Source organism: Georhizobium profundi (assembly GCF_003952725.1).
Lineage (GTDB): Bacteria > Pseudomonadota > Alphaproteobacteria > Rhizobiales > Rhizobiaceae > Georhizobium > Georhizobium profundi.
Window position 1 is genome coordinate 2,303,157 of record NZ_CP032509.1, and the last position, 55,973, is coordinate 2,359,129.

At 63.8% G+C, this 55,973-nt stretch carries 54 protein-coding genes (2 of these 54 cut by a window edge); 27 read left to right on the top strand and 27 right to left on the bottom strand.

Features of this window, described 5'->3' with window-relative positions:
- Positions 1–32, top strand: partial view of an ABC-type transport auxiliary lipoprotein family protein gene (locus D5400_RS10900; RefSeq protein WP_425364876.1) — the 3' portion only. 562 nt of this gene lie to the left of the window's left edge; only the last 32 of its 594 coding nucleotides appear in the window; its start codon lies beyond the left edge, outside the window; the stop codon is at positions 30–32.
- A gap of 380 nt (positions 33–412) precedes the next feature.
- On the opposite strand, the gene D5400_RS10905 is transcribed toward D5400_RS10900, so the two are convergent.
- Complete coding sequence (locus tag D5400_RS10905) at positions 413–6,700, bottom strand: apolipoprotein A-IV repeat region-like domain-containing protein (RefSeq protein ID WP_126010044.1); 6,288 nt, start codon at positions 6,698–6,700, stop codon at positions 413–415.
- 418 nt (positions 6,701–7,118) lie between these two features.
- On the opposite strand from D5400_RS10905, the gene D5400_RS10910 reads away from it, so the two are divergent.
- The 3 genes from D5400_RS10910 (at position 7,119) to D5400_RS10920 (ending at position 9,251) form a co-directional block, all read left to right on the top strand.
- Positions 7,119–7,484 (top strand): Hpt domain-containing protein, encoded by a 366-nt coding sequence (locus D5400_RS10910; protein WP_126010045.1) that lies wholly within the window; start codon positions 7,119–7,121, stop codon positions 7,482–7,484.
- Between the two features lie 201 nt (positions 7,485–7,685).
- Complete coding sequence (locus tag D5400_RS10915) at positions 7,686–8,006, top strand: 2Fe-2S iron-sulfur cluster-binding protein (RefSeq protein ID WP_126010046.1); 321 nt, start codon at positions 7,686–7,688, stop codon at positions 8,004–8,006.
- A gap of 219 nt (positions 8,007–8,225) precedes the next feature.
- The gene (locus tag D5400_RS10920) at positions 8,226–9,251 is read left to right on the top strand and encodes an NAD(P)/FAD-dependent oxidoreductase (protein ID WP_126010047.1); all 1,026 of its coding nucleotides are present in this window, start codon (positions 8,226–8,228) and stop codon (positions 9,249–9,251) included.
- 460 nt (positions 9,252–9,711) lie between these two features.
- On the opposite strand, the gene D5400_RS10925 is transcribed toward D5400_RS10920, so the two are convergent.
- Positions 9,712–10,383 (bottom strand): DUF922 domain-containing Zn-dependent protease, encoded by a 672-nt coding sequence (locus D5400_RS10925; protein WP_126010048.1) that lies wholly within the window; start codon positions 10,381–10,383, stop codon positions 9,712–9,714.
- A gap of 166 nt (positions 10,384–10,549) precedes the next feature.
- Here D5400_RS10925 and folP point away from each other — a divergent pair, with 166 nt between their 5' ends.
- The 3 genes from folP to folK are packed head-to-tail and all read left to right on the top strand — an operon-like array spanning position 10,550 to position 12,322.
- Positions 10,550–11,440, top strand: coding sequence for a dihydropteroate synthase (folP, locus tag D5400_RS10930; RefSeq protein ID WP_126010049.1), 891 nt, complete (start codon positions 10,550–10,552; stop codon positions 11,438–11,440).
- Positions 11,440–11,808, top strand: a complete 369-nt coding sequence (gene folB, locus D5400_RS10935; protein WP_126010050.1) for a dihydroneopterin aldolase — start codon at positions 11,440–11,442, stop codon at positions 11,806–11,808. Before folP ends, folB begins: the two co-directional genes overlap by 1 nt.
- Entirely contained in the window at positions 11,792–12,322 is a 531-nt protein-coding gene (gene folK / locus D5400_RS10940; RefSeq protein WP_126010051.1) for a 2-amino-4-hydroxy-6-hydroxymethyldihydropteridine diphosphokinase, read from the top strand. The genes folB and folK overlap by 17 nt, the downstream gene beginning before the upstream one ends.
- On the opposite strand, the gene D5400_RS10945 is transcribed toward folK, so the two are convergent.
- The 4 genes from D5400_RS10945 to D5400_RS10960 form a co-directional block, all read right to left on the bottom strand.
- Positions 12,316–12,843 carry a hypothetical protein gene (locus tag D5400_RS10945; RefSeq protein WP_126010052.1) on the bottom strand — a complete coding sequence of 176 codons (528 nt, stop codon included), beginning with the start codon at positions 12,841–12,843 and terminating at the stop codon, positions 12,316–12,318. The genes folK and D5400_RS10945 overlap by 7 nt on opposite strands.
- A 57-nt stretch (positions 12,844–12,900) precedes the next feature.
- Positions 12,901–14,043, bottom strand: coding sequence for a YcjF family protein (locus D5400_RS10950; protein WP_126010053.1), 1,143 nt, complete (start codon positions 14,041–14,043; stop codon positions 12,901–12,903).
- Positions 14,040–15,518, bottom strand: a complete 1,479-nt coding sequence (locus D5400_RS10955; RefSeq protein ID WP_126010054.1) for a YcjX family GTP-binding protein — start codon at positions 15,516–15,518, stop codon at positions 14,040–14,042. Before D5400_RS10955 ends, D5400_RS10950 begins: the two co-directional genes overlap by 4 nt.
- A gap of 90 nt (positions 15,519–15,608) precedes the next feature.
- Complete coding sequence (locus D5400_RS10960) at positions 15,609–16,112, bottom strand: SixA phosphatase family protein (RefSeq protein WP_164527862.1); 504 nt, start codon at positions 16,110–16,112, stop codon at positions 15,609–15,611.
- 253 nt (positions 16,113–16,365) lie between these two features.
- Between D5400_RS10960 and dksA the strand changes: the two genes are divergently transcribed.
- Both dksA and D5400_RS10970 read left to right on the top strand, forming a co-directional pair.
- Entirely contained in the window at positions 16,366–16,785 is a 420-nt protein-coding gene (dksA, locus tag D5400_RS10965) for an RNA polymerase-binding protein DksA (protein WP_126010056.1), read from the top strand.
- Positions 16,786–16,920: 135 nt separating this feature from the next.
- Entirely contained in the window at positions 16,921–17,736 is an 816-nt protein-coding gene (locus tag D5400_RS10970) for an alpha/beta fold hydrolase (RefSeq protein ID WP_126010057.1), read from the top strand.
- A 22-nt stretch (positions 17,737–17,758) separates the two neighbouring features.
- On the opposite strand, the gene D5400_RS10975 is transcribed toward D5400_RS10970, so the two are convergent.
- Positions 17,759–18,538, bottom strand: coding sequence for a flagellar biosynthetic protein FliO (locus tag D5400_RS10975; protein WP_126010058.1), 780 nt, complete (start codon positions 18,536–18,538; stop codon positions 17,759–17,761).
- Between the two features lie 315 nt (positions 18,539–18,853).
- Here D5400_RS10975 and cckA point away from each other — a divergent pair, with 315 nt between their 5' ends.
- The 4 genes from cckA (at position 18,854) to D5400_RS10995 (ending at position 23,548) form a co-directional block, all read left to right on the top strand.
- Entirely contained in the window at positions 18,854–21,445 is a 2,592-nt protein-coding gene (cckA, locus tag D5400_RS10980; RefSeq protein ID WP_126010059.1) for a cell cycle histidine kinase CckA, read from the top strand.
- Between the two features lie 220 nt (positions 21,446–21,665).
- Entirely contained in the window at positions 21,666–22,154 is a 489-nt protein-coding gene (locus D5400_RS10985; protein WP_126010060.1) for a PAS domain-containing protein, read from the top strand.
- Between the two features lie 108 nt (positions 22,155–22,262).
- Positions 22,263–22,928, top strand: coding sequence for a YiaD family glycine zipper/OmpA-like lipoprotein (locus D5400_RS10990; RefSeq protein ID WP_404861665.1), 666 nt, complete (start codon positions 22,263–22,265; stop codon positions 22,926–22,928).
- A gap of 146 nt (positions 22,929–23,074) precedes the next feature.
- Positions 23,075–23,548 (top strand): hypothetical protein, encoded by a 474-nt coding sequence (locus D5400_RS10995; RefSeq protein ID WP_126010061.1) that lies wholly within the window; start codon positions 23,075–23,077, stop codon positions 23,546–23,548.
- An 82-nt stretch (positions 23,549–23,630) separates the two neighbouring features.
- On the opposite strand, the gene D5400_RS11000 is transcribed toward D5400_RS10995, so the two are convergent.
- Both D5400_RS11000 and D5400_RS11005 read right to left on the bottom strand, forming a co-directional pair.
- A complete protein-coding gene (locus tag D5400_RS11000) occupies positions 23,631–24,554 on the bottom strand; it encodes a pseudouridine-5'-phosphate glycosidase (RefSeq protein WP_126010062.1) in 924 nt (307 codons plus the stop codon).
- A gap of 32 nt (positions 24,555–24,586) precedes the next feature.
- Positions 24,587–25,537, bottom strand: a complete 951-nt coding sequence (locus D5400_RS11005; RefSeq protein WP_126010063.1) for a carbohydrate kinase family protein — start codon at positions 25,535–25,537, stop codon at positions 24,587–24,589.
- 211 nt (positions 25,538–25,748) lie between these two features.
- Between D5400_RS11005 and recA the strand changes: the two genes are divergently transcribed.
- A complete protein-coding gene (recA, locus tag D5400_RS11010; RefSeq protein WP_126010064.1) occupies positions 25,749–26,834 on the top strand; it encodes a recombinase RecA in 1,086 nt (361 codons plus the stop codon).
- A 196-nt stretch (positions 26,835–27,030) separates the two neighbouring features.
- Entirely contained in the window at positions 27,031–29,694 is a 2,664-nt protein-coding gene (alaS, locus tag D5400_RS11015) for an alanine--tRNA ligase (RefSeq protein WP_126010065.1), read from the top strand.
- A gap of 104 nt (positions 29,695–29,798) precedes the next feature.
- Here the strand turns inward: alaS and D5400_RS11020 are convergent, their stop codons facing one another.
- Positions 29,799–30,839, bottom strand: a complete 1,041-nt coding sequence (locus D5400_RS11020; RefSeq protein WP_126010066.1) for an AI-2E family transporter — start codon at positions 30,837–30,839, stop codon at positions 29,799–29,801.
- An 81-nt stretch (positions 30,840–30,920) separates the two neighbouring features.
- Positions 30,921–31,904, bottom strand: coding sequence for a glutaminase A (gene glsA, locus D5400_RS11025; RefSeq protein ID WP_126010067.1), 984 nt, complete (start codon positions 31,902–31,904; stop codon positions 30,921–30,923).
- Positions 31,905–32,137: 233 nt separating this feature from the next.
- On the opposite strand from glsA, the gene D5400_RS11030 reads away from it, so the two are divergent.
- Entirely contained in the window at positions 32,138–32,467 is a 330-nt protein-coding gene (locus D5400_RS11030) for a hypothetical protein (protein ID WP_126010068.1), read from the top strand.
- A 7-nt stretch (positions 32,468–32,474) separates the two neighbouring features.
- Here the strand turns inward: D5400_RS11030 and D5400_RS11035 are convergent, their stop codons facing one another.
- Together D5400_RS11035 and D5400_RS11040 are read right to left on the bottom strand one after the other, a co-directional pair.
- A complete protein-coding gene (locus D5400_RS11035; RefSeq protein WP_126010069.1) occupies positions 32,475–34,526 on the bottom strand; it encodes a winged helix-turn-helix domain-containing protein in 2,052 nt (683 codons plus the stop codon).
- Between the two features lie 104 nt (positions 34,527–34,630).
- Entirely contained in the window at positions 34,631–35,845 is a 1,215-nt protein-coding gene (locus D5400_RS11040; RefSeq protein ID WP_126010070.1) for an NADP-dependent isocitrate dehydrogenase, read from the bottom strand.
- A 222-nt stretch (positions 35,846–36,067) separates the two neighbouring features.
- On the opposite strand from D5400_RS11040, the gene D5400_RS11045 reads away from it, so the two are divergent.
- The 6 genes from D5400_RS11045 (at position 36,068) to ttcA (ending at position 40,561) form a co-directional block, all read left to right on the top strand.
- Entirely contained in the window at positions 36,068–36,898 is an 831-nt protein-coding gene (locus D5400_RS11045) for an RNA methyltransferase (RefSeq protein ID WP_126010071.1), read from the top strand.
- Positions 36,891–37,760 carry a glutamate racemase gene (gene murI, locus D5400_RS11050; RefSeq protein WP_404861675.1) on the top strand — a complete coding sequence of 290 codons (870 nt, stop codon included), beginning with the start codon at positions 36,891–36,893 and terminating at the stop codon, positions 37,758–37,760. The genes D5400_RS11045 and murI overlap by 8 nt, the downstream gene beginning before the upstream one ends.
- A gap of 55 nt (positions 37,761–37,815) precedes the next feature.
- A complete protein-coding gene (locus tag D5400_RS11055) occupies positions 37,816–37,977 on the top strand; it encodes a YqaE/Pmp3 family membrane protein (protein ID WP_126010072.1) in 162 nt (53 codons plus the stop codon).
- A gap of 231 nt (positions 37,978–38,208) precedes the next feature.
- Positions 38,209–38,826: a 30S ribosomal protein S4 gene (gene rpsD, locus D5400_RS11060; RefSeq protein ID WP_126010073.1), complete on the top strand. Its 618-nt coding sequence runs from the start codon at positions 38,209–38,211 to the stop codon at positions 38,824–38,826.
- 194 nt (positions 38,827–39,020) lie between these two features.
- Complete coding sequence (locus D5400_RS11065; protein ID WP_126010074.1) at positions 39,021–39,713, top strand: hypothetical protein; 693 nt, start codon at positions 39,021–39,023, stop codon at positions 39,711–39,713.
- Positions 39,714–39,751: 38 nt separating this feature from the next.
- The gene (gene ttcA, locus D5400_RS11070) at positions 39,752–40,561 is read left to right on the top strand and encodes a tRNA 2-thiocytidine(32) synthetase TtcA (protein WP_126013116.1); all 810 of its coding nucleotides are present in this window, start codon (positions 39,752–39,754) and stop codon (positions 40,559–40,561) included.
- Here ttcA and D5400_RS11075 read toward each other — a convergent pair.
- The 7 genes from D5400_RS11075 to purQ form a co-directional block, all read right to left on the bottom strand.
- Positions 40,545–41,828 carry a multidrug effflux MFS transporter gene (locus D5400_RS11075; RefSeq protein ID WP_126010075.1) on the bottom strand — a complete coding sequence of 428 codons (1,284 nt, stop codon included), beginning with the start codon at positions 41,826–41,828 and terminating at the stop codon, positions 40,545–40,547. The two genes, ttcA and D5400_RS11075, sit on opposite strands and share 17 nt — an antisense overlap.
- 13 nt (positions 41,829–41,841) lie before the next feature.
- Positions 41,842–43,029, bottom strand: a complete 1,188-nt coding sequence (locus D5400_RS11080; RefSeq protein WP_126013119.1) for a multidrug effflux MFS transporter — start codon at positions 43,027–43,029, stop codon at positions 41,842–41,844.
- Between the two features lie 319 nt (positions 43,030–43,348).
- Positions 43,349–43,684 (bottom strand): Grx4 family monothiol glutaredoxin, encoded by a 336-nt coding sequence (gene grxD / locus D5400_RS11085; protein WP_126010076.1) that lies wholly within the window; start codon positions 43,682–43,684, stop codon positions 43,349–43,351.
- Positions 43,685–43,816: 132 nt separating this feature from the next.
- On the bottom strand, positions 43,817–44,050 hold the full coding sequence (locus tag D5400_RS11090) for a BolA/IbaG family iron-sulfur metabolism protein (protein ID WP_126010077.1): 234 nt from the start codon (positions 44,048–44,050) through the stop codon (positions 43,817–43,819).
- Between the two features lie 45 nt (positions 44,051–44,095).
- Positions 44,096–46,336 carry a phosphoribosylformylglycinamidine synthase subunit PurL gene (purL, locus tag D5400_RS11095; protein ID WP_126010078.1) on the bottom strand — a complete coding sequence of 747 codons (2,241 nt, stop codon included), beginning with the start codon at positions 46,334–46,336 and terminating at the stop codon, positions 44,096–44,098.
- A 51-nt stretch (positions 46,337–46,387) separates the two neighbouring features.
- Positions 46,388–46,804: a hypothetical protein gene (locus D5400_RS11100; protein WP_126010079.1), complete on the bottom strand. Its 417-nt coding sequence runs from the start codon at positions 46,802–46,804 to the stop codon at positions 46,388–46,390.
- On the bottom strand, positions 46,801–47,475 hold the full coding sequence (purQ, locus tag D5400_RS11105) for a phosphoribosylformylglycinamidine synthase subunit PurQ (protein WP_126010080.1): 675 nt from the start codon (positions 47,473–47,475) through the stop codon (positions 46,801–46,803). Before purQ ends, D5400_RS11100 begins: the two co-directional genes overlap by 4 nt.
- 123 nt (positions 47,476–47,598) lie before the next feature.
- Between purQ and kynA the strand changes: the two genes are divergently transcribed.
- Both kynA and D5400_RS21705 read left to right on the top strand, forming a co-directional pair.
- Positions 47,599–48,438, top strand: a complete 840-nt coding sequence (kynA, locus tag D5400_RS11110) for a tryptophan 2,3-dioxygenase (RefSeq protein WP_205665460.1) — start codon at positions 47,599–47,601, stop codon at positions 48,436–48,438.
- Between the two features lie 9 nt (positions 48,439–48,447).
- On the top strand, positions 48,448–48,570 hold the full coding sequence (locus tag D5400_RS21705; protein ID WP_280987440.1) for a hypothetical protein: 123 nt from the start codon (positions 48,448–48,450) through the stop codon (positions 48,568–48,570).
- Positions 48,571–48,746: 176 nt separating this feature from the next.
- On the opposite strand, the gene purS is transcribed toward D5400_RS21705, so the two are convergent.
- Together purS and purC are read right to left on the bottom strand one after the other, a co-directional pair.
- The gene (gene purS / locus D5400_RS11120; RefSeq protein ID WP_126010081.1) at positions 48,747–48,989 is read right to left on the bottom strand and encodes a phosphoribosylformylglycinamidine synthase subunit PurS; all 243 of its coding nucleotides are present in this window, start codon (positions 48,987–48,989) and stop codon (positions 48,747–48,749) included.
- Positions 48,990–49,007: 18 nt separating this feature from the next.
- Entirely contained in the window at positions 49,008–49,772 is a 765-nt protein-coding gene (gene purC / locus D5400_RS11125; RefSeq protein WP_126010082.1) for a phosphoribosylaminoimidazolesuccinocarboxamide synthase, read from the bottom strand.
- Positions 49,773–50,061: 289 nt separating this feature from the next.
- Here purC and D5400_RS11130 point away from each other — a divergent pair, with 289 nt between their 5' ends.
- Together D5400_RS11130 and D5400_RS11135 are read left to right on the top strand one after the other, a co-directional pair.
- Positions 50,062–50,385 carry a DUF1476 domain-containing protein gene (locus D5400_RS11130; protein ID WP_126010083.1) on the top strand — a complete coding sequence of 108 codons (324 nt, stop codon included), beginning with the start codon at positions 50,062–50,064 and terminating at the stop codon, positions 50,383–50,385.
- Positions 50,386–50,410: 25 nt separating this feature from the next.
- Positions 50,411–51,175 (top strand): HpcH/HpaI aldolase family protein, encoded by a 765-nt coding sequence (locus D5400_RS11135; protein WP_126010084.1) that lies wholly within the window; start codon positions 50,411–50,413, stop codon positions 51,173–51,175.
- Positions 51,176–51,203: 28 nt separating this feature from the next.
- On the opposite strand, the gene D5400_RS11140 is transcribed toward D5400_RS11135, so the two are convergent.
- Complete coding sequence (locus tag D5400_RS11140; RefSeq protein ID WP_126010085.1) at positions 51,204–51,767, bottom strand: RBBP9/YdeN family alpha/beta hydrolase; 564 nt, start codon at positions 51,765–51,767, stop codon at positions 51,204–51,206.
- A 154-nt stretch (positions 51,768–51,921) separates the two neighbouring features.
- On the opposite strand from D5400_RS11140, the gene D5400_RS11145 reads away from it, so the two are divergent.
- A complete protein-coding gene (locus tag D5400_RS11145) occupies positions 51,922–52,335 on the top strand; it encodes a hypothetical protein (RefSeq protein WP_126010086.1) in 414 nt (137 codons plus the stop codon).
- A gap of 24 nt (positions 52,336–52,359) precedes the next feature.
- Here the strand turns inward: D5400_RS11145 and purB are convergent, their stop codons facing one another.
- The 4 genes from purB to D5400_RS11165 form a co-directional block, all read right to left on the bottom strand.
- Positions 52,360–53,667 (bottom strand): adenylosuccinate lyase, encoded by a 1,308-nt coding sequence (purB, locus tag D5400_RS11150; protein WP_126010087.1) that lies wholly within the window; start codon positions 53,665–53,667, stop codon positions 52,360–52,362.
- An 89-nt stretch (positions 53,668–53,756) separates the two neighbouring features.
- Positions 53,757–54,437 carry a ribulose-phosphate 3-epimerase gene (rpe, locus tag D5400_RS11155; RefSeq protein ID WP_126010088.1) on the bottom strand — a complete coding sequence of 227 codons (681 nt, stop codon included), beginning with the start codon at positions 54,435–54,437 and terminating at the stop codon, positions 53,757–53,759.
- Between the two features lie 81 nt (positions 54,438–54,518).
- Entirely contained in the window at positions 54,519–55,535 is a 1,017-nt protein-coding gene (locus D5400_RS11160; protein WP_126010089.1) for a P1 family peptidase, read from the bottom strand.
- 5 nt (positions 55,536–55,540) lie between these two features.
- Positions 55,541–55,973, bottom strand: the 3' portion of a protein-coding gene (locus D5400_RS11165) for an ABC transporter substrate-binding protein (RefSeq protein ID WP_164527863.1). Its footprint extends 707 nt past the window's final position; 433 of the gene's 1,140 nt are visible here — the last part of the coding sequence; its start codon lies off the right edge, out of view — the gene reads right to left on this strand; the stop codon is at positions 55,541–55,543.

The window sequence follows — 55,973 nt, forward strand, 5'->3', positions numbered from 1 at the left end:
AGATCATCGCCTGGACGATGCAGAGTATCTGACCGGACGCAATCAGCACGACGTCTCAGAAACCCCGCTGGCGATGCCAGCGGGGTTTTTTGTTGCGAGTAGGCGCAGCTCAGGTGCTAAAGATACTGCTGGTGTCGCCGACCTAAAACGTTGGCCTGACCGCAGGCGCAGCCCACGTTGAGCGTGGATGCTTTGGACGCTGCAAGTCTCTCACTGCGTGCGAACAGAGCGAAGCGGCCGACGGGCTGGAGCGGCTAGCTCTGTCGGCCCAAGGGGCTGTGCTGAGCGCTAGGAGCGCCGTTCATCCGCACATGGCATCCGGCCGTACATCGACTGAACATCGGGCAAAAAAACCGCCGCGACCCTTGTGGCTCGCGGCGGTTATGTTGGTTCTGGCCTGGGCCTCCGGCGCTTATTTGAAGCGGCCGGCGGCGTGGGCGAGCATGGTGTAGACCTTGCCGGTGTCGGAGGTCAGGTAGGTCTGGGTCATCATGTTGTCGCGGTCGTTGCGCGAGACGTCGGCGAGCAGCTTCTCGAAATCGGTGACGTAACGATCGACGGCCGTGCGGAATTCCGGCTCGCGGGCATATTTGTCGCGGATGTTGTCGAAGGTCTGCTGGCCCTTCAGCGTGTAGAGCTTGCGGGTGAAGACGTCGCGTTCGCCGCGTTGGTAGCGGCGCCAAAGTTCGACCGATGCTTCATGGTCGATCGCGCGGGCGATGTCGACGGAGAGCGAGTTCAGCGATTCCACAACATGGCGCGGATTGCGGCCATCGCGGACCGGGGCCTGCTGCGGCGCCGGAGCCGCTGCCTGCGGACGGGCGGGCTGCTGCGGTGCAGGGGCATCGGTCTCGTCGAGCGAGGCGCCACGCAGGAGGTCGCTCACCCATCCACCCTGACGGCTGGTCGAGCTCGTCGCGCCGGCATCACCGGCAAGGCTCGGACGCAGTGGCGCCGAGGCCCCTGGCATCTGCGGACGCGGAGCGGCCTGGAACGCCGATGGCGCGGGCGCCGGGCTTGCCGCAGGCGTGGCGGCCGGTGCGGCAGGACGCTGGGCGGCCGGCTGCGGCGCAGGCTGAGCTGCGGCCTGGGGTGCGGCGGCCTGCGCGCGGGGCTGAGCAAGCGTCTGGGTCGTGTCGTTGCGGCTCGACACGTCGAGCGCGCGATCCGACCGTTCGACGATGTGCGAGAGGTCCTTCAGGGCTTGGATCTGCTCGGCGACGGCGCGGCGCATCGCGGCGGCGTTGCTGCGCGTTTCTTCCGGCAGGTCGAAGGCTCCACGCTTCAGTTCCTCGCGGGTGGCGCCGAGCTCCTTGCGGATTTCGGACGAGGCACGGCGGATCTCGTCGGTGGCACCGGCGAAGCGTGCGACGGCCTCCTCAACGGCTTCGCGCGTCGCCTTGCGGACGAGGTCGGCGGTCGTGGCGGAGCGGCCTTCGGTTTCCTGCAGCAGGCGTGCGACTTCCTCGATGGAGCCGCCGAGGCCGGACTTCAGCTTGGAGGCCGTGCCGGTTGCCAGGCTGTCGGCACGGGCAAATGCCTTTTCGACGATGTCTTCGAGCGAGCGCATCGTGCCTTCGATCTGCTCGGAGCGTGACACGAGACCAACCGACAGGCGCTCCAGTGCTTCGCGGCGCTCTTCTAGCGTGCTGGCGAGGTTCGACTGCGCGGCGCCCAGTAGATCGGAGGCGGAGGAAAGCACGCGGGAATGCTCGTCGAAGCGGTGCGCGATCTGGCCAACCTGCGACAGCGTGCGCGACGAGATGCCATCGAGCTTCTCGACGTTGTTTTCGAGCAGGCGCGTGGAGCTGGCGACGAGCGAGGCGGCCTTGTCGGCCGAGCCGACGAAGCTTTCGGTCGTCTGGGTCAGGCGGACATCCACCGAGCCGAGATTGTCGGCGGCACGCTCGACCACTTCGGCGATGGCGGCATTGCTTTCGGAAAGACGGTCAACAAGGGCGAGCACGTTGCCGCGCAGACTGTCTTCCGCCGAGGCAACGGCGGCGAGCGTTTCAGAGGTGCGCGCCGACAGGGCCTGGATGAGCGCGTCGTTCTCGGTGCGCAGGCGGTCGCGGCCCTCGCGGGTCGCTTCGTCGACGCGGGCGGCGAATTCGGCGCCGGAGCGGGCGATTTCTTCAGCCGCGCCGCTGGTGGAGCTTGCAAGCCGGTCGAAGAGCGGGCGGGCCTGCTCGTCGATGAGGCGGGACAGCTCGGCCGAGCGGCTTGCCAGCATCGAGTTGAGCTCGCGGGTGCGCTCGTCGAGCGTCTGGCGGATCGTCTCGTTGCGGACGGTGAGCGCCTTTTCGGTCTCGTCGAGCTTGCCGCCGATGAGATCGCTCTGCTCGGAGAGCTTCGCGGTCAGCGCTTCGGCCTGGGCGGTGAGGCGTGTCGTCAGGTCTTCCGACTGCTGGGTGAGCAGCGAGCCGGTGGTGCGCATCGTGTCGGAGATCGCATCGGCCTTTTCGCCGAAGAGCGCACGCGAGCGATCGATGAGCGTGGTCATCTCCTCGACGCGTTCGGCAATCTCGTTGGTGCGGACATTGAGGCGCTCGTCGAGCTGGCGGGCGAATTCCTCGCTCTCGCGGCCGAGACGCTCGGCGAAGGCACCGGATACGCCCGACAGGGTCTCGCCAGCGCGGTTGGCTTCCGCATCGAGATCGCCGGTCGCCTGGGCAACGGCATCGCGCAGGCGGCTCGCCAGGCTGCCGGCCTTGGCTTCGATGGTGCGGGCCACGTTGTCGAGGCCCATGCCCAGCGCCGTGTCCATGGTCGAGAAGCGTTCCTCGATATGGGCGCCGCGGCTGTCGAGGGTTTCGGCAAGACGCTCGGCTGCGCCACCGGCCTTGATCTCGAAGGCTTCGGAATGGCGGGCGAGCGTCTCTTCCAGGTGGCGGGCGCTGTCGGCGAAGCCGCTGGAGATTGGCGCGCTGGCCTCTTCGATCGCCGAACGGAGTCGATCCGCACCCGACGTGATGGTCGCCTCCAGTTCGCCGGCGCGGGCGCCAAGCGCTGCATCGATGGTGCCGAGACCGCCGGCAAGCGCCGTGTCGATGGCATCGGCGCGCGCGGCAAGGGCGGTGCGGATGTCGTCGGAGGTGCGGTCGAGACGCTCGTTGAAGCCAGTGGTGGCATCGAGGAGGCTCGTCTCGACGCGGGCAGCACCGCTTTCGATGGTGGCACCGATTTCGGACGCACGGTCGCCGAAGGCGGTTTCGATGCGTGCCGCGCGGGTGTCGAGCACGGTGCGGATGTCGCTTTCGGTGCGCTCCAGGCGGTCATTGAAGCCCGTCGTCGCATCGCGCAGGCTCGCCTCGACGCGGGTCGCGCCGCTTTCGATGGTGGCGCCGATTTCGGACGCACGGTCGCCGAAGGCCGTTTCGATGCGCTCGGCGCGGCTGTCCAGCACGGTGCGGATGCCCGTCTCGGTGCGCTCGAGGCGCTCGTTGAAGCCGGTCGTCGCCTCGCGCAGGCTCTCCTCGACACGGCTTGCGCCGGTTTCGACAACGGTGCCGATCTCTGCGGCGCGATCGCCGAATGCGGCTTCGATGCGCTCGGCGCGGCTGTCCAGCACGGTGCGGATGCCCGTCTCGGTGCGCTCCAGGCGCTCGTTGAATCCGGTCGTTGCGTCGCGCAGGCTGAGTTCGACGCGGCTCGCGCCGGTTTCGATCACAGAGCCGATTTCTGCGGCGCGATCGCCGAAGGCCGCCTCGATGCGCTCGGCACCACCTGCCAGCGCCGTGTCGATGGCCGACGTGCCGCGATGCAGGGTCTGGGCGATGTGGCTGGCCGTCTCGTCGAGGCGGAGATCGAAATTGTCGCCGGCGGAGCGCATGGCGAGATCGATCCGGTCGGCACCAGCGATGATGGTGTCCTCGATGGCGCCGACACGGCCTTCGAGCGCGCCGCCGATGCGGGTTTCGCTTTCGGCAAGGCGGGCAGACAGGCGCTCTTCGGTGCCGGTGAGGCTCGCTTCGATGCGTTCGGCACCGCCATCGACGATGGTCGACAGCCCACCGGCGCGCTTTTCAAGCGTATCGGCGAAGCGGTCGTTGCTCTGCGTGAGAGCACGGTCGATGAGGCTTGCGCCTTCTTCGAGCGCCAGTTCGATGCGCATGGAGCCTTCGGAGACGCGGCCGGTGATGGCATCGGCGCGCGCGGCGAGCGAGCGGTCGAGTGCCTCGCTGCGCTCGTCCAGAAGGCGCTCCATGGCTTCCTGGCGCTCGCTCATGGTGAAGTGGATGGCTGCGCTCTGCGCGGCGAGCGATGCGGCAAGGGCCTCGCTCTGCTCGCTGAAGGTGCGCTCGATCGCCGGGCCGTGCAGTTCGAACGTGCCGGCGAGGCGCTCATTGGCGCCTTCGATGCGCGAGGCAAGCGTGTCGGCGCGCTCGGACAGCGTGCGCTCGATGGCGTCGCCCTCGTGGCGCAGCGTGTCGCCGAGGCGATCGTTGACGCTCTCGATGCGCGAGGCAAGTTCGCTGCCGCGGTCGCCAAGTGTCCGCTCCATGAGAGCGGCGTTCTGTTCCAGCGTTTCGCCGAGGCGATCGTTGAGGCCGCCGAGACGGATGGCGAGCGTGTCGGTGCGTTCGGCCAAGGTGCGCTCGATCGCATCGCTGCGGCTGTCGAGGGTTTCGGCAACGCGGGCATCGATGGCTTCGATGCGGGCGGCAAGGCCTTCGCCGCGTTCGCTGAGCGTGCGCTCCAGCGCTGCGCCGTGAACTTCGAGCGTGCCCGCCAGGCGATCATTGAGGGCGGCGACGGTGCCGGCGAGGGCTTCGCTGCGCTGGCCGAAGGTGGCGTCGATGGACGAGGCGGCTTCGGAAAGCGTGGCAGAAAGGCGCGCATTGCCTTCCGACAGGTTGGTGGCGAGGCGATCGTTCTGCTCGGCAAGGGCGCTGGCGATGCCTGCGCTTTGCGAGGCAAGCGCGCCGGTCATGCGCTCATGGGCACCCGACAGCATGCCGGACAGCTGCTCGGAGCGTTCGCCGAGCGATGCGCCGATGCGCTCCAGCGACGAGGACAGGATGCCGTCGATCGCTTCGCTGCTGCCGCTAACAGTCTGGTTGATGCGCGCAAGGCCTTCGGACAGCTTGGCATCGAGCGTGCCGGAACGCTGATCGAAGGCGTTGGTGAACTCCGCAACTCTGTCATCGAAGGCAGTGTTGAGGAAGCCGACGGTTGCCTGCAGCTTGTCCTCGAAGAAGCCGGAGCGCAGGTCGAGATCGACGATCGCATCCTCGACGCTGGACTTGAGCGAATGGCGGAAATTCGCGCCCTTCTCGTCGAGCGTGGCATTGAGGGCGGCGATGACGTCGTCCAGGCCGCGATTGACGGCAGCTTCGCCGACGCGGAGGCTTTCGGAAATTTCGCGGGTGCGGGCGATGAGCGTGTCGTTGAGTTGCTTGGCGCGCTCGTTCAGCGCCTGGTTCAGGCGCTCGGTGTTGGTGTCGAGCGACGAGGCGCGGGTTTCGAACTGCGACAGGAGCGCTTCGCCACGTACGACCAGCTGGTGGTCGAGCGAGTCCATGCGGCTGTCGAATTCCTTGCCGAGCGTATCGGTGGAGCGCGCAAGCGTCTCCAGCATCTTTTCGGTGCGGCCGGTCAGCATCGTGTCCAGCGCGCGGGAAGCATCGTCCGCGCCGGCGGTCAGTGCGGTGACGCGGGTTTCGAGCAGGCGGGCAACGCCTTCGCCGGAAGTGGCGATGCGCGCGGAAATTTCGTCGCCGGCTGTCGACAGCTCGTCCTTCAGTTGCTCGTGGGCGCCGGAAATGGAAGCGCGGACCCGCTCGGCATGGCTGACAATGGCGTCGCGCTCAGTGCCGAGTTCGTGCACCAGCGAGCGGATGCGCATTTCGTTGTCGGAATAGCTGCGCTCCAGCGCGTTCACTTCGGAATGTACAAGGGTTTCGAGCTCGGAGGCGCGCGCGATGGTGCGCTCGATGCCTTCGTTCATGGCGGAGACTTCGCGGCGCACGGCCTGGCCCACCGAAATGATGCGATCGGCAGCGACCGTCTCCGGCTCGGAAAGACGCAGCGCGATTTCAGCCATGGAGCGGGCGGCGGTCCGCAGTTCCTGGGCGCGTGCCATCATCGCCGCGAAGGCGAAGAACATCATGATCGGCAGGAAGGTCGCGATCAGCAGGATGACCGCCGGCGGCATGGCCATGAGGTCGGCAACGGAGCGGATCTGCCAGATTTCGGGCGAGAAAAGGAGATGTGCGACGGCGATGGCGCCGACGAGCCACAGGGCCGACATGATGAGAGCCGTGCGGAAATAGGCGCGCGACTTCTGGCTATCGAGGCTGCGCAGGATGAAGGCGGTCGGACGGCGGCCGTCATCGTTGGCAGGCTGGCTGGTGCGATCTTCGACAGGACGCTGCGGCTGAGGCTGGGGCGCTGCGGCGCGGCGCATGGTGGCAGGCGCGTTGGCAGCAGTGATTCCGGCCGCGGCGGAAGCCTTGGCGTCGCCGACAGGATTGGATGTGGTGCGGGCAGGGCGGTGGGCGGCTGTGCGCTCGGCTTCCCGATCCGCTTCGGCAAGCTCGCGTGCGGCCTGCGAGACCTGGGTCTCCAGCTCCTCGAACGACATTTCGTCCAGGAGCGCGCGCTCGTCATCATCGTTGAAATCGATGGTCAGCGCGTCCTCGAGGGCCTGGAACGCTTTGTCATCGATCGATTCGTTGGCTGCCGTCTTCTTCGCCATGTCCGTCACGCCTCGTTACTCACAACCACCGGCGATCATCGCCTGCAGCGAATTGCGCGTCATGCACATCTACTCACCCGCTTCGCATGCCTCTTGTTCCAGCCCCGACGGTGAAACCGGCGACATCATCGTCGCCAAGGCATAAAAAGCGGCCTGCGCATGGGCAGTCCATCCGTATCGTAGTGGCACAAAGCCGATACTTTAACAATTCGTGTCGCATTTCCGTCCACACGAGCGTCATGAAGTAAGACGGGGTTTTTTAACATTTCGGCCGCAGAATGCCGCAAATTTTTCTTATTTACCGGGCGTTAACCATGCCGCGAAGTTTTCTCGGTATTGCCCCGCTTGCGTTAAATTGCCGGCGTGTTGCCCGGGTTTATGTTCACCATCGAAACACATCTTCAGAGACCCTTGTCCCATGCCTGCCTATGCAATTGCCTTCAATCGTCCCGAAACGGAATGCCGCATGACATCCGCCGAGCGTCCCATCGACTTCGACCATCTCGCCCGGCAGACCATGGGGCAGAAGGATCTCGAAGCTGAGGTGCTGCGGCTGTTTCTGCGCCAGGCACGTGACTGCGTGCGCAGCATCCATGCCAGCCAAGGCAAGGATCGCGTCGGCATCGCCCACACGCTGAAGGGCTCGGCCCGCGGCATCGGCGCTTTCAACGTGGCGGATCAGGCTGCCCGACTGGAAGAGATGCCGGACGATGCGGAACGCGTGGAAGCGCTGTGCGAAGCCGTCGTCGCGGTCGAGAACTTCCTGCTGCGTCTTTCGCGATAGGACTTCTGGCAAGGCCAGTTTCCCGCGCGCCATAAATGCGCAGGCGGACCGCCATTCCTTGACTTTCCCGTTTCACTCTTTAACTCGGCGGCTTGAGCATATTGCCAGTCGTCGGGGTTTTGCGCATGGAGGTCGGATCGCCGATCCTCCTGCCGTAATTCTCAAGAGAGACAGGCGCACCTGCCAGCGGAGAGTCCTTGAATGACCACCATCACTTTCGTCGCCTTCGACGGCACGCGCCATGAACTGGAAGCCGAGAACGGATCCACCGTCATGGAAAATGCCATCCGCAACTCGGTCCCCGGCATCGAGGCGGAATGCGGCGGCGCGTGTGCCTGCGCGACCTGCCACGTCTATGTGGACGACGCCTGGAAGGCGGCAGTGGGCGAGCCGGAAGCGATGGAAGAAGACATGCTCGATTTTGCCTATGACGTGCGACCGAACTCGCGCCTCTCGTGCCAGATCCGGGTGTCCGACAAGCTTGACGGTCTCGTGGTTCACGTGCCCGAGCGCCAGGCTTGAGCGGTACTCAAGGGCGAGCCGGCGCACAGATTTTCCGCTTTCGGGCCGAAGACTAGGACGGATCGCCTTTGATCCCGGCCAGCGATGCGGATAAACGACAGCCATCATTTCATCGGAAAGGCAGCGCCCATTTTGGGCGCGACCCAAAAACAAGCAACAATCGGCGCGGAGCGGCGGCATTGATGTCTGCCGGGCCCGGCCAGCAGGAAAGCACGATCGATGCGGAATGTGATCGAGACGGATGTCGTCATCGTCGGGGCAGGGCCGGTCGGGCTCTTCGCCGTGTTCGAACTCGGACTTTATGATCTTCGCTGCCATTTGATCGACATTCTGGATCGTCCGGGCGGCCAGTGCGCCGAGCTTTATCCGGAAAAGCCGATCTACGACATTCCGGCATGGCCTGAAATCTCGGGCGCAGGCCTGACCGAACGGCTGATGGAGCAGATCGCCCCGTTCCATCCCGAATTCCATTTCAACCGCATGGTCACGGCGCTGAAGAAGCTCGATGACGGGCGCTTCGAAGTGGAGACCGACGAGAACGAGATTTTCCATGCGAAGATCGTGGTGATCGCGGCCGGAGGCGGTTCGTTCCAGCCCAAGCGCCCGCCGATCCCGGGCATCGAGGCCTTCGAGGACAAGAGCGTCTTCTATTCCGTGCGCCGGATGGAGGAATTCCGCGACCACGACATCCTCATTGTCGGTGGCGGCGATTCCGCACTCGACTGGACGCTGAACCTGAAGCCGATCGCCAAATCCGTGACGCTGGTGCACCGTCGTCCAGAGTTTCGCGCGGCACCGGACAGCGTGAACAAGATGTTCGCGTTGCAGGAACGGGGCGAGCTTGCTTTCGAGATCGGTCAGGTCACGGGGCTCACCGGCGAAGATGGTCAGATCCGCTCCGCGACGATCAAGGGGCCGAACGGCGACGTCGAGGTGAATGCGACCCGTCTGCTGCCGTTCTTCGGCCTGACGATGAAGCTCGGGCCGATTGCCGACTGGGGTCTCAATCTGCATGAGAACCTGATCAAGGTGGATACCGAGAAGTTCGAGACGTCTGAGCCCGGCATCTTCGCCATCGGCGACATCAACTGGTATCCGGGCAAGCTGAAGCTGATCCTCTCGGGCTTCCACGAAGCGGCGCTGATGGCGCATGCGGCGAAGAAGATCGCTCACCCTGAAGCAAAGGTGGTGTTCCAGTACACTACGTCTTCGACGAGCCTGCAGAAGAAGCTCGGCGTCAAGTAACGCCGAGCACGTTCCCCTCAGCCTTTAGAGAACGATACGCGCAAAAAAGACCCCGCTGCCGTGCATGTGCGTGCCGCAGCGGGGTGCAGTTGTGCGCATCGTAAACCGGGTGGAAGGAACGCCCGTCAAACCGAATGCGCCAGGGAGGCCACAGAGAGACTTCAAACCGGAAACTACATGTCGTGCTATCGAAACCAGTAATGAGATGGTAAGCGATACGCGACTGAGTCGCCACTCCAAGAATTCGTGGGTGTGAATTTGCGCGAATTCTGGGGAAAAATTGCAACACCGGTCAGTTGATCAGCTGGATTACAGCCGAATGATCAAAGCTTTCCAAGAGTTTCTTCAAGCGAATTCTTGATGGCTGCCTGAGTGGCCTCGATGCGGTGAGGCGCACGCAGTGCGCATTACGACCAATTGTCGATTCTGTATCGGAAGTTGATGGACGTTGCTGGCCGCGCTATTCCGCGGCCTTGATCTGCTCGAGCCGGTATTGCAGCAGACGCACCATGCGGCGCTCGAAGTTGATCGCCTCAATGCGGTCGAAGCGCGCCTGCTCCGCATCGTGTTCGGCGAGCACGCTTTCCGTGATGCGGGCCACTTCGGTTTCCATGGCTTCGCAGTTGGGCTGCGCGCGCAGGCCCTTCACGTCGCTTTCCAGCTTGCGAGCGTATTGACGCGCGATCTCGGCATGGCGTTCTTCGTGGCGCTTGATGTCACCGGACAACGTATCCCAGATGAGGGCGAGGTCGGCTTCGGCGCGGCGGCGCTGGGTCCAGCGGGGCAGGATGATCTTGGTGTCGAGCGTGATGCGGGCGGAATCGACGGTGCAGCGCGTGCCCTGGTCGGCATAGGTCACGCTGCCGCCGAAGCGCATTTCCGTCGCGCCGGGATGACGGATGCCGGTTCCCTGGAGGAGCGGACCGCTTTGGGACAACGCTTCGTCGAGATCAGCGGCGGTGCGGCCGCGGACGGGAAAATAGGAAAACGACTTGGTGATCACCGTCTCGGCTTCGGCGGAACCCATGAAAAACGGCGCCGACACGGCAGCAACGACAACAAGACCCGCGATTGCCGCGGCGCGTGCGAAACGATGATACAAGAATTGCCAGCCTCGATTGCGCGGGATCATCCTGCCATTTCCATCAAACGGCGTCGTGATCCAGATCATTCCATCAGCCTGAGGCGAGGGACGAGCCCCGGTCCGACAAGCGCACGCAAACAGCTTGCGTCATGCGTTCGGGCGATGCAACAGGCAGCAGGTCACAAGCGCTTGAATTTGCCGGAGAGATGCATCGATGCAAGACCAGCCCTTTGAACGGCCCGATCGCTGGATCTGGCGCGTCGGTCATGGCCGCGAGATCGATCTCAGCCGGCGCGGCCTGCTGATGGGCGTTCTCAACGTGACACCGGATTCGTTCTCCGACGGCGGTCGGTTCGCCGATGTCACAGCGGCGCTTGCCGAAGCTGAGGCGATGGCGGATGCAGGCGCCGCGATTATCGATGTCGGCGGAGAATCGACCCGCCCCGGTGCCGACCCGGTCGATGCTGCGACCGAGCAGGCGCGCGTGTTGCCGGTGATCAAGGCGGTTGCGGACCATCTTGCCGGGGGCAGACAGGTGCTGATCTCAGTCGACAGCTACCGGGTGGAGACGGCGCGGCTAGCGGTTGCAGCAGGTGCCCACATCATCAACGACATTTCCGGACTGCAGGGCGAAACGGGCATGGCTGAACTGGCGCGTGAAACGGGAGCGGGGCTCGTCGTCATGCATACGGGGCGCGGACGCGAAAAACTGCCGGACGTGATCGAGGACCAGATGGTCTTTCTCGGCCGATCGCTTGCGATCGCCGAAGAGGCGGGATTGGACGCGCGGCAGATCGTGCTCGATCCGGGCTTCGGCTTTGCCAAGGACAGCGGCGAGAACTTTTCGCTGATGGCGCGGTTTGACACGTTGCACGCACTCGGGCGACCGTTTCTCGTCGGGACCTCGCGCAAGCGCTTCCTCGGGGCGGCGACGGGCAGGGAAGCCGGCGATCGCGACGTGGCGACCGCGGCGACCACGGCATTGCTGCGGGTGGCTGGCGCGCGAATCTTCCGCGTCCACGACGTCGCGAAAAGCCGCGACGCCCTTTCGGTCGCCGAAGCGATGTGCGACAGGCTGGCCCAGGAAACCGGAAGCGACGTTTGATGACCTACCGAATTCACCTGAAGAACTGCGCCTTCTTCGCGCGCCACGGCGTGCACGACGCTGAGGAGTTTCTTGGCCAGCGCTTCTTCGTGGATGCCGATCTGACCGTGGATGCGCCGAGCGCGTTGAGCGACGACGCGATTGCGGAGACCGTGGATTACGGCGTCGCGTTTCAGGTCATTGAGGCGATCGTGACCGGCAAGCGGCGCTTCCTGATCGAGGCGCTGGCGATGGATGTGGCGCGCGCGCTGTGCGAGCGGTTCGGTGAGATCACGGTCGCCCGGATCACCATCCGCAAGCCGAACGCACCGGTGCCGGGCGTACTGGATCATGTCGAGGTGACGGTCGAGCATGTCGCGCGTGCTTGAGGGGCCGGTGACGGCCGCACTCGGTCTTGGCGGCAATATCGGCGATGTTGCGGGTGCAATGCGGGCGGTGCTCGCCATGCTGGATCAGCGCGACGACACGGAGGTGACCGCGGTCTCCTCGCTCTACCGTACGCCGCCCTGGGGGCTGACGGAGCAACCGGATTTTCTAAACTGTGCGGCTCTGATGACGACGCGGCTTTCGGCCGACGATCTGCTCGCCGCCTGCCTCGATGCCGAAAAGGCGCTGAAACGGGACAGGGCAGGAGCGACGCGCTGGGGGCCGCGGCCGATCGACATCGACGTTCTGACCTATGGCGACGAGACGATCGGGACGGAAACGCTCATCGTTCCGCATCCGCGGATGACGGATCGCGGCTTCGTGCTGCTGCCGCTCGCCGAAATCGCTCCCGACATTCTGGTCGACGGCAGGAGCATCGCGGAATGGGCGGCAAAGATCGACGCGACGGGAATCGAGCGGATCGGCGAGGCTGAGTGGTGGCTGTCGTCCTACTGAACGGAGCCGACGGCCATGGTGTCGAGGTTGCGTGCGAGCGTCATGCCGATCACCGGCACCATGCTGTCGCCGACATTGACGGACACGGTGACGTTCATGGTGTTTGCATCCAGCATGCGGGCGACCATCGCGCCTTCGAGTTGCTTGCGTTCGATGGCCATGAGCACACGGTCGCCATCGACGCGGCCGGCGGTGATGTCGAGGCCTTCGCCTGCGGCGCCATCGAGGAAGCGGCCCTCATAGTCGCCCGAGACCTTGCGGATCACGGCTGACATTTTCTGACTGAACACGCCGACGCGGCAGGAGCCATCCATTGCGATGCCGGCTTCGGCATCGGCCACGGGAGTGCCGGTGAGGCTGCAGTTGAACTTGGTGCCCTGATACTTGCCGGCGACGATCTCGCCGGGCCCTGTCCACACGCCCGAGACGTTGCTGAAGAACGCCTGATCGGCCGCCTGGGCGGGAGCGGCAAATGCGGCAGCCGAGAGGAGAGCGGCTGCGATACGGTGCTTCATGCCCATGGGACGACCCTTACTCGTGACGCAAGATAAGCTTGCGCTGAGGATCGCCGAGAATGGTTAACGGGTGGTTTCCGAAGCCGCTGCGACGCGTGATTCTTCACGGGATGCGACGCGGGTGAGATCCTGCACGAAATCCCCGATGCCGGGCCGTTTGACCGCCCGAAACGGCAGCGGGCGACAGAGGTCCATGGCGGCGATACCGATGCGGGCCGTCATCAGGCCGTTGATCACGCCTTCGCCGAGACGCGTGGACAGTCTGGAAGCGACGCCGTGGCCGACGAGCTGCTGCACGAGGCTGTCGCCGACGGCGATGGAACTGGTGACAGCGAGATGGGCGATCACATCGCGGAAGAGCCGCATGAGGCCAAGCGCGCCGGGGCGGCCGCCATAGAGCGTCGCCATTGCGCGCACGAGGCGGGAACTTTCGTAAAGCACATAGGCGAGATCGACGATGGCGCGCGGCGAAACGGCCGTGACGATGGAGACGCGCTTGGAGGCGTTGAGGATGAGCCGGCGGGCCTGGACGTCGAGCGGTGCAAGGAGCTCGGCTTCCGCAAAGGCGAGAAGCTGCGGACCATCGACGATCTCGCCTTCCATATCGGCGATGGCGGCACGACCGCGTGCCGTCTCGGGCTTGTCCACGGTGAGGGTTACCAACTGGGCGACGACGGAGCGGGCCTTGGCGGGCTTTCGTTCAGCCAGTGCTTCGACCGCCGACTGCTTGAGAGATTGCACGGCGGACAGACGCATGAGGGCGAACACTTCCCGGCCGACGACGACCAGCATGGCAAAGACGAAGACGGCAACCGTTCCCATCGCCGCCCAGCCGAGCCAATCGGAACGGGCGAAGAGATCGCGGATGAGGCTGTCTGTCCAGATGCCGACGGCAAGCGAGATGAGGATACCGAAGGCTCCCGCCGCGAGCTTGCCGAACGAGAAGCCGGGTTTGCGCGCAATGGCCGGCGGCGGCGTTAGAGCGTTGGCTTCGGCGATGCTTTCCGGATCGATAGGGTCCGGTGCGATGAACGGATCGATTTCGTCGATCACGATCTTCTCGGCGGGGCGCGCAACGGGCGCGCGGGGACGCTCCGGCGCCGGCTTGGCGCGGATTTCAGCCTTGGGTGGCGCGGCAGCGGGTTCGTTGCCGACGGTGAAGACCGCGGGGCGGCGCGGTGGCATGCGGCGGTCGTTGTCGCTCATGCGAGGTCATCCCCGAACAGGAACTCAAGGGCACGGTCGAGCCGGATGTGGGGCAGGGACAAGGTGATGCCTTCCGCGGTTCGTTCCAGCTGCGGCGGGCGGAAGCGGACGAAATTGATGTCGGTCACCGGCTCGCCATGTGGTTTTTGGTCCAGCGCTTCAAAGATCGAATCCGGTTTCTCCGGCAAGTCCCCTGGGAACACAGCGGTTTTCGTTTCGCCGTCGAAGGTTTGCCCGGCAATCTTCTCGCCCCGAATGGGCGTTCCGACGATGACGGGCAGCGTCTCGCCGCCCTCGTCGATACTGGCTTCGCGGGTGGCGCGCACGGCGGCGAGCGCCATCACATCGATGCCGGCACCGGAATAGTGGATGCGCTCGGCAGCGCGATCGACCAGCCGGCGGACGATGGCTTCCAGCCGGTCATGGCTTTCATGGTGGAGATGATCGGCCTTGGTGGCGCCGATCAGCACGCGGCCGATGCGGCGCGTGAAGAGCGAGGTCAGCAGCGAATTGCGGCCGGTCCGGAAGCAGGACAGGATATCGCCGAGCGCGCGTTCCAGATCACGCACCGCGTCGGGGCCGGCATTCATCGCCTGAAGCGCGTCCACGAGCACGATCTGCTTGTCCAGGCGGGCGAAATGTTCGCGGAAGAACGGCTTCACCACGACCTGCTTATAGCTTTCGAAACGGCGCTCCATCATTGCCCAGACCGAGCCTTTCGGCGCGCTGCCTGTGGGCGGCAGATCGGGCAGAGGCGAGAAGGTGAGCGCGGGCGAACCTTCAAGATCGCCCGGCATGATGAAGCGGCCGGGCGGCAGGGTGGAGAGCGCGCGGGCGTCCGACTTGCAGGCCTTGAGATAAGTGGCGAAGAGCTGCGCAAGCTCGCGGGCGCTGGTTTCGTCGGCGGTCGCCTTCGGGTCGATGGCCGTGGCGCGGGCAAGCCATTGCTCGGCGAGATCGGCGCGGGCGCGCGAACGGGCGAGCTCGACGGCATTGGCGCTGAATTCGCGGAAGTCCTGGGCCAGCAAAGGAAGATCGAGCAGCCATTCGCCGGGATAGTCGACGATATCGATCGACAGCTTTCCGGCAGACAGCATGCGATTCCAGCCGCTTGCGGACTCGTATTCGACCGTCAGGCGAAGCTGGGAGATGGCGCGGGTCGAATCCGGCCAGAGCCGGTCTTCGATAAGCGCGCGGACGTGATCTTCGTACTGGAAGCGCGGGACGTCGTCGTCGGGCTGCGGCTCCAGATAGGTGCGCGCGATGCGGCCGGTGTGGTGGGCATTGAAGAGCGGCAGGCGACCGCCATGCAGGAGATTGTGAACCAGTGCGGTGATGAACACCGTCTTGCCGGCCCGCGACAGGCCCGTGACACCGAAACGGATGGAGGGATGGATCAGGCCCGCGGCACGGTCGGCGATGTTGTCGAAGGCAATGCGCGCCTCATCGGAAAAAGTCGTCAGCGAACGCGCCACAGGCAAGGCCTCTCACATCACGTAGGAACCTGCGCGATATAGGCGTGGAGACTGCGCGATAAAAGGCAGCGTCGTCGCGATCGGCTGCCCTCAGGCTTCGACTGGCTTCAGGAAGGCATGCAAAGTGGCCTTGCGGGCAGACATGCCGGACGCGGCGTTCGTCAGGTCGATGATGGCGAGGCCGCAGGTGGGAAAGCCGCGACGGAGCTCCGCGCCGATCGTCCCGCCGTCGCGTTCCAGAAGGGCTGCGGTCGTATCTTCGATCATGGGATTGTGGCCGACGAGCATGACCGATCCGGTATCCTCGAGGTCCTGGATGATGTCGAGATAGCCTGCCTGGCCCTCGACGTAGAGTGTCTCGGTGAAGGTGACGTCGGAGACGGGCAGCGCCTCGGCCAGGAGATCCCAGGTCTCGCGGCAGCGCTTGGCCGACGAGCAGATGACGCGGTCGGGGCGAAGATCCTTAGCCGCCATTTCGAGCCCCAGCGCACGTGCGTCCTCGCGGCCCCGCGCATCCAGTGCGCGATCGAAATCTCGCGTGCCGGGCTCGGCCCAGACGGCGCGCGCGTGGCGCAGCAGATAAATGCGAAGCATGGGGGTCGCGATCATCCTGCTGAAATAGGGTGAACTTGGGCACAGAGGCAAGCGAGGATCGTTGGGCGACCTCTCGTGTGGTGGGCAGAATTCAATTGGTTTATGAGGCGATGCGAAAATAACGAAGTGAATTGAGGCATTTAAGTGGACGCGAATCGCACGCTAATGTGAAAAACGGCAAATCTTTTGCGCTTGCGAGCAGTTTTCTCAGTGGCTATACAGCGGCCCAGCCAACGGTTCGGGGAGATTCGTGGTGGGTGAGAAGATCGACCTTTCTTCCTATGTTCCCTCCGAGGACGAGGAATTCATGAACGTCAAGCAACGGGCCTATTTCCGGGCCAAACTCGTTGCCTGGCGAAACGACATTCTCCGCGAAGCGCGCGAGACCCTCGACAATCTGGCCGAGGAAAATGCCAATCATGCCGATATTGCCGACCGCGCTTCTTCGGAAACGGATCGGGCCATCGAACTCCGTGCGCGCGATCGCCAGCGCAAGCTGATCTCGAAGATCGATGCAGCATTGCAGCGGATCGATGAGGGCACTTACGGTTATTGCGAAGAGACCGGCGAGCCGATCAGCCTGAAGCGGCTGGACGCACGTCCAATCGCGACATTGTCGATCGAGGCCCAGGAGCGCCACGAGCGGCGCGAGAAGGTCTATCGTGACGAATAGGTAGGAGCCGCCGGCGCTGTGGCGCCTGCGGCTTTGAAGCGAGGCTTGGACTAGTCTCTCACACTTTAGTGCTTCACACTTCGTGGAACTGTGACGCACAGCTGCGCATTCGTCTCCTGAACAAAGGAGGCGCTTATGCCGATGATCAAAACCCGCGACAATACGCAACTCTACGTCAAGGACTGGGGCGAAGGCCGTCCGGTCATCCTGATGCATGGCTGGCCGCTCTCGGCCGACAGCTGGGACGACCAGGCTTTCGCGCTGGCCGAAGCGGGCTTCCGCGCTATCGCGTATGACCGCCGCGGCTTCGGGCGCTCCGAGCAGCCGTGGTCAGGCTACGACTACGACTCGCTTTCCGACGATCTGGCCGACGTGATGGCGGCGACCGGAGCAGAAGATGCCGCGATCATCGGGTTCTCGATGGGCGGCGGCGAGGTGGCGCGTTACATGTCGCGCCATGGCGGCAAGGGTGTGAAGCAGGCGGGGCTGATCGCCTCGGTGGTGCCCTTCATGCTTCAGACCGACGACAATCCGAACGGCGTGCCGCAATCGGTCTTCGACGAAATGACGGCCGGCATGAAGGCGGACCGCGCGGAATTCTTTGCGGATTTTCTCGAGGACTTCTTCGGTGCCGAGGAAAACGATGTCAGCGATGAACGCCTGCATTGGGCCTGGGGCCTGTGCATGCAATCCGGTCTTCGCCCGACGCTTGCCTGCGCGAAAGCGTTCGCGACGACCGATTTCCGGCCGGACACTGCGGCATTCGAGGTGCCGACGCTGATCATCCACGGCACGGCCGACGAGACGGTGCCAATCGACGCATCGGCCCGCGAAGCCGTGAAAGGCATCCGCAATGCGGAGCTCAAGGAATATGAAGATGCGCCGCATGGCCTGTTCGCCACCCATGGGGACGAACTGACCGACGACCTGATCGCGTTCCTGAAAGGCTAAGGATCAAGCAAACGGATGAAGCTCAGCGGCGCTCGGGCTTCATCTCACCAAGAAGACGGGCCATCTCCTCTTGCAGGGAGGTGGCCTTTTTCTGTTGCGGGGTCATTTCCTGAGGGGGCTCGATGGCGGGGATCGATGCCTTGGCGCGCTCGGCCGCATCCTTGTCGAGAGTGACGAATGGCGTGACCTTGACGGGGCGATTGCGTTCCATCTCGGCGGCGAGCACGGCGGAGAATTCGGCCTCGTCGAACGGATTGCCGGCTCTGACGCCTTCGACCCGTGGCTCTTCCGCTGAATTTGCGGACGGCTGAGCGAAGCGCTCTGCGGGGAAATGTTTCGGTGCGGCTGCAGCGGAAGGTGCGACAGGGGCAGTTGCGACAGGGGCAGGTGCGGGCATTTCAGGGGCTCGGCGTACCGGCTCCCCAGTCGTTGAAGCGGCCTTCTGCCCCTCGGCTTCTTTCGATGGGCCCCAATCGGTTTCGATGGACGGTGCTTGGGCCGATCCGCCTATGCCGCTTTCAACCACGACATCGGCCGGGCCGCCGATCAGGATCAGGTGCTCGACATCGTCGCGCCGGATAAGGACGATGCGCCGCTTGGTGTCGACCATGGCGCTTTCCACCACTGCGAGACGACTTTCACGGCGCCCACGACCGCCAAGGCCCGTGACCGGTCCGCCGCTGCGCATGCGGTAGATCCAGAAGACGACGACGAGTGCGAGGAGTGCGATCGAAACGGCCAAAATTGCCGTGACCAGCGCGCTGCCGCGCTCGTCGAGCATTCCGGAAAACAGTCCATCCATAGTCTCAGCACTCCGTTTGCCGACGGCGCTCCGGCTCACCACGGCATCAGCCAAAAGGGGATGTCATGCCGGGAAACCTTGACGCCGCTTATCTTTAGCAGTTGGTCATTGACGGCGGTAAGCCTCGATCATGGATATTTCGCGATATTCCCCCGACAATCGCGCGCGAATCATGCGGGCTTTCATGACTTTCGGCAGGGGGATGGCTATGGTCCGATCCGGTAGACGCCGACTGGCTAGAGCGCCCCTGCGTTTCAAGCGAGACGACCGAGGCCTTGCGGCCACATTTGACACTGCCCGATCATGAGGACTGGAATGGCCAATAAGAGTGGGGGCGAACCCTATCCGAGCCCGATCGTGGATAGGGCTGCCAGTCCCAGGACGCTGATGCGGCTGTTCCTGCTGGCGGGCGTCCTGATCGCGGCGGCCATCGCCTTCGTGTTCTTGCGCGATGCGCTGAGCCCTTCGATCGTGCTCGGGCTTCTCGGCTTTTTGTCGCTGCTGGGGATCTTCTTCATCGTCTCCTCCATGATCGGCTTCATCCAGGTGATGCCGCACAGAAGCTCCGATCCGCTGGCGCGCAGCTTCGTCGACGGGCAGGCGGAAGGCACGCTGATCACCGACCGCAAAGGCCGTGCGGTCTATGCCAATGCGGCCTATGGGCAGCTCACGGGCGCCAAGAAGGCAGCGGACGTCCAGTCGGTCGAGGCGCTTTTGTCGCGCAGCAAGGAATCGTCCGAAGCGGTTTACCGGCTGACGAACGTGCTGCGCGAAGGTCGCCACGGGCAGGAAGAATTTCGCCTGACACGGGCGCTTAATCCCGCATCGGGAGCAGTCGGCGCACGCTGGTACCGGCTGAGCGGCCGGCCGCTGGTGCTGGAAGAAAGCCAGAGCGAGAAGCTTTTTGCCTGGCAGCTTTGCGACATCACGGCGGAGCGGGAGGAGCAGGAGCGCTTCTTCAAGGACCTTCAGCACGCGATCGACTATCTCGATCATGCCCCGGCGGGCTTCTTCTCGGCGGGGCGCAAGGGCGACATCGTCTACATCAACGCCACGCTCGCCGACTGGCTCTCGATCGACCTGACGAAGTTCCGGCCCGGATCGCTGACGATCGCCGAGATGATTGCCGGCGAAGGCATGGCGCTGATCGATTCGGTCCAGGCGGAGCCCGGCCGCAACAAGACCGCGACACTCGACCTCGATCTGCGCAAGACCAACGGCCAGAGCGTGCCGGTGCGTCTCGTGCACCGGGTGTCGGCGACGCGCGACGGTGCGCCCGGTGAAAGCCGGACGATCGTTCTGGCGCGCAATGGCACCGAGGGCAGCGATCATTCCGCGGCAACGGCGGAGATGCGCTTCACGCGGTTCTTCAACAACACGCCGATGGCGATCGCTTCCGTCGACGGTGATGGGCGGATCCTGCGCACCAATGCGCCGTTCCTCAAGATGTTCTCGGGACTCGTGACCCGCGACGATCTGGAAAACGGCGCGCGCTTCGAGACGGTGATCCACGACAATGACGTGACATCGTTCAAGGCAGGGCTTGAGCAGGCGCGAGATGGGCAGAGCGATATTGCGGCCGTCGATACGCGCCACCCGAACGATCCGGCGCGGCATTTCCGGCTCTATGTAAATGCCGTGATCGACCACGCGGAATCGCGCGAGGAAGCTGCCATCATCTATGTCGTGGAGACGACCGAGCAGAAAGCGCTCGAAGAGCAGATGGCGCAGACGCAGAAAATGAATGCGGTCGGAACGCTAGCCGGCGGCATCGCGCACGATTTCAACAACGTGCTGACGGCCATCCTGCTTTCGGCCGATCACCTGCTTCTGTCGCTTCGGCCATCGGATGCGAGCTTCGCCGATTTGATGGAGATCAAGCGCAATGCCAATCGCGCGGCTGTGCTAGTGCGGCAACTGCTCGCCTTCTCGCGCAAGCAGACGATGCGCCCGAGCGTGCTTTCGATGACCGACGTGATCGGCGATCTGCGGATGCTGATCGACCGGCTCACCGGAACCAACGTGAAGCTTGCCATAGAATACGGGCGCGATCTCTGGCCGGTGCTGACCGATCTGGGGCAGTTCGAGCAGGTGCTGATCAACCTTGCGGTCAATGCCCGCGACGCCATGCCGAAGGGCGGCACGGTGACGATCCGCACGCGCAACATCGGTGCCGACGAGGTCGGCAAGCTGAATTACCGCGGGCTGGAGGCACAGGACTGCGTGCTGATCGAAGTGGCGGACGAGGGCACCGGCATTCCGCCCGAGATCATCGACAAGATCTTCGAGCCGTTCTTCACCACCAAGGACGTGGGCAAGGGCACCGGTCTCGGGCTCTCGATGGTCTACGGTATCGTCAAGCAATCGGGTGGCTACATCTATCCGATCTCGGAAGTGGGCAAAGGCACAGCGTTCCAGATTTTCCTGCCGCGCCATATCGAGGTACCGGTGGAGGCGACGGCAGAGGGCGAGGCTGCGGCAGCCGCGGTGCCCGTGGCCGCGCCACAGGCGCCGAACGCCGAGCGCGTGGATTTGACCGGCAGCGCCGTGGTGCTGCTCGTGGAAGACGAGGAAGCGGTGCGCCGCGGTGGCAAGCGCATGCTGGAGACGCGTGGCTATACGGTGCACGAGGCCGCATCCGGCGTCGAGGCGCTGGAGATCATGGAAGAGCTCGGCGGCGCGGTCGACATCGTGGTGTCGGACGTCGTGATGCCGGAAATGGACGGGCCGACGCTGCTGCGCGAATTGCGCAAGGACTATCCCGACCTGAAATTCGTGTTCGTTTCCGGCTATGCGGAGGAGGCCTTTGCGAAGAACCTGCCTGCGGACGCGAAATTCGGCTTCCTGCCCAAGCCATTCTCGCTGAAGCAGCTGGCGATCACGGTGAGCGAGACGCTGAGTTCGTAGCCGGCATCGCAGCGGCACACATGACGTGAACGCCGCCACGCTTGCCGACTGGGATTTTGTACTTTAGTGCCATTGGCCACAATTTCCGTGTGCATAGCAGTTTAGAAATTCTTGCCCGACGGGCGTTTTGCCAAGTAGCGTCAGCGTACTTCCTGCGGTGAGGCGCCCAATACTGCCTTTGCGGCAAGGTGTGGGCTGCAAAGATTTGAACGGGCGATACATGGATGATCCGGCGCTTTCCGGCCGTGAGACGATGAAGACGGACGATGCGCTGGCGCTGCTGGCCGCATTTGTCGGTCGCAACGACTGTCCGGCCTGCTCGCCGGTGATCGAGGTGCTGTGCAGTCTGCCTTTGTCAGGCGTATGGAAATCGGAGCTCGCCTCCGGTCTGCTCTTCTGGTCGCCGGCCGTCTTTGACATCTACGGGTTCGAGCAGGCGGAGGGGCCGATCAACTTCTCCCGCGGCATGGGTAGCTACCATCCCGAAGATCGCGAGCCGCTGTTCGAGGTGATCGACCGTGCAACCCGCGACCGCCATGGCTTCTCCTTCAATCTGAGGATCAAGCCTGGGCACGCGACCGACGATGACGATGGCTGGATCTTCATCCGGACCGAGGCACGGTTCCATGTCAACGAGCAGGGGCTGGACGAGATCTACGGCAGCGTCGGCATTTCCGGATCGGACGAACGTTTCATCCGCACGGCCTGAATGGCGCCATGTTTGCAGGCTTCCAAGGCGAATGGCCTTCGTGTTGACGCGAATCCCCCATTCAGTTCTAACGATCACCATTCGACATATTCCTGGAGAGGACCCATCATGACCCGATCAGCATTCAGGCTGCGGATTGCGGCCGCCGGCATGGCCACGGCGCTGCTAGCCGGTTGCACGGCCGACCCCTTCACCGGCCAGCAGCAGCTGTCCAACACGGCCGGCGGTGCCATGCTGGGTGCTGCGGCAGGCGCCGGTCTCGGCCTTCTGGCCGGTGGCGACGACCGCCGCAACGCGCTTCTCGGCGCCGGCATCGGGGCATTGGCCGGTGGCGCGATCGGCGGCTACATGGACAACCAGGAAGCACGCCTGCGCGCGCAACTGCAGGGCACCGGCGTTTCGGTAACCCGCAATGGCGACAACATCATCCTGAACATGCCGTCCAACATCACCTTCGGCACGAACGAAGCGAGCGTTCGCCCGGACTTCTATTCGACGCTGAATTCGGTCGTGCTGGTTCTGCGCGAGTTCGACCGCACGCTCGTCGACGTGCTCGGCCACACCGACAATGTCGGTTCGGCGAGCTACAACCTCGATCTGTCGCAGCGGCGCGCCCAGTCGGTTCTCGGCTATCTGACGTCCCAGGGCCTTGATCCGCGTCGCTTCCAGGCACAGGGCTTCGGCTTCAACCAGCCGATCGCCGACAACTCGACCGAGGCCGGCCGCGCCGCAAACCGTCGCGTCGAAATCCGGATCGTTCCGATCCAGGGTTGAAAACCCGACACGTGATTCCCGGCCCGGTCACTATGCCGGGCCGGCGTTCACCATAGAGGTGGATGAGCGGTCCCCAGCCGTCTGAAATCTATGGTTTTTCGCCAAATTCGGCGTATTCTGAGAAAGTTTTCTGGGGGACTTTCAACATGAACAGGATTTATTGCGTTTTCGCGTTTCTCGTTCTTTTCGGCGGGAGCGCCTTGGCGTGTCCGGACTACTCCAAGTCCGGCGATACATACGAGCTGACGGGGTCCGAACTCTACTCCGTGCACAAGTACAATGTGCGCGCCGGTGGCAACATCAACATCGAGAAATGCAGCAATGTTACGCCGCAGACCGACCGTGGGCGCGGCTACGTGACCGAAGCGCCGGACTTCACCTTCAATTTGAGCGGCATGGGTAAATACACCCTGACCGTATCGGTCGAGAGCGATTGCGACAGCGTGCTGCTGGTGAACACGGCATCTGCCGGCTGGTACTATGACGACGACGACAACGGCAATCTCGATGCCAAGGTCAACCTGACGCGCCCGTCGGACGGGTGGCTCGACGTTTGGGTGGGCACCCATGACGGCGCGGTCTGCGACGCGATGCTGTCGATGGAAACCTTCGACCGCTGATAGAACGCGTCAGTCATTGACAAAGCCGAGCGATCCGCGCGCCGGGTCGCTTGGCTTTGCCATGGTCGCGCGGCGAGACCGTTCAGGCAGCGAGGGCGACCGCGATGCGTGTGGCGAGACGGACATTGGCCTTGACCAGCGCAATGTTGGTTCGAAGGCTCTTGCCGCTGGTGATGTCGACAAGTTCGGAGAGCAGGAACGGCGTTACGGCCTTGGCGCTGACGCCGGCTTTTTCGGCGCGGCCCATGGCTTCGCGGATATGCGCTTCCATGACATCGCGGGCGATCTCGTCTTCGACCGGCAAGGGATTGGCGATCAGCATGCCGCCGGTAATCCCCATGGCAGAGCGGACCTTCTGAAAGCGCGCAATGGCGTCCGGCGTGTCGAGGCGCAGCGGCGACTTCAGGCCGGATTCGCGCGACCAGAAGGCGGGAAACACGTCCGAGCCGAAGGTGACGACGGGCACGCCACGGGTTTCGAGCACTTCGAGCGTCTTCGGCACATCCAGGATGGCCTTGGCACCAGCGGAGACAACGATGACACCGGTGCGCGCAAGCTCGTCGAGATCGGCGGAGATGTCGAAGCTGGTTTCGGCACCGCGATGCACGCCGCCGATGCCGCCGGTGGCGAAGACGCCGATGCCGGCATGGGCCGCGGCGATCATGGTGGCAGCGACCGTGGTGGCGCCGGTGCGGCCTTCAGCCAGCGCGAAGGCGAGATCGGCGCGCGAGAGCTTCATGGCATCCTTGCGGAGCGCGAGCGCGGCCAGGGTCTCATCCGATAGGCCGACATTGAGGACGCCATCGATGACTGCGATCGTCGCCGGCGTCGCGCCTTCCTCACGCACGATGGCTTCGACGGCACGGGCCATTTCGAGATTGCCGGGATAGGGCATGCCGTGGGTGATGATGGTCGATTCCAGCGCCACGATGGGCTTGCCGGACGCCCGCGCCTCGGCGACATCCGGGGCATAGGTGACAAGGCTGGCGTCGTTCTTCGGGCTCATCTTTGGCTTCTCACGGCTTGGGTCTGGATCGATCAGCGCTTCAGATGCAATGGATCGATCGGGGGCACAAGAGCAAGGCGCGCCCGCACGGCATCGAGCGTCAGCTCCGGTGGTGCCGGCTCGGCGCTTTCGACGGCGAGCGAGGCGGCGGCGACGCCATAATGGCAGGCCTCGATGAAAGGCAGGCCGGGCTGAAGAGCTCCGAGCGTGGCGGCAGCAAGCGCATCGCCGGCGCCCGTGACATCGACGATGGTGCAGCCTTCGATCGCGGACAAGAGGAACGTCTGCTGCTGATCAAAGGCAAGTGCCGGGCCGCTGCCCGCCGTAACGATGGCGCGGGCGATGCCTGCAGCGCGCAGCTCCTCGGCCTGCGCCTGCCCATCCTCTGCAAGCGGGCCGACGAGCGCTTCGGCCTCGCGCCGGTTCATGAACAGGCAGGAGAGGGCGGAAAGCACCGGTTTCAGCCGCACGATCTTGGCCGGCGAGATGGCGATGGCGGACAAGGGGCGGCCTGCCTCGCCGCACCGTCGCGCCAGACGGGTAATCGTCGCCTCGGGAATATTGGCATCGACCAGCACCGCATCGGCATCAGCGATGGCATCGCGCAGGGTGCGGCGATCGCACTGGCGGGGCGAAAAGGCATCGTAAAGCGCCATGTCCGCGAGCGCGACGACGAGATCGCCCTGGCTATCGAGAATCGCCGAATAGGTGGGCGTTGCCCGATCGAGGAAGGTGATCGGCGTATCTTCGACGCCCGCATCGGCGGCTGCCCGCGCGACGGTCTCGCCGGCCGGATCGCCGCCGCGCGGCGCCACCAGCCTGACGGCATGCCCCAGCCGCGCGAGATTGCGAGCGGCGTTGAATGCGCCGCCGCCGGCCGTCTCCTCCCAATGCCCGGGATTGCTGGCGTGCAGATGCAGCGCGCCCTTCACCTGGCCGCGCCGATCGAGATGCGCACCGCCGATGACGAGGAATCGGCTCATCGGCAAACGGCCTGCCGCAGAGGGGCCAACAGGGCTGATGATGTTTTGCGTGTCATGCTGATCATGCGCGGAACAATCCGGGAATAGACAAAAGATAAAGATGCGAATTCAGTGCCTTAGAAAGCGCTTGCCAAACGAGAACAAAATGGGTACAGACGAGAACAGAGGGCACGTTTGCCTGTCCGGCTCGAATAACCTAAAGGTGGAACATATGGCACAGAATTCGCTGCGGCTCGTAGAGGACAATTCGGTGGACAAAAGCAAGGCTCTCGACGCGGCGCTCTCTCAGATCGAGCGCGCGTTCGGCAAGGGTTCGATCATGAAGCTCGGTTCCAACGAGCAGGTGGTCGAAATTGAAACGGTACCGACCGGCTCGCTCGGGCTCGATATCGCACTCGGCGTTGGCGGACTGCCGAAGGGCCGTATCATTGAAATCTATGGCCCTGAAAGCTCGGGCAAAACGACGCTCGCACTGCACTGCGTGGCGGAAGCGCAAAAGCGCGGTGGCATCTGCGGCTTCATCGATGCCGAGCACGCGCTCGATCCGGTGTATGCCCGCAAGCTCGGCGTCGATCTGGAGAACCTTCTGATCTCGCAGCCGGACAATGGCGAGCAGGCGCTGGAGATCACCGATACGCTGGTTCGCTCGGGTGCAATCGACGTGCTGATCATCGATTCGGTTGCGGCGCTGACACCACGCGCCGAAATCGAAGGCGAGATGGGCGACAGCCTGCCGGGCCTTCAGGCGCGTCTGATGAGCCAGGCGCTGCGCAAGCTGACGGCATCGATTTCCAAGTCGAACTGCATGGTCATCTTCATCAACCAGATCCGCATGAAGATCGGCGTCATGTTCGGCTCGCCGGAAACGACGACGGGCGGCAACGCGCTGAAATTTTATGCGTCGGTGCGCCTCGACATCCGCCGCATCGGCTCGGTCAAGGACCGCGACGAGACCGTCGGCAACCAGACCCGCGTCAAGGTCGTGAAGAACAAGATGGCGCCGCCGCTGAAGGTGATCGAATTCGACATCATGTATGGCGAAGGCATCTCCAAGACCGGCGAGCTGATCGATCTGGGCGTCAAGGCCGGGATCGTCGACAAGTCCGGCTCCTGGTTCTCCTATAACAGCCAGCGTCTGGGGCAGGGCCGCGACAATGCCCGTCAGTTCCTCAAGGACAACCCCGACACGGCGCGCGAGATCGAGCAGGCGATTCGTCAAAATGCCGGCCTGATTGCCGAGAATTTCTTCGATGACGGCCTGCCGGACAACGACACGGACGACGCCGCGGCCGGTTGACGGCGCGCGGTCTTCCCATACTTTCGTGGCGATCGGTTTGCGGCGGGCCCATCCGGGTCCGCCGCACTCCGTTTCGGGGAGCTGCAAAGCGCGCATTGGCAATGCTGGACAGGGTTTGAGACGAACGATAAAAGCCGGACACACAAAGGCTGGCGGGACGATCGGGGCCGGCCGACTAGCAGCAAAAGGGCGTTTCATGAGCGGCGTAAACGACATCCGCAGCGCATTTCTGGACTTCTTCAAGGCCAATGGCCATGAGGTGGTCAGCTCGTCCCCGCTTGTGCCGCGCAACGACCCGACATTGATGTTCACCAATGCCGGCATGGTCCAGTTCAAAAACGTCTTCACGGGGCTTGAGCAGCGGCCGTATTCCACGGCAGCGACCGCGCAGAAATGCGTGCGCGCCGGCGGCAAGCACAACGACCTCGACAATGTCGGCTATACGGCCCGTCACCACACCTTCTTCGAGATGCTCGGCAATTTCTCCTTTGGCGACTATTTCAAGGAACAGGCGATTACGCTTGCCTGGAACCTTATCACCAAGGATTTCGGCATCGACGCCAACCGGCTTCTGGTGACGGTGTACCATACGGATGACGACGCCTTCGCGCTCTGGAAGAAGATTGCGGGCCTGCCGGACAGCCGCATCATCCGCATCGCGACCAACGACAATTTCTGGGCGATGGGCGATACCGGTCCCTGCGGGCCGTGCTCGGAAATCTTCTACGACCATGGCGACCACATTCCTGGCGGACCTCCCGGATCGCCCGACGAGGATGGCGACCGCTTCATCGAGATCTGGAACCTCGTCTTCATGCAGTTCGAGCAGCTCGCGAGCGGCGAACGTATCGAACTGCCCCGGCCGTCGATCGATACGGGCATGGGCCTGGAGCGGGTGGCGGCGCTTCTGCAGGGCAAGCACGACAACTACGATATCGACCTTTTCCGTGCGCTGATCGCTGCTTCTGTCGAGGCGACGGGCGTGAAGGCGGAAGGCGAGAGGCGCGCCAGCCACCGCGTCATCGCCGATCACCTGCGCTCGTCCGCGTTCTTGATCGCGGACGGCGTGCTGCCGTCGAACGAAGGCCGCGGCTACGTGCTGCGCCGTATCATGCGCCGCGCGATGCGCCATGCGCGGCTTCTCGGTGCGCAGGATCCGCTGATGTACAAGCTTCTGCCAACGCTCGTTTCGGAAATGGGCCGGGCCTATCCGGAACTCGCCCGCGCTGAAGGCCTGATTTCCGAGACACTCAAGCTTGAAGAAACCCGTTTCCGCCGCACGCTCGACCGCGGCCTGATGCTGTTGGACGATGCGAGCGCCGATCTGTCGTCCGGCGACCGGCTGGATGGAGAAACGGCGTTCAAGCTTTACGACACTTATGGTTTCCCGCTGGATCTGACGGAAGATGCGCTGCGTCTTCGCGGTGTCGGCGTAGACACCGACGGTTTCACCGCAGCGATGGCGCGCCAGAAGGCCGAAGCCCGCGCGGCGTGGTCCGGGTCGGGCGATGCGGCGACGGAACGAGTGTGGTTCGAATTGCGCGACCGCACCGGCGCTACCGACTTTCTCGGCTATGACACCGAGCAGGCCGAAGGCATCGTTGCGGCGCTCGTGCGCGACGGCCAGGAGATCGAAACTGCCTCTGCCGGCGAGGCCGTCGAGCTCGTCGCGAACCAGACGCCGTTCTATGGCGAATCCGGTGGCCAGATGGGCGATACGGGCACGATCGCCGGTGAAGGCTTCGTCATCGACGTGACCGACACGCAGAAGAAGGGCGAAGGTCTCTTCGTCCATATCGGCACGGTGCGCGAAGGCAGTGTGACGCGCGGCAAGGACATCGTCCTGACCGTTGACCATAAGCGCCGCTCGCGGCTGCGGCAGAACCATTCGGCGACGCATCTTCTGCACGAGGCGCTGCGCGAGGTGCTGGGAACGCATGTCGCGCAGAAGGGCTCACTGGTTGCGCCCGAGCGCCTGCGCTTCGACATTTCCCACCCCAAGCCCATGAGCGCCGAGGAAATCGCGCGCGTGGAAGAGATGGCGAACGCCATCATCGTGCAGAACGCGCCGGTGACGACGCGGCTGATGGGAGTGGAGGATGCCATTGCCGAAGGGGCGATGGCGCTTTTCGGCGAGAAGTATGGCGACGAGGTGCGTGTCGTGTCGATGGGCAGGGGTATCGAGGGCGCCAAGGCCGGCAAGCCGTATTCGGTGGAGCTGTGTGGCGGCACCCATGTGACTGCAACCGGCGACATCGGCCTTGTACGGGTCGTGGGTGAGGCGGGCGTCAGCGCCGGCGTGCGGCGTCTCGAGGCGCTGACCGGCGAGGCGGCACGGGCCTATCTCGCCGAGCAGGACGAGCGCGTGCGCCGCATTGCGGCGAGCCTCAAGGTTCAGCCGGCCGATGTCGTCGAACGCGTCGAAGCGCTGATGGACGAGCGCAGGCGGCTCGAACGCGAGCTGGCGGACGCAAAGCGCAAGCTAGCTCTCGCCGGTCCCGGTGGTGGTTCGAACGGCGGTGAAGCGCGCGAGATCGCGGGCGTCAAATATCTCGGTCGCGTCGTTACGGGTGTGGAGCCGAAGGCGCTGAAGGGCCTGGCCGATGACGGCAAGAAGGCGCTCGGCTCGGGCGTCGTCTGCTTCGTCGGCGTCAGCGACGACGGCAAGGCGAGTGTCGTCGTGGCCGTGACGGACGATCTGACATCGACGCGCAGTGCAGTCGACCTCGTGCGCGTTGCTTCCGCATCGCTCGGCGGTCAGGGCGGCGGCGGCCGGCCTGACATGGCGCAGGCGGGCGGACCGGACGGCACGCGCGCCGAAGCGGCGATCGAGGCCGTGGCCGAAGCCCTGGCGGCCTGACGAGCAGCGCAGCAGCGCGACCGGCCGTGTCTTCGGCCGGTCAAGGTCGATCATCGACCAACATCGAGAATGGATATCGCGCGGCGTGTATGCGCCGCGTCGGCCTATTCGTGTCTTTCCCCTTCCGGCAATTGCAGCGCCATCTCGCGCGGAGGCTCGCGCTCCAGGTAATCGTGGACGTAGAGCTCCTTGATGAGCATGCGACCGACCGCGACCAGAGGCATGGCGAGCGCCAGGCCGAGAAGACCGAAGAGCACGCCGAACAGCAATTGCGCAGCGATGACGAGGGCTGGTGACAGGTCGACGCGCTCCTGCTGCACAAGCGGCGTGATCACATAGCTTTCCAGCGTCTGCACCGAGAGGTAGACGGCGGCGACCCAGATCAGCATGGATGGGCCTTCGCCGAAGGCGAGCAGCAGCGCGGGCGCGACGGCCAGCACCGGGCCGATATTGGGAATGAAGGCGAGCAGGCCGGCGATGATGCCGAGAATGAAGGCGAGCGGCATACCTATGAGCAGCAGTCCGATGCCGGTCAGCACGCCGACCACGGTCATCGAGATCAGCTGTGCAGCGAGCCAGCTCTTCAGCGTGCGGGCGCATTTCCTCAGGATTTCGTCGGTGCGGGGACGCAGCGACGGGGCGAAGAGCTCGACAGCGCCCTTACGATAGATGACGGGCGTGACTGCGACATAGATGCCGATGAAGGCAATGATGACAAAATTGCCCAGCGCGCCGAAGGTCGATGTGACGGCGCTGGTTGCGGCGCGTCCCCCTTCACCCGAAATGAGGCCGGCCGGGTTTGCTCGGTCGAGCGCCCGGTTTGCCCATTCGTACTCCTCCAGCCGGCTGCGTAGATTTTCGATCGCGCCAGGGATCTGGCTGGCGAGTTCGTTGAACTGAGCGGCGATCGATGTCGCTGCCAGAGTGAAGACGCCGGCTATGGCGAGCAGCAGCAGAAGCGTGAACAGGCCGATTGACCAGCCGCGCGGAATTTTGGTGGCTCGTTCCACGAGCCCTCCGCCGCCGTTGAGGAAGGCGGCCATCAGGAGGCCCGAAAACAGAACCAGCGCGACGCTCGGCACCAGTATGAACAGGAGAAGGACGACCACGGCCGCGACCGCAATCGAGATCTTCCATCTCGGCATGATATTTGTCCCCAACGCTGCTGATCATGGTTTAACAGCCTTTGGTGACATTCGTTCCGACCTTGAAACGCGCAGCAAACTTTATGCGGAACTGCGAATCGCGCTGAAGATCGACCAGTCGGTGCGCTCGATGAGGAGTTCGAGACCGAGGGTGCCGAGCCAGCTGTTGCCCATGGGATCGAGTGCGGGCGACCAGACCGCGATGGACGCGCGGTGCGGCGCGATGGCGAGGATGCCGCCGCCGACACCGGATTTGGCCGGCAGGCCGACGCGAAATGCGAAATCACCGGAGCCATCGTACTGGCCGCACAGCATCATGATGGCGAGGATGCGCCGGGCGCGCCGCGCCTGCTGGATGCTGTCGTCGCCATCGTGCGGATCGTCGTGCATCAGGAACCGGCCTGCCTTCGCCAGGCCCCGGCAGTCGAGCGTGATGGCACATTGATGGACATAGGCTTCCATCACCTCCTTCACCTCATGATCGAGATTGCCGTGGTGCTTGGCCATGTACATGAGCGAGCGATTGAGATTGCCGCCGGTGCGATCGCTCGCCATCACATCCGGGTCGAGTGACATCGTTTCGTCGTCGATCATGCCCTTGATGAAATCGACCACATGCCGGTTCGGGCCCGACTTGCCGCCGATGCCGACGAGCGCGTCGCAGACGACGAGCGCGCCGGCGTTGATGAAGGGATTGCGCGGCACGCCCTTGTCGCGCTCCAGATCAATGATGGAGTTGAAGGGATCGCCGGACGGCTCGCGGCCGATCCGCTTCCAGAGCTTTTCACCGAGCGCTTCGAGAGCGACTTCCAGCGCGAAGACCTTGGAAATGGACTGAATGGGAAAGCCGGTTCCCGCATTGCCGGCCGAAACCAGTTCTCCATGGCGGGTGAAAACGGCGATGCCGAACTTGTCGAAATCGCCCTTGCGGGGCGCCGCCTTGTCCTTCTCGCGGGCGGCCTCGGAGGCCTTTTCGTGCATCGAAGGCGCGGCCTCGCGCACCCGTTCCACCACATCGCCAAGAATGGTGCGCAGCCGGGACGGGTCGTTCAGCGGATCGGTCATAAAGGCATTCCTTGTCGGCGGCGCGTTGCGCATAGCACGTCGTAACCCGTATCACGTCAGGTGGTTGCATAAAGGCGCTTCACCAACAAGCCGCCCGGCGCACGCGACCGGGCTTCGATGCATGTGCCGCTGCGCATTTCAGCAAAATATCACATGACCTTCAGGACCTCTCGCACGCTTCGAGACAGGCTTTCCGCATCTGCGAAAACAGGAGCTCGAAAGGGAGCAAGGGCATGCGGAGCACACTGGCACTTCTCATTTTCTTGCCAGCGGTCGTGACGACCGCTGCGAGCGCGCAGGGCGATGCGGCGCAGGCAATCGTCGAGCGTGCTGCGAGCTGCTGGACAACGCCGCAAGCGATGCGCGGCATTCGGTTTGCCGCAACAGTCGACGTGAGGGTTTCCGAGGATGGCGATGTCGAACTTCTAAAAATCAGCGACGTGTCGCCGCCGACCGAGACCGCGCATGCGCTTGCGGCGGACTTCGCCGAGGCGGTGGAGCGATGCGGACCCTATGGGGTGACAGGCGTCACCATCACGCTGCCGCTCGCCTGGCCGCTGTGAGCTTTGATCAGCGCACCCGGAACTCGAACGCCTCGAAGCGGAGCTCGTGGCGGTAGCGACCGCTTGCCCTATCGAGAAAGACCGGGCCGCAGGCGGCAAGCGTGTTCGGCCAGCCGGTGCACAGGTCGTCGCCTTGCACCCAGAGACGACCCGTCGCGCTTTCTCCACCGATGGCGCGCGAGATGGCGCCATCCTGTCCAAGGCTTGCAGTAAACGGTGTCTCATCGGGTCGCGTGCGATGTCCAACGATCGACCGGCCGAGAACGAGACGATTGATCGCCGCATCGTCAAGCCGCGTCTCGCCGGCGGCATTGATGCCGGCTGGCCACTCGGGCACGCCGGCCAGTGCAAGACCATGCAGCAGACGCTCAGCGTCCTCTTCCTGTGAGAAGACGAAGAATTGCTGCGCGATCATGCGGTTCGGCGGGTCGTCGCCCCTTTCGCGCAAAATGGCTTCCAGCTGGCGACGCGCTTCTTGCGCCTTCTGCATGGCCCCGAGTTGGGCATAAGCGGCGACGCGCAGATGCGCGGCGTAGAACTTCGGCCACGGGTTGGTCGAGCGCAGATCGATCATGTCGAGATGGGTGATGGCGGTCACGAAATCGCCCTCGCCGAAGGCCGACAGGCCGGCCTGATAGCGGCGCCATTCCGTCCAGCCGGGATCGACGCGCATCGCAGCATCGAGATGGAGCCTAGCCTCGCGCGGCTGTCCGGCGAAGTTCAGAGCCTGGCTCAAGCCTTCGAATGTCCAGGGGTCGCTCGGATCGAGGGCGAGCGCTTCGCGCAGCGTTTCGAGCGCCTCTCCGGTGCGGTTCTGGCGGATCAGCAGTTCGGCGTGCAATTGGTGATAAGCGGGAGTCGGATGCGCGGCGGCCTGCGCAAGGCTTGCATGCAAGCGCTCATCGATCTCAGGCCAGGAGAGACCGAGGGCACGACGGCGGGCATCGTCCGCATCCCAGTAGAGCCACGCCATTTCGGCTGCGGCGGCGCCGAAGTCGGGATCTAGCGCAAGCGCACGGCTGAGATGAGCCAGCGCTTCGATCGTGCCGGGGACGGTGTCGGTGCGGCGTGCCTCGATGCCGCGTCGAAACGCTTCATAGGCCTCGGGATGATCTGTGTCGCCGGACAATAAGAGGCCGGCCTTGCCTGGAATGAGCTTGAGAGAAAGTGCGTCGACCACGGCAGCGACGACCTCGTCCTGCAGGTCGAAGACGTCGCCAAGGTTGCCATGGAAGCGTTGGGCCCAGATCTGATTGCCGTCGATGGCATCGACCAGATGGGCGTTCACGCGGATCTCGTCGCGGATGCGCCGGACGGAACCGTTGAGCAGGTAGCGTACACCGAGGCGGGCGGCCAATGCGGCCGGCGGTTCCACGTCATCCTCGATAGGGCTGGTGGAATTGTGCGAGGTTACGAAGAGGCCAGGCAGGCGAGCAAGCTCCGCGCTCACGTCCTCGGAAAAGCCATGGGCGATATGCACCTGATCGCCCGCCCGGCTGAGATCGGCGAAAGGCAACACGGCGATGGCTGGCTTGGCCCGCTGGGGCGGGGTCGGGGGCCAGAACGACGCTGTGGCAGCGACTGCGATGGCGGCAAGGGCGGCTGCGGCAGGTTTGAACCAAGCACGGTGTTTGACATCTGCGCGAAGAGCGGCGCCTCGAGAAGCGGGTGTGGTCCTATCTGTTTTAACGGGCAGGATAAGGCTGTAGCCGCGACGGGCGACCGTCTTCAACAGCTGCTGACTTTCGTCACCCAGCGCCTTGCGTATTTCGCTGATGCATTGGGAGAGGCTGTTCTCGGTTACCGCAATGCCGGGCCAGACCGCATCAAGCAGCGCTGCTTTCGAGACGACCGAGTTTCGATGAGCGATAAGGTGGAGGAGGACGTCGGTCGATTGCCGCCGCAGCGGTATCGGGCGGCCGGCAGGGTCGAGGAGCAGCCCCGATCGCGTGTCGATCGTGACGCCGTTCAAAACCACGTCCGCATTCGCCATGGCATTCATGACGCCGATCCCCGCGAAACGGGGTTGAGGATCGCCCCAGGCCGCAAGCGCTGTCAATCGTCTTTGGTCCGAACGCACCTGCAGAGATCGACGGTGGTCAAAGAAAAACCCCGCGGCGTGAACCGCGGGGTCTGGAAGACTTGATCGGAAAAGGCGAAGCCTCAGGCGGCCATGGCCTTCTGGAGGTTCTCGTCGATCTTGTCGAGGAAGCCGGTCGTGGAGAGCCAAGGCTGATCGGGACCGATGAGGAGTGCGAGGTCCTTGGTCATGTGGCCGCTTTCGACGGTCTCGATGCAGACCTTCTCCAGCGTATCGGCAAAGCGTGCGAGCTCGGCATTGTCGTCGAGCTTGGCGCGGTGCGCGAGGCCACGTGTCCAGGCGAAGATCGAGGCGATGGAGTTGGTGGAGGTTTCCTCGCCCTTCTGGTGCTGGCGGTAGTGACGCGTGACCGTGCCGTGTGCGGCTTCGGCTTCGACCGTGTTGCCATCCGGGGTGAGCAGAACCGAGGTCATCAGGCCGAGCGAGCCGAAGCCCTGCGCGACCGTGTCCGACTGGACGTCGCCGTCATAATTCTTGCAGGCCCACACATAACCGCCCGACCACTTCAGGTTGGCGGCGACCATGTCGTCGATCAGGCGGTGTTCATACCAGATCTTGGCTTCCTTGAACTTCGCCTCGAACTCCTGCTCGTAGACTTCCTGGAAGATGTCCTTGAAGCGGCCGTCATAGACCTTGAGGATGGTGTTCTTGGTCGACAGGTAGACCGGCACCTTGCGGCTGAGGCCGTAGTTCAGCGAAGCGCGGGCGAAATCGCGGATCGATTCGTCGAGGTTGTACATGCCCATGGCAATGCCGGCGCCGGGCGCGTCAAAAATCTCGTATTCCTGCTCCTTGCCGTCCTCACCGACGAACTTCATGTAGAGCTTGCCCTTGCCGGGGAACTTGAAGTCGGTGGCGCGGTACTGGTCGCCATAGGCGTGGCGGCCGACGATGACCGGCTTGGTCCAGCCCGGAACGAGTCGCGGCACGTTCTTGCAGATGATGGGTTCGCGGAAGATGACGCCGCCGAGAATGTTGCGGATCGTGCCGTTGGGCGAACGCCACATCTTCTTCAGGCCGAATTCCTCGACGCGGCCTTCATCGGCGGTGATCGTGGCGCACTTGACGCCGACGCCGTGCTTCTTGATCGCGTGGGCCGCGTCGATCGTCACCTGGTCGTCGGTGGCGTCGCGGTTTTCCATGCTGAGATCGTAATATTCCAGATCGATGTCCAGATAGGGATGGATCAGCTTGTCCTTGATGAACTGCCAGATGATACGGGTCATCTCGTCGCCGTCGAGCTCAACGACCGGGTTTGCGACCTTGATCTTACTCATGCAGGAAAAGCCTCTCTCTCTCCAAAAAAGCCATGGACGGACGGCATGCCGCCGCATCCAGAACAACTGGCGCGTCCTATAGCATCGTGATTGCCGATGGCAAAGGAGAAGCGGAACCTTTGACGCCCAAGGCTTGGCCGGCACGCAGCACCCGGTGTATGAGCGCAGCGATTGACGCTGTGGCTCTGTGGGTGCAGCGCTGAACGCTGCGAGGGAGCTGGAATGGCCGGAACCGACAGAAAGCGCGCGATGATTGCGGAAGGCCCCGCGATCGTGCTGGTGGAGCCGCAGCTTGGCGAAAACATCGGCATGGTGGCGCGCGCCATGGCCAATTTCGGGTTGTCGGACCTCCGGCTCGTCAATCCGCGCGATGGATGGCCGAGCGAAAAGGCACGCCAGGCGGCATCGAAAGCCGACCACGTGATCGATGCGACGCAGGTGTTCGAGACGCTCGAGGAGGCAATCTCCGATCTCCATTTCGTCTATGCGACAACGGCGCGCGAGCGCGACGGCTTCAAGCCGGTGCGCGGGCCGGTGGAGGCCGGCCAGACGCTGCGGGCGAAGTTCCGCGAAGGCCAGGCAACCGGCATTCTGTTCGGGCGCGAGCGCTGGGGCTTGAAGAACCACGAGGTGGCGCTTGCCGACGAGATCGTTACCTTCCCGGTCAATCCCGCCTTCGCCTCGCTCAACATCGCGCAGGCCGTGCTGCTCATGTCCTATGAGTGGATGAATTCGGGGCTCTCGGATGTGACTGAGACCGCGTTCACCCACAACGACATGACGCCGGCGACCAAGGAAGAGACCTTCGGCCTGTTCGATCATCTGGAAGAGGCGCTCGATGCGCGCGGTTATTTCCGGCCCGAGGACAAGAAGCCGAAGATGGTCGACAATCTGCGCACGCTGCTTGCGCGTCGCGGGCTGTTTTCCCAGGAAATCCATGTGCTGCGCGGGGTGATCAACTCGCTCGACCGCTATTCGCGCAAGCGCCCGCGCGGCAGCGGCGCGCCCGACGAGATCGCGTCGCAGCCAAACGAACGGCCCGACAATGGATGAGGCCAGCATGGATGAGCGCGGGCCGGTCCTCGTTTTCGATTCGGGCATCGGCGGGCTGACCGTGCTGCGCGAAATGCGGGTGCTTTTGCCTGGGAAGCGGCTCGTCTACGTGGCCGACGATGCGGCGTTTCCCTATGGCGCGTGGGAAGAGGAAGCGCTGCGGACACGCATGGTGGCGCTGTTTGAGAAGCTGATCGCGGCGCACCGGCCATCGATCGCGGTGATCGCCTGCAACACCGCTTCGACGCTGGCGCTGGGTGATCTGCGCGCGGCCTATCCCAAACTTGCTTTCGTCGGCACGGTGCCGGCCATCAAGCCTGCGGCGGAGCGCACGCGGTCGGGTCTCGTATCGGTGCTGGCGACGCCAGGAACCGTGAAGCGGCAATATACGCGGGATCTCATCAGCGACTGGGCGACGAAGTGCCATGTGAGGCTGGTCGGCAGCACAGAACTGGCGGGGCTTGCCGAAACCTATATGCGCGAAGGCTTCGTGGACGAAGACGCGGTGCGAGCGGAGATTGCGCCGTGTTTCGTGGAGCGCGACGGCAACCGCACCGATATCGTCGTGCTTGCCTGCACGCACTATCCGTTTCTCGTCAACCGCATGCGCAAGACCGCGCCGTGGCCGGTGGATTGGCTCGACCCGTCCGAGGCGATCGCTAGGCGGGCCGTGAGCGTGCTGAATGGTGACGGTGCGGGCGCCGACCGGGCACGTGCGTTCGAAGCAGAATCACGCGCGGAGGTGAGCCCCGATATGGCTCTCTTCACGTCCGGCAAGCCAGATCCAGCGATCCGGCGACTGATGCACGGCTTCGGGCTGCGCGTCCCAGACGATCTTGCAGCGCACAATTTTTCCGTCTGATCCGGAACCGCGGGGCATCCGGTGCCGTTATCGGAAAAAGAATAAGGAGTCTCTTATGGACCTGATCCGCATCATCTTCGCCATCATCCTCCCGCCGCTCGGCGTCTTCCTGCAGGTCGGTCTTGGCAAGCACTTCTGGATCAACATCATCCTGACGCTGCTCGGCTACATCCCGGGCATCGTCCACGCGATCTGGATTATCGCCCGCGTGAAGTGACGCGCCGGTGGCATCAAAGCCGCGTTGACAAACGCGACCTCTTCCCATAATCACCCCCACAACGCCCGGCGGCCACGTCGGGCGTTTCATTTGACGTGTCCCGTGGATCGGTCCTTTTGGGGTCTTGATCCTGTCAGCTGACGGCTTCAGCCCGATGGCAGAGGAGGGCGCGTTTCCTTCTGGCGTTGCATGAAGATGCGACGTCATCATTTTGTTTTGAAAGGAAATGCGATGAGCAAGCGCGAATCGTCCAAGTACAAGATCGATCGCCGCATGGGCGAAAACATCTGGGGTCGTCCGAAGTCCCCGGTGAACCGCCGCGAATACGGTCCAGGCCAGCATGGCCAGCGCCGCAAGGGCAAGCTTTCGGATTTCGGTGTGCAGCTGCGCGCCAAGCAGAAGCTTAAGGGCTACTACGGCGACATCCGCGAGAAGCAGTTCCGCAAGATTTACGAAGAGGCCAACCGCCGTAAGGGCGACACCCCGGAGAACCTGATCGGTCTTCTGGAATCGCGTCTCGACGCCATCGTCTACCGCGCGAAGTTCGTGCCGACGGTTTTCGCGGCGCGCCAGTTCGTCAACCACGGCCACGTTTCGGTCAACGGCGTACGCACCAACATCCCGTCCTTCCGCTGCAAGCCGGGCGACGTGATCGAAGTGCGCGAGAAGTCCAAGCAGCTCGTCATCGTTCTCGAAGCGACGCAGCTCGCCGAGCGTGACGTTCCGGACTATATCGAAGCGGATCACAACAAGATGGTCGCGACCTTCGTGCGCGTTCCGGGCCTGTCGGACGTGCCCTATGCCGTCCAGATGGAACCGAACCTCGTCGTCGAGTTCTATTCGCGCTAAGCGTTCCGTATCCACTTTTCAAAGGCCGCGTGCTTGCACGCGGCCTTTGTCGTTTTGGGCTCCTGCAAAGGCGCACTTCGTGCTACCTGGGAGACACAGCGATCGAATCTGCACGATGCAGTCGATCTTTCTTGACGCTTACACGGCTGCCGAAGCGATGTCGTCTCGCGCCAGCCGAGGAGAATGCAGGCGCATTGCCTCATGCTGCATCGGCCTCGTTTCGAAGCGAGGCGTCCTATCGGCCCTTCCTTTTGGTTGGGCTCTTCATTCTCGCGCTGGTCGGCTCCGTCCTGCTTGGATCGGAGCGCTTCGTCCAGACCCTCACCGGTGAGGGGGGCGCCGTCGAGACGCTATCTGCTGCCGGTTACCTCGTGGCGGCTGCGATGCTGGTGCGCGAGGCAAATCAGCATTTCCTGAAGACGCATTTCTATTTCGTCGTGATCCTGTTGGCGCTATGCATGCGCGAACTCGACTTCCACAACCTCATGACGACGATGAGCATCACCAAGACCAGCTTCTACGTTTCCGGCGACGTGCCGCTCCTGGAAAAACTTGCGGCGGTCGTGGCTCTGGTCACGGTCGGCGCGGCGGTTGTCATAGCGGGGCTTCGTCATGCGCGGCAGTTCATCGCAGGGTTGCGCGGGCTCCACCTGCCGGCAGTGGGCGTCCTGGCCGCGGGTCTGTCCATCATCGCGGCCAAGACGCTCGACGGCCTGCCGCGCAAGCTTGAAGGCCTCGGCATTGATCTCGGTGCCAGCGCTGCGGTGGTTTCGACCGGAATCGAGGAAGTGATCGAGCTCGGCATTCCGCTTTTCCTGATGTGCGCGGTGCTCGCCTTCTTCCCGCGTCGACACCCGCAGAACCCCGAGCGAGGCGCCGCAAGGTGAGTGCGATCGAGTCCATTGCCGGCGACTATCCGCCGATCATGGCGAATGCGCCTTCGTCGGTGACGTTCAACAAGCTGCGCAAGCGGCTGTTGCGGCAGACGCGCCAGGCGATCGAGGATTTCCAGATGCTGCGGCCGGAAACGGGGACGACGCGTCCGCGCTGGCTCGTCGCGCTATCGGGCGGCAAGGATTCCTATGCGCTGCTTGCCGTCTTGAGCGAATTGCAGTGGCGCGGGCTTCTGCCGGTCGATCTCATCGCCTGCAATCTCGACCAGGGGCAGCCGAATTTTCCGAAGCACGTTCTGCCGGAGTTTCTCACCCGCAACGGCATTGCGCACCGGATCGAATATCGCGACACCTATTCGGTGGTGAAGGAGAAGGTGCCGGAAGGGGCCACCTATTGCGCGCTCTGCTCGCGCTTGAGGCGCGGCAATCTCTATCGGATCGCGCGTGAGGAAGGCTGCGAGGCGCTGGTGCTCGGCCATCACCGCGACGATATTCTGGAAACGTTTTTTCTGAACCTCTTCCACGGCGGCAAGCTGGCGGCGATGCCGCCCAAGCTCCTGAACGACGAGGGCGACCTTCTGGTGCTGCGCCCGCTTGCCTATTGTGCCGAGGACGAGCTGGCGAAGTTCGCCAGCGCCATGGAATTTCCCATCATTCCCTGCGACCTCTGTGGCTCGCAGGACGGGCTTCAGCGCAATGCGATGAAGGCGATGCTTTCCGACATCGAACGGCGCATGCCGGGTCGCAAGGACACGATGCTGAAGGCCTTGGCCAATGCCCGACCTTCGCATCTGCTCGACCCTAAGCTCTTCGATTTCGGCGCGATCAATCCACCGGCCTGACGAAGAGCTTGCCCCGTTCGGTGATGAGCACGATCACCAGCGCGATGCCGCCGAAGCCTGAGAAGGCCAGTGAGAGCGGGATGAGCGTGCCGTTGAAGGCTTGGCCGATCATGCCGCCAAGCAGCGCGCCGCCGGTGAACGATATGACGCCGATGACCGAGGACGCGGTGCCGGCGATGTGGCCGAGCGGCTCCATGGCGATGGAGTTGAAGTTGTTCGCCACCAGCCCGAAGGACAGCATGCAGCAGGCAAGCAGGATGTTCGCCACATAGAAGTTCGGCGTGCCGAACAGGCTGAGGACGAGCAGGATCGCTCCGAAGCTCATCATGGCAATGAGGGCGCCGTGCGAGATGAGGCGCATGCCGTAGCGCTGCACATAGCGGCCGTTGAGGATCGATGTAATCGCCATGCCGACGGCGCTGAGCGCAAAGCCGAGCGCGAACCAGTCGCCCATGCCGTAGATCGAATCGTACACCTGCTGGATCGACACGATGAACGAGAAGAGCGCGCCGAAGAGCAGCAGCGAGCCCAGCGTGTAGCCGACGGCGAGACGCGAACGGAACACTTCGCCGAACGCGTAGACGAGGCCCTTGAACGACAGCTCGATGCGCTCGGCGACCGGAAGCGTCTCCTTGAGGCGGAAGCCCGTCCAGCCGGCAAAGAGGAAGGCGGCGGCACCGAGGAAGGCGAAGATCGCCTGCCATTCCGCGACCAGCAGGATCGCCTGGCCGACCGCGGGCGCCATGATCGGCACGATCATGAACACGGTGAAGACATAGGACATGACGCGCGCCATGTCGCGGCCGCCATAGCAATCGCGCACAATCGCAGTGACGATAATGCGCACCGACGCGGCCCCGATGCCCTGGATGAGTCGCAGCACCAGCAGCGTGTTGAAATCATCGACGAAGAGCACGGCCAGCGAGGCAGCCGCATAGACTGCGATGCCGGGAAGCAGGACGGGCCTGCGGCCGAAGCGATCCGACAGCGGGCCGAAGAGGATCTGGGCGAGCCCGAAGCCGAGGGCGAAGACGGTGATGACGGCCTGACGGTCGTTCTCATTGACGACGCCGAGCGCCTCGCCGATCGCGGGGAGCGCCGGCAGCATGATGTCGATCGACAGCGCGATGATCGAGGTGAGGGCGGCGGCGAGCCCGATGAACTCGTAAAAGCCGATGCCGGCCCGGTCCGATCCGTTGAGCGGAGCGGGGGCCGGGTTGGGGGCCGGAGTGGCGGCAGCGCGGCCGATGGGGGAATTCTCGTTCATGGGACGATCCCGATCATAATCTTGAAAAGAGGCGGCCGCGTTCGGCGACCAGCACGAGAACGAATGCGATGAAGGACACGGCGCAGAAGCCGGCGACCAGTGGCAGCGCGGTGCCGTTATAGAGCTGGCCGATCAGCGCGCCGATCAGGCCGCCACCTGCCGTCTGGAGGAACCCGAGGACAGAGGAAGCGGTGCCGGCCACATGGCCCAATGGCTCCATGGCGAGTGCGTTGAAGTTCGCGCCGATCCAGCCGAACTGAAACATGGCCGCGATGAAGAAGACGAGGAAGAGCCAGAGCGGCAGGGTGCCGACCAGAGACGCGAGCAGCCAGACGAAGCAGACCGACATGAAGCCGACCAGCGCGCCATGGGACAGGGTGCGCATGCCGAAGCGGCCGACGAGGCGCGAATTGATGAAGGAGGAGAGCGCCATGAAGGTTGCGACCAGCGCGAAGACCGCCGGGAACCAGACACCGAGGCCGTAGACTTCGACGAAGATCTGTTGCGCGGAGTTCAAGAAGCCGAACATGGCGCCGAAAACCGCCGCGGTGGCGAAGGCGTAGCAGACCGACATGCGGTTCGACAGCACGATGCGGAAGGCTTCCATGATCTTGCCGAAGCGCAGCTCCCGGCGATCGGCCGGCTTCAGCGTCTCGGGCAAGCGAAGGGCGACCCATGCCAGCACCGCAAGCGCGACGAGCGCGATGAACACAAAGATCAGGTGCCACTCGCCGAAGAGCATGATCAGTTGGCCGAAGCCCGGCGCCAGGACAGGCACAACCATGAACACCATCATGACGATCGACATGATCTCCGCCATCTGACGGCCGCCGAAGACATCGCGCACCAGCGTGACGGCGATGACGCGGGTGGCTGCAGCGCCGATGCCTTGCGCCATGCGCAACAGCAGCAGCATGCCGAAACTCGAGGAAAAGGCGGCCAGCAGCGCGCAGACGGCGTAGATGACGATGCCGATCAGAAGCGGCTTGCGGCGCCCGAAGCGGTCGGCGATCGGCCCGAAGAAAAGCTGGGCGCCGCCGAAACCGACCACGTAGGCAGAGAGAACGAGCTGGCGCTGATTGGCATCGGCGACGCCGAGCGATTCGCCGATCTGCTGAAGGCTCGGCAGCATGATGTCGATCGACAGCGCGTTGAGCGCCATTAGCGAGGCGACCATCGCGATGAATTCCATCCGCGACAGAGGCGGCGGTGGTCCCGCGGGCGCCGGTGGTGCAGCGACGGCATCTCGCGATGCGGCATGGGCTGCCGATCGTATCGGTTGGTCGTCCATGGGAACCTCGGGTGCCGAAAGGCGAAAGACCCGAGGCGTGCGCAAGGCGGCACGGACGGGTGTCAGGTGCAGAAAATTGCTGCGAGCGCGAAGAGACTAGCCGGGATCGGTGTCAACGCAACCGGAAATCGTCCGGCAATGGATGAACGATCTGTATCGAAGGATCACCCAAAACGATGAAAGCCGCGGCGGGCGCGGCTTTCGGATCAGTTGATGGAGCTAGACGAGCTCAGGCGTTGCTGCGAACCGCGACGCCCTTGTCGGCAAAATGCGACTGCAGTTCCTGGTTCTGGAACATCTCGCGGATGATGTCGCAACCGCCGACGAATTCGCCCTTCACGTAGAGCTGCGGGATCGTCGGCCAGTTGGAGTAGTCCTTGATGCCCTGGCGCAGATCGGCATCGGCCAGAACGTTGATGCCTTTATAGTCGACGCCGACATAGTCGAGAATCTGCACGACCTGGCCGGAGAAACCGCATTGTGGGAACTGGGGCGTGCCCTTCATGAAGAGGACGACGTCGTTGTTCTTCACTTCATTGTCGATGAAATCGTTGATCGCGCTCATGAGAATGTCCTTCGTTTGCCGGTCGAGGCGCCGGCAACGGATTGGTGTCGGTGGCCTCTAGATAGGAGATCGGGCAGGCCTTGTCGAGTTTGCGCTCAAGGCAGCCACCGACGAAGCTGGGTTGAAGCCTAGTCAGTCCGGGGCGCTGGTTTGCAGTGCGAGTGCATGAAGCACGCCGCCCATGTTGCCCTTGAGCGCGTTGTAGACCATCTGGTGCTGCTGCACGCGGTTCTTGCCGCGAAAGCTCTCCGAGACGACTTCGGCGGCATAGTGATCGCCGTCGCCGGCGAGATCGCGGATGGTCACGCGCGCATCCGGAATGCCTTCCTTGATCATTTTCTCGATGTCACCGGCACTCATCGGCATGGGTGAGGGTCTCCTTGTTCGACGTCGGCCAGGATAGGCGGCGGGTCAGGCCACTGCGGCGGCCATCTGGTTCTCCATATAGTGAGGGAACCACGTTTCATGGGCGTCGCGCAATTGGCGAAGCGGGATAGCGAAGCGGTCATCCACTTTCAGCGCGTCGCCGGCAATTGTGCCCAGGCGGCGGAACGGCACGCCGGCGCCTTCGGCATTCATGCAGACGAAATTGGCGAGATCGGCCGGAACGGTGACGACATAGCGGGCCTGATCCTCGCCGAACAGCAGCGCATGGAGCGGCTGGCCGGACGACTGCGACGCGCTTTCGAGCGACAGTTCCATGCCGTGACCGGAGGCCAACGCCATTTCTGCAATCGTGATGGCGAGACCGCCGCTGGAAATATCGTGGCAGCTCGTCACCTGACCGTTGCGGATGGCCGAGCGCACGAAATCGCCATTGCGCTTTTCGAGCGCCAGATCGACCGGCGGCGGCGGACCATCGGCCTGGCCGAGGACATCTCGCAGATAGACCGACTGGCCGAGATGGGTGCCATCACCACCGAGCAGAATGACTGCATCACCGGCCTTGGCGCCACCGATGCGGGCCATCTGCTGCCAATCGGGCAGGATGCCGACCCCGGCAATGGTGGGCGTGGGCAGGATCGCCTCGCCATTGGTCTCGTTGTAGAGCGAGACGTTGCCCGAGACGATCGGGAAGCCCAGCACGCGGCAGGCTTCACCGATGCCCTCGATGGCCTTGACGAGCTGGCCCATGATCTCCGGGCGCTCGGGATTGCCGAAATTGAGGTTGTCGGTGGCGGCGAGCGGCTCGGCACCGACCGCTGTGATGTTGCGCCAGCATTCGGCCACGGCCTGCTTGCCGCCCTCGAAGGCATCCGCCTCGCAATAGCGCGGCGTCACGTCGGACGAGAAGGCAAGCGCCTTGGTCGCATGGCCTTCGACGCGCACCACGCCGGCATCGCCACCCGGCAATTGCAGCGAATTGCCCTGGATCAGCGTGTCATATTGCTCGTAGACCCAGCGGCGCGAGGCATTATTGGGCGAGCCGACGAGATCGAGAATCGCCTGGCCGTAATCGGCGGGCTCCTCGATCTGGCTTGCCGGCAGCGGCGAATAGAGGCCGGGCTCGCGCCATGGGCGATCATATTCCGGTGCCTCGTCGCCCAGTTCCTTGATCGGCAGGTTCGCGACTTCGACGCCCTGGTGGAGGATGCGGAAGCGCAGATCGTCCGTCGTCTTGCCGACGATGGCGAAATCCAGCCCCCATTTGGTGAAGATCGCCTCGGCTTCCGCTTCCTTTTCGGGGCGCAGCACCATGAGCATGCGCTCCTGGCTTTCCGACAGCATCATCTCATAGGCGCTCATCGCCTCTTCGCGCACGGGCACCTTGTCGAGATCGAGCTCGATGCCGAGGTCGCCCTTGGCGCCCATCTCGACCGCCGAGCAGGTGAGACCGGCCGCACCCATGTCCTGGATGGCGATGACGGCGCCCGACGCCATCAATTCCATGCAGGCTTCGAGCAGGCACTTCTCGGTAAAGGGATCGCCGACCTGCACGGTCGGGCGCTTCTCCTCGATCTTCTCGTCGAATTCGGCAGAGGCCATGGTGGCGCCGCCGACGCCGTCGCGGCCTGTCTTGGCACCGAGATAGACGACGGGCAGGCCGACGCCTTCGGCCTTGGAATAGAAGATCGCATCAGTCTTTGCGAGGCCGGCGGCAAAGGCGTTGACGAGGCAGTTGCCGTTGTAGCGGGCATCGAATTCGACTTCGCCGCCGACGGTCGGCACGCCGAAGGAATTGCCGTAGCCGCCGACGCCGGCGACGACGCCGGAGACGAGGTGGCGGGTCTTCGGGTGATCCGGAGCACCGAAACGCAGCGCGTTCATCGCCGCGATCGGCCGCGCGCCCATGGTGAAGACGTCACGCAGGATGCCGCCGACGCCGGTCGCCGCGCCCTGATAGGGTTCGATGTAGGAGGGGTGGTTGTGGCTCTCCATCTTGAAGACCACGCAGTCGCCATCGCCGATATCGACGACACCGGCATTTTCGCCGGGGCCCTGGATGACCTGCGGGCCCGTGGTCGGAAGCGTGCGCAGCCAGCGCTTGGAGGATTTGTAGGAACAGTGCTCGTTCCACATGGCCGAGAAGATGCCGAGCTCTGTGAAGGTCGGCTCGCGCCCGATCAGGTCGAGAATGCGCTGATACTCGTCCGGCTTCAGCCCATGGGCTTCGATCAATTCCGGGGTGATGGCGATCTTTTCAGGGAGCATGGGCATCTCGGATCTGTCGGCGTCGGTTAAGCGAGGTGATCGGGGCGGTGATCAGGCGGATGTCCCGCAGGAGGCGTCGCCGCTGGCGAAGCGCGCGATATCGCCGCGGATGCGGGGACCGGCAGCGCCATCGAGCAGCGGGCCAAAGCTCGTCACGGTTCCGGCGGCGCCGGAGGCCTGGACGACCAGAAGCGGCCTGCCGCCGAAATCGCCGCGCGGAACCAGGAGGAAGCGCGGCTGGCCGGAAAAGGAATTCAACTCGTTGGCGAAGCTGTAGCCGGCAAAGACCGGATCGCGGCTGGCGAACCAGCAGCGGTGGGCCGCGATTGCCACCTGCTCCATATTGCGCAGCGCCGCGCTCTTCTCCGACGAAGCGACCTCAGCCGGCACTTCGGCCGAAGGTTGCGTCTGGCAGCCGGCGAGCAGGGCGAGCGCTGCGATCAGGGCAAGGCGCGAGGCAGACATCATGCCGCGACGGCACCGAGAGCGGCTTCGAACAGCGGGCGACCATCGGCACCGCCATGGGCGGTTTCGATGAGATTTTCCGGATGCGGCATCAGGCCGAGCACGTTGCCGCGTTCGTTGACGAGGCCGGCGATGTCGTTGAGCGAGCCATTCGGGTTGGTGCCTTCGGCATAGCGGAAGACGACCTGGCCCTGATCCTCGATGCGCGCAAGCGTGTCCGGGTCGGCAAAGAAGTTGCCGTCGTGATGGGCGACCGGGCAGCGGATGATCTGGCCCTTGGTGTAGAGGCTGGTGAAGGCTGTCTGGGTGTTGACGACCTCGAGCTTCACTTCGCGGCAGACGAACTTCAGCGAGGCGTTGCGCATCAGCGCGCCGGGCAGGAGGCCGGCTTCCAGCAGGATCTGGAACCCGTTGCAGACGCCGATGACGCGCGTGCCGCGCGCCACCGCATCGCGGACCGCCTGCATGACGGGCATGCGCGCCGCGATCGCGCCGCAGCGCAGATAATCGCCATAGGAGAACCCGCCAGGGATCACGATGAGGTCCACATCGGCGGGGATGGTGGTTTCCGTCTGCCAGACCGTGATGGGCGGCGTGCCCGATATCTTGGTCAGCGCCGCGATCATGTCGCGGTCGCGATTGAGGCCCGGAAGGATGATGACGGCTGACTTCATGGGAGCGTCCGGATCGGTGGAAGGACTTCGCACCGCTTCTAGAACATGGCAGCCGTGAAGGCGAGGGTATTGCGGCGGTTTCTTGTGGCGAATATGCCTGAATGCGGCATTTCGGAGCAGGGCATGACGAACGACCAGGACAGCCGCGTCGAAGCAAGCATCGACCTCGATTTCACCGATCGCATGTCCTATGGCGACTATCTGCAGCTCGATACGCTGCTTTCCGCGCAAAAACCGCTGACCAGCGAGCCCGACGAGCCGCTGTTCATCGTCATCCATCACGTGCAGGAATTGTGGATATCGCTAATCCTGCACGAACTGGATTTCGCGATGGCCGCGATAAGGCAAGATCGGCCGGGCGTCGCCTTCAAGGCGCTTGCCCGCGTGGCCCGCATTCAGGAGCAGCTGGTCTCGGCCTGGGACGTGCTTTCCACCATGACGCCCTCCGACTATCTGACGTTTCGCGCCGCACTTGGGCAATCGTCCGGGTTCCAGTCTCACCAGTACCGGATGATGGAGATGAAGCTCGGCGCCAAGGACGAGAAGATGCTTGCGCCGCACCGCCACCACGCCGAGCACCATGCGCGCCTGCAGGCGGCGTTCAAGGCGCCGAGCCTCTACGACGAGGCGATCGCACTTCTGGCGCGGCAGGGCCTGCCGGTGCCCGACGCGCTTCTCAACCGCGATTTTTCGCGCAACCACGCCTATAGCGAGGCGCTGCGCGACACCTGGCTGACGGTCTACCGCAACACGGACCGCTATTTCGAGCTCTACGAGCTGGCGGAGAAACTGGTCGACGTGGAAGACAAGTTCCAGCAATGGCGCTTCCGCCACATGAAGACGGTGCAGCGCATCATCGGCTTCAAACAGGGCACCGGCGGTTCATCCGGCGTCGGCTATTTGAAGACGGCTCTCGACCGCTCGTTCTTTCCGGAACTGTGGGACGTGCGCACGGCACTTTGACAAGCATCCGTGTTCGAAGGGGTGCTGCGGTTCAGCCAACTCGCGCAGTTCGAGGCGACGCTCGATGCGGTCAAGCTGTTCGTCGTGGCGATCGATCTTGCGATAGATGTTGCCGACATCTGTCTGGATTGACAGCAGGTGACCTCGGATCGAGGTCAATTCCTGTCGGACGCCTGTGATCTCCGACCCCATCGATGACATGTCGGACTGCATCTTCTTGAGCAATTCGAACATCAGTTCGTTCGTCACATCGGTCACGGCGACCGTCTCCCATCCAGACCCTCGGGCTCAGCCCAGGGGTACAACCATCAGGCGATGTGGATAGAATAATCCTCGATCACCGTGTTGGCCAGGAGCTTGTCGCACATGGCCTTGAGGTCGGATTCGGCTTTCGTGCGGTCGTCGGTCTGCAATTCCAGGTCGAAGACCTTGCCCTGGCGGACATGGCCGACGCCGTCGAAGCCGAGTGCGCCGAGGGCGCCTTCTATCGCTTTGCCCTGCGGGTCGAGGACACCGTTCTTGAGCGTTACGGTTACGCGTGCCTTGATCACTCGTCTTTTCCTCGGATGCTATTTAACCAGGACGGGGCCGGTGCCGCGGACGGGTTCGTTCTCGTTCATGATGCCGAGGCGGCGCGCAACTTCCTGGTAGGCTTCGACGAGACCGCCGAGGTCGCGGCGGAAGCGGTCCTTGTCCATCTTCTCGTTGGTCTGGATATCCCAGAGACGGCACGAGTCGGGCGAGATTTCGTCGGCCACGATGATGCGCATCATGTCGCCTTCGAAGAGGCGGCCGCATTCGATCTTGAAGTCGACGAGCTGGATGCCGACGCCGAGGAAGAGGCCGGTGAGGAAATCGTTGACGCGGATGGCGAGCGCCATGATGTCGTCGATCTCTTGCGGGCTTGCCCAGCCGAAGGCGGTGATGTGCTCTTCGGAGACCATCGGGTCGTCGAGCGCATCGGCCTTGTAATAGAACTCGATGATGGAGCGCGGCAGGACGGTGCCTTCCTCGATGCCGAGGCGCTTGGCGAGCGAGCCGGCGGCGACGTTGCGCACCACGATCTCGAGCGGAATGATCTCGACTTCCTTGATCAGCTGCTCGCGCATGTTGAGCCGCTTGATGAAGTGCGTCGGGATGCCGATCCGGTTCAGATGCGTGAAGACGTATTCGGAAATCCTGTTGTTGAGGACGCCCTTGCCGTCGATGACATCGTGCTTCTTCTTGTTGAACGCGGTCGCGTCGTCCTTGAAGAACTGGATCAGAGTGCCAGGCTCCGGTCCTTCATAAAGGATCTTGGCCTTGCCTTCGTAGATGCGGCGGCGACGGTTCATGATGATCTTTTACTCTTGAGTGGCGGGCAAGGGTGTTCAAGCGGCTTGGTCAGCGCAGCCAGGTCCTGCCCGGATGATGGTCGTTGTGTCGTGGCGAGTGCTTATCCGATATGGCGTGCGGACACAATTGTTCCGTTCCGGCCATGCCCGACCTTTTCGTCTCAGGCACTGCATCGCTTCTCTGCGACATCGTTGCGGGCTGCCTTTTCAACGACATGGAATCCGACCATAGTCCGCCCCGACGGTGCCGAACAGGCACTGAAATGCGAACGGAAACGGGAGACGACGCATGGCTGCAAGCATGGACGACCGCCAGAAGGCATTCGAAAGCAAATTCGCCCATGACGCCGACCTGCGCTTCAAGGCCGAAGCGCGGCGCAACAAGCTTCTGGGACTTTGGGCAGCCGACCTGATCGGAAAGAAGGGCGACGACGCCGCGGAATACGCCAAGGAAGTGGTGAAATCCGATTTCCAGGAAGCGGGCGACGAGGACGTGTTCCGCAAGGTGCGCGGCGATCTCGATGCGGCAGGGGCGAATGTTTCCGATGAACAGCTGCGCGGCAAGATGATCGAGCTGATGGCCGAGGCCATCCAGCAGGTGCAAAGCAACTGACGTCTGAGCCGGGAGGAGGGCGATCGTGACGCTTGCCGATAAACTGAATGCCGGTGAAACGGTTCTGACGGCGTGGTCGACGCTCGCCGCGCCCGCTGTGGTGGAGCTTCTCGCTCGCGCCGATTTCGAAGCGGTGACGCTCGACATGCAGCATGGCGCCCACAGCGTCGACAGCGTGCATGACGGGATTCTCGCAATTGCCGCTGCAGGCAAGCCCGCGATCGTGCGCATACCAGTCGGGCGAAACGACATGGTCAGCCGGGCGCTCGATTTCAGCGCGGACGCCATCATCGCGCCGATGATCAACTCGGTGGAGGATGCGCGGGCGTTTGCCGCTCATGCCAAATATCTGCCGGTCGGGCAGCGTTCCTGGGGGCCGGCACGCGCGCTGTCGATGCGCGGGATCCAGAAGGGCCAGGACTATCTGAGTTCGGCCAATGACAAGACGGTCGCCTTCGCGATGATCGAGACGCGGGCGGCGCTTGCCTCGCTCGATGAGATCCTGGCCGTTCCGGGGATCGACGGCGTGTTCGTCGGACCTTCGGATTTCTCGATCTCGTGGACGAACGGCGCGGCAGTCGATCCGCACCATGAGGAGATGACCGAGGCGATTGCCGACATCGGGCGCCGGGCGAGGGCAGCGGGAAAGCATGCGGGCGTTTTCGTCTTCGATGCGCCGCGGACCCAATCCTACGTCAAGATGGGGTTCAACCTGCTCTCCGTCATTCACGACGGGGCTTATCTCTCGCTCGGCATGAGCACGATGCTCGACCAGGCGAGAAACGGCTGAACCACTGTGGTCGTAATGATCTCGTCGGTCAGACGACCGGTGGGCTCAGCTTCTGCAGGAATTTCGCGAAGACCAGAAGCCCCTCGGGCCAGGGGCCGTGGCCCGATTCGGCGTTGATGTGGCCGATCTCGCCACCGTCGACGAGCAGCGAGCCCCAGGCGCCCGCGATGTCCTCGGCGACGTCATAGGCGCAGAATGGGTCGTTGCGGCTTGCCACCACGATCGAGGGGAACGGCAGGGGTTCGCGCGAATAGGGACCGAAGGTCATCAGGTGCTTGGGTCGGATCGCCTCGTTCGCCACGTCGGGCGGTGCCACCAGGAATGCGCCGGCAATCGGTCGCCGATAATCCGCAATGGCCTGAACGGCCGTCGCCACGCCCAGAGAATGCGCAACGATGATCACGGGGCGGGTCGACGCGTTCACGGCGTCTGCCATGCTCGCGGTCCACTCGGCGCGGTCGGGCTTCGACCATGAGGCCTGTTCGACGCGCCGTGCGGTGGAGAGCTTCGCTTCCCAGCGGGTCTGCCAGTGGTCAGGTCCGGAATTGGTGTAGCCGGGGACGATGAGGATATCGGTTTCTGCAGCTTTCATGGTCAAGCTCATGTGCGTTTGCGGCGAAGCCATGTCAACTGCGTTGCTCGACTTCTGCACGTCCTTGAATGGGAATTGAATGGGCCCATTCAAGGGCAGTTTGGCCGGCTTGGTCTAATCCCTCGTTTCAGTTGAGATACGAAAGGATCAGACCATGACGAACGAATTTTCAGAGACCGCCGGCCAGTCGGCCGCAACCGTCACGCCACCGAACGCCGCTGATGGCGCGCAAGCGCTGGAGCGGCGTATGGCACGGATCGAGGCGCAGCTTGAGCGACTTGCCGTCGCGCTTCAAACCTCAACAGCAAACCGGACGGATGCAGCGGCTGCTGCCGGACGCGATGCCGAGCCGGTCGACGGCGTCGAGCTTGGCGGCCGGGCGAAGGTCGAGACGCTTCACCGTGAACCGACAGCAAGCCGTGTGACGGCCAAGCGCGTGTCGGACGGCGTTGCCAGCTCCATGGCCGGAGCCGATGCCACTGTGCGCGACTGGTTCGACCGCAGGCCGTTCCTGTTCATGACGGGGCTCTTCATTGCGGCCCTCGTCGTTTTCCAGATCATCGATTAAGCGCAGACCGGATGGCGGGGCCGCTCAGGCCTCGCCGAAGACGCGGACAAAGATCGTGTCGACGTGCTTGGTGTGATAGGCGAGATCGAACTTCTCGCGGATCTGGTCTTCCGAAAGGGCGGCCGTGACTTCAGCGTCGGCGAGGAGCTCCGTCAGGAAGTCCTTGCCTTCCTCCCAGACCTTCATCGCGTTGCGCTGGACGAGGCGGTAGGAATCCTCGCGGCTGACGCCGGCCTGGGTCAGCGCCAGCAGAACGCGCTGCGAGTGGATCAGGCCGCGGAACTTGTTCATGTTGGCCAGCATGTTGTCTGGGTAGATCACCAATTTCTCGATGACGCCGGCGAGGCGGTTCAGCGCGAAGTCAAGCGTGATCGTGGTGTCCGGGCCAATGGCGCGCTCGACGCTCGAATGGCTGATGTCCCGCTCGTGCCAGAGTGCGACATTCTCGAGCGCCGGCGTGACCGACATACGGACGAGGCGGGCGAGACCGGTCAGATTTTCGGTAAGCACCGGGTTACGCTTGTGCGGCATGGCGGACGAGCCCTTCTGGCCGGGCGAGAAGAACTCTTCCGCTTCCAGGACCTCGGTGCGCTGCATGTGCCGGATTTCGATGGCAACGTTTTCGATCGACGAGGCGATGACGCCGAGCGTTGCGAAGAACATGGCGTGGCGGTCGCGCGGAATGACCTGGGTGGAGATCGGCTCGGGCTTCAGGCCGAGCTTGGCGCAGACATGCTCTTCCACGGACGGATCGATATTGGCGAAAGTGCCGACGGCGCCCGAAATCGCGCCGGTGGCGATCTCTGCACGGGCGGCGACGAGCCGGTCGCGGCCGCGCGCCATTTCGGCATAGAAGCGCGCGAAGGTGAGGCCCATCGTGGTCGGCTCGGCATGGATGCCGTGGCTGCGACCGATGCGGACGGTATCCTTGTGCTCGAAGGCGCGCTTCTTCAGCGCAGCCAGAACGCGGTCCATATCGGCGAGAAGCAGGTCGGCAGCGCGCACGAGTTGGATGTTGAGCGTCGTGTCGAGAACGTCCGACGAGGTCATGCCCTGGTGCACGAAGCGGGAGTCCGGCCCGATGAATTCGGCAAGATGGGTCAGGAAGGCGATGACGTCGTGCTTGGTGACGGCTTCGATTTCATCGATGCGGGCGACGTCGAATTCGGCTTTGCCGCCTTTTTCCCAGATGGTGGCGGCGGCTTCCTTGGGGATGACGCCAAGCTCGGCCAGCGCGTCGCAAGCATGCGCCTCGATCTCGAACCAGATGCGGAACTTCTGTTCCGGCGACCAGATGGCGACCATGTCGGGGCGGGAATAGCGCGGGATCATCGGCGGGCCTGTCTTTGACGATGGAAAGGGAAGCTGCGGAGCCTCTAGCAGAGCTGGTCGGCTTGCTCAAATGTGGTGCACGAAGTCGCTCAGCGCGCGGCCTCGGCGGCCTGGCGGATGGCGTCGATATTGGCGCGGTAACCCTCGACGCCGTCACCCTTGAAGACGGCCGAACCGGCGACGAGCGCGTTGACGCCGGCGGCCGCGGCAAGCGGTGCGGTCTCGGGCGTGATGCCGCCATCGATCTCGAGATCGATCGGCCGGTCGCCGATCATGGCATTGAGCTTGCGGCACTTCTCGACGACGCCGGGTATGAATTTCTGGCCGCCGAAGCCCGGATTGACGCTCATGACGAGGATGAGATCGACCATGTCGAGGACATATTCGACGACATGCTCGGGCGTTCCGGGGTTGAGCGAGACGCCGGCCTTCTTGCCGAGCGCACGGATCGCCTGCAGCGAGCGGTGCAGATGCGGGCCGGCTTCGGCATGGACGGTGATGATGTCGCAGCCGGCTTTGGCGAAGGCTTCGAGATAGGGGTCGGTGGGCGCGATCATCAGGTGGCAATCGAAGACCGCGTCGGTATGGGGTCGCAGCGCCTTGATGACATCGGGACCGTAGGAAATATTCGGAACGAAATGGCCGTCCATCACGTCGAGATGGATCCAGTCGGCGCCGGCTTCGACGACGTCGCGGACTTCTTCGCCGAGGCGGGCATAGTCGGACGCGAGGATCGAGGGAGCGATACGGATCGGGCGCTTGGCGGACATTGTGCGGGGTCTCCGGGATTTCTGGCGGCGCGCGGACGCGTTAACACCTGTGGCCGGGCGGCACAACGCGCGTGGGCGCGCTCAGCGCGGCGCATCCCCGAATTTCTGGCGCCATGTGGGCAGGACGTCGCCCTCGGCAGGCGTTGCGGCATAGACGCCGCGCGCGATGGCGCGGGCCATAGTGGCCGATGCGGCAGCACAGAGCGCGATCGCATCAGTGTCGGCAAAGGCGCGACCACTCGTGCCGGTGGCAAGCGCGAAGATGAGGTCGCCATCCATCGGCGTATGGGCCGGCCAGATGGCGCGGGCGAAGCCGTCATGGGCGGCACTCGCCAGGCGCTTTGCCTCAGCCTTGGTCAGCACGGCGTCGGTGGCAATCACCGCGATCGTGGTGGCACCGCCGGGCTCGTGTGTGCTGAGCTTGGTGATGATATGGTCGGCATCTTGCGGCATGGTGGCGGGTAGGCCGAGGCCGCCGAATTCGCCATTCTTCTCGAACGGCGCTGCCAGGAAATGGCCCCGATCGCCGAACCCGACGGAGCCGACGGCATTGACGGCGACGAGCGCGGCGATGGTCGTGCCATCGGACAGGACGGTGGATGCCGTGCCGAGACCGCCCTTCAGGCCGGCGGTGAGCGCGCCGACGCCGGCGCCAGCGGAGCCGATCGCAAAGGTCTTTGCGGCAGCTTGTGCGGCATCATAGCCGAGCTCGCGGTAGGGCGGGTAGCGGCCCCAGGCCTTGTCGCCGCCATTCATCAGATCGAACAGGATGGCGGCCGGCACGATCGGTATGCGGTGATCGCCAACGGCAAAGCCGCGCCCCGTTTCACGCAGGCGCGCCTGGACGCCCGAGGCTGCATCGAGTCCGAAGGCGGAGCCGCCGGCGAGCACAATGGCATCGACCGCGGCAACGGTGTTTTCGGGCTCAAGAAGATCGGTTTCGCGCGTGCCGGGCGCACCGCCAAGGATCTTGACCGCGGCGGTGGCGGGCCGATCGCAGACGACGACGGTGACGCCCGATTTCAGGCGATGATCCTCGGCATTGCCGACGAGCAGGCCCGAAACATCCGTCAAACTGTTGGTCGACCCGGGGCGCATGGTGTCTACCGACTTGCGCGCTCAGCGCCATCGAGCGGCACGAGGCGGCCATCCTGCGAAATGCGCAGCACGTAGGGCGCCTCGTCGGACTGGTCGGTGCCGAACTCGACCGGTCCGATCGCTGTCGCGAAGGTTTCCGTGCGCAGCGTCTCGGCGAGGTCCGTTTCAGCGCTCGATGCCAGAGCCTTGGCGGCGGCGGCGATTTCGGCGGCGGCGTAGATGGGCAGCAGATAGGCGTCGTCGGCGCGGCGGTCGAGATCGTCGCGCTCGCGCAGCAGGGTTTCGATCGCTTCGATGGCACCGGCTGCTTCGTCGTCAGGTGCCGGGCGTTCGGCGACCATTGCCAACACGCCGTCGGGAAGCGGGGCCGCACCATCGGCAGCCTGTAGCGCATCGCCGCCCATGAAGGTGAGGTTCAGACCTGCCTGAGCGGCATCG

What these genes read in the sequence shown, in the direction of transcription:
- purQ (WP_126010080.1), bottom strand. Translation starts at nt 47,475, where the DNA reads ATGAAGTCAGCCGTCATCATCCTTCCGGGCCTCAATCGCGACCGCGAC.
- D5400_RS10985 (WP_126010060.1), top strand. Translation starts at nt 21,666, where the DNA reads ATGGATGATCCGGCGCTTTCCGGCCGTGAGACGATGAAGACGGACGAT.
- folB (WP_126010050.1), top strand. Translation starts at nt 11,440, where the DNA reads ATGACCTACCGAATTCACCTGAAGAACTGCGCCTTCTTCGCGCGCCAC.
- folK (WP_126010051.1), top strand. Translation starts at nt 11,792, where the DNA reads ATGTCGCGCGTGCTTGAGGGGCCGGTGACGGCCGCACTCGGTCTTGGC.
- alaS (WP_126010065.1), top strand. Translation starts at nt 27,031, where the DNA reads ATGAGCGGCGTAAACGACATCCGCAGCGCATTTCTGGACTTCTTCAAG.
- D5400_RS10920 (WP_126010047.1), top strand. Translation starts at nt 8,226, where the DNA reads ATGCGGAATGTGATCGAGACGGATGTCGTCATCGTCGGGGCAGGGCCG.
- D5400_RS11140 (WP_126010085.1), bottom strand. Translation starts at nt 51,767, where the DNA reads ATGAAAGCTGCAGAAACCGATATCCTCATCGTCCCCGGCTACACCAAT.
- D5400_RS10960 (WP_164527862.1), bottom strand. Translation starts at nt 16,112, where the DNA reads ATGCTTCGCATTTATCTGCTGCGCCACGCGCGCGCCGTCTGGGCCGAG.
- ttcA (WP_126013116.1), top strand. Translation starts at nt 39,752, where the DNA reads ATGGCGAATGCGCCTTCGTCGGTGACGTTCAACAAGCTGCGCAAGCGG.
- D5400_RS10925 (WP_126010048.1), bottom strand. Translation starts at nt 10,383, where the DNA reads ATGATCCCGCGCAATCGAGGCTGGCAATTCTTGTATCATCGTTTCGCA.
- D5400_RS11075 (WP_126010075.1), bottom strand. Translation starts at nt 41,828, where the DNA reads ATGAACGAGAATTCCCCCATCGGCCGCGCTGCCGCCACTCCGGCCCCC.
- D5400_RS10970 (WP_126010057.1), top strand. Translation starts at nt 16,921, where the DNA reads ATGCCGATGATCAAAACCCGCGACAATACGCAACTCTACGTCAAGGAC.
- D5400_RS11040 (WP_126010070.1), bottom strand. Translation starts at nt 35,845, where the DNA reads ATGAGTAAGATCAAGGTCGCAAACCCGGTCGTTGAGCTCGACGGCGAC.
- folP (WP_126010049.1), top strand. Translation starts at nt 10,550, where the DNA reads ATGCAAGACCAGCCCTTTGAACGGCCCGATCGCTGGATCTGGCGCGTC.
- D5400_RS10915 (WP_126010046.1), top strand. Translation starts at nt 7,686, where the DNA reads ATGACCACCATCACTTTCGTCGCCTTCGACGGCACGCGCCATGAACTG.
- D5400_RS11020 (WP_126010066.1), bottom strand. Translation starts at nt 30,839, where the DNA reads ATGCCGAGATGGAAGATCTCGATTGCGGTCGCGGCCGTGGTCGTCCTT.
- grxD (WP_126010076.1), bottom strand. Translation starts at nt 43,684, where the DNA reads ATGAGCGCGATCAACGATTTCATCGACAATGAAGTGAAGAACAACGAC.
- cckA (WP_126010059.1), top strand. Translation starts at nt 18,854, where the DNA reads ATGGCCAATAAGAGTGGGGGCGAACCCTATCCGAGCCCGATCGTGGAT.
- D5400_RS10905 (WP_126010044.1), bottom strand. Translation starts at nt 6,700, where the DNA reads ATGGCGAAGAAGACGGCAGCCAACGAATCGATCGATGACAAAGCGTTC.
- D5400_RS10990 (WP_404861665.1), top strand. Translation starts at nt 22,263, where the DNA reads ATGACCCGATCAGCATTCAGGCTGCGGATTGCGGCCGCCGGCATGGCC.
- D5400_RS10975 (WP_126010058.1), bottom strand. Translation starts at nt 18,538, where the DNA reads ATGGATGGACTGTTTTCCGGAATGCTCGACGAGCGCGGCAGCGCGCTG.
- purL (WP_126010078.1), bottom strand. Translation starts at nt 46,336, where the DNA reads ATGCTCCCTGAAAAGATCGCCATCACCCCGGAATTGATCGAAGCCCAT.
- D5400_RS11030 (WP_126010068.1), top strand. Translation starts at nt 32,138, where the DNA reads ATGCGGAGCACACTGGCACTTCTCATTTTCTTGCCAGCGGTCGTGACG.
- D5400_RS11160 (WP_126010089.1), bottom strand. Translation starts at nt 55,535, where the DNA reads ATGCGCCCCGGGTCGACCAACAGTTTGACGGATGTTTCGGGCCTGCTC.
- purB (WP_126010087.1), bottom strand. Translation starts at nt 53,667, where the DNA reads ATGATCCCGCGCTATTCCCGCCCCGACATGGTCGCCATCTGGTCGCCG.
- D5400_RS11005 (WP_126010063.1), bottom strand. Translation starts at nt 25,537, where the DNA reads ATGAGCCGATTCCTCGTCATCGGCGGTGCGCATCTCGATCGGCGCGGC.
- D5400_RS11055 (WP_126010072.1), top strand. Translation starts at nt 37,816, where the DNA reads ATGGACCTGATCCGCATCATCTTCGCCATCATCCTCCCGCCGCTCGGC.
- recA (WP_126010064.1), top strand. Translation starts at nt 25,749, where the DNA reads ATGGCACAGAATTCGCTGCGGCTCGTAGAGGACAATTCGGTGGACAAA.
- D5400_RS11145 (WP_126010086.1), top strand. Translation starts at nt 51,922, where the DNA reads ATGACGAACGAATTTTCAGAGACCGCCGGCCAGTCGGCCGCAACCGTC.
- D5400_RS11000 (WP_126010062.1), bottom strand. Translation starts at nt 24,554, where the DNA reads ATGAGCCCGAAGAACGACGCCAGCCTTGTCACCTATGCCCCGGATGTC.
- D5400_RS10950 (WP_126010053.1), bottom strand. Translation starts at nt 14,043, where the DNA reads ATGAGCGACAACGACCGCCGCATGCCACCGCGCCGCCCCGCGGTCTTC.
- purC (WP_126010082.1), bottom strand. Translation starts at nt 49,772, where the DNA reads ATGAACCGTCGCCGCCGCATCTACGAAGGCAAGGCCAAGATCCTTTAT.
- D5400_RS10945 (WP_126010052.1), bottom strand. Translation starts at nt 12,843, where the DNA reads ATGGGCATGAAGCACCGTATCGCAGCCGCTCTCCTCTCGGCTGCCGCA.
- murI (WP_404861675.1), top strand. Translation starts at nt 36,891, where the DNA reads ATGGATGAGGCCAGCATGGATGAGCGCGGGCCGGTCCTCGTTTTCGAT.
- D5400_RS11045 (WP_126010071.1), top strand. Translation starts at nt 36,068, where the DNA reads ATGGCCGGAACCGACAGAAAGCGCGCGATGATTGCGGAAGGCCCCGCG.
- rpsD (WP_126010073.1), top strand. Translation starts at nt 38,209, where the DNA reads ATGAGCAAGCGCGAATCGTCCAAGTACAAGATCGATCGCCGCATGGGC.
- D5400_RS11130 (WP_126010083.1), top strand. Translation starts at nt 50,062, where the DNA reads ATGGCTGCAAGCATGGACGACCGCCAGAAGGCATTCGAAAGCAAATTC.
- rpe (WP_126010088.1), bottom strand. Translation starts at nt 54,437, where the DNA reads ATGTCCGCCAAGCGCCCGATCCGTATCGCTCCCTCGATCCTCGCGTCC.
- D5400_RS11090 (WP_126010077.1), bottom strand. Translation starts at nt 44,050, where the DNA reads ATGCCGATGAGTGCCGGTGACATCGAGAAAATGATCAAGGAAGGCATT.
- kynA (WP_205665460.1), top strand. Translation starts at nt 47,599, where the DNA reads ATGACGAACGACCAGGACAGCCGCGTCGAAGCAAGCATCGACCTCGAT.
- D5400_RS10995 (WP_126010061.1), top strand. Translation starts at nt 23,075, where the DNA reads ATGAACAGGATTTATTGCGTTTTCGCGTTTCTCGTTCTTTTCGGCGGG.
- glsA (WP_126010067.1), bottom strand. Translation starts at nt 31,904, where the DNA reads ATGACCGATCCGCTGAACGACCCGTCCCGGCTGCGCACCATTCTTGGC.
- D5400_RS10910 (WP_126010045.1), top strand. Translation starts at nt 7,119, where the DNA reads ATGCCTGCCTATGCAATTGCCTTCAATCGTCCCGAAACGGAATGCCGC.
- D5400_RS11100 (WP_126010079.1), bottom strand. Translation starts at nt 46,804, where the DNA reads ATGATGTCTGCCTCGCGCCTTGCCCTGATCGCAGCGCTCGCCCTGCTC.